This is a genomic window from Geodermatophilus sp. SYSU D00663 (assembly GCF_054050655.1).
Genome location: NZ_JBJGZT010000015.1, coordinates 56068 through 112512, shown reverse-complemented (window position 1 = coordinate 112512; position 56445 = coordinate 56068). Strand labels below are relative to the sequence as shown.

At 76.0% G+C, this 56445-nt stretch carries 53 protein-coding genes and 1 pseudogene (2 of these 54 cut by a window edge); 31 read left to right on the top strand and 23 right to left on the bottom strand.

Annotated features, from left to right (window positions below; translation table 11 throughout):
• The 3 genes in view from ACI79Z_RS13685 to ACI79Z_RS13675 are tightly spaced (each overlapping or abutting the next) and all read left to right on the top strand, a layout consistent with a single transcriptional unit that may run on beyond the window.
• Window positions 1–484, top strand: the 3' portion of a protein-coding gene (locus tag ACI79Z_RS13685; RefSeq protein WP_456902935.1) for a chemotaxis protein CheX. It extends 35 nt beyond the left edge of the window; the window shows 484 of its 519 coding nt (coding positions 36–519); its start codon lies beyond the left edge, outside the window; its stop codon occupies window positions 482–484.
• Window positions 481–843 (top strand): response regulator, encoded by a 363-nt coding sequence (locus tag ACI79Z_RS13680; RefSeq protein WP_387991880.1) that lies wholly within the window; start codon window positions 481–483, stop codon window positions 841–843. Before ACI79Z_RS13685 ends, ACI79Z_RS13680 begins: the two co-directional genes overlap by 4 nt.
• Window positions 840–1334: a hypothetical protein gene (locus ACI79Z_RS13675; protein WP_456902934.1), complete on the top strand. Its 495-nt coding sequence runs from the start codon at window positions 840–842 to the stop codon at window positions 1332–1334. The genes ACI79Z_RS13680 and ACI79Z_RS13675 overlap by 4 nt, the downstream gene beginning before the upstream one ends.
• Window positions 1335–1438: 104 nt before the next feature.
• On the opposite strand, the gene ACI79Z_RS13670 is transcribed toward ACI79Z_RS13675, so the two are convergent.
• Both ACI79Z_RS13670 and ACI79Z_RS13665 read right to left on the bottom strand, forming a co-directional pair.
• Window positions 1439–1894, bottom strand: a complete 456-nt coding sequence (locus tag ACI79Z_RS13670; protein ID WP_387991874.1) for an ATP-binding protein — start codon at window positions 1892–1894, stop codon at window positions 1439–1441.
• Window positions 1895–2007: 113 nt separating this feature from the next.
• The gene (locus ACI79Z_RS13665) at window positions 2008–3690 is read right to left on the bottom strand and encodes a SpoIIE family protein phosphatase (RefSeq protein WP_456902933.1); all 1683 of its coding nucleotides are present in this window, start codon (window positions 3688–3690) and stop codon (window positions 2008–2010) included.
• A gap of 171 nt (window positions 3691–3861) precedes the next feature.
• Between ACI79Z_RS13665 and ACI79Z_RS13660 the strand changes: the two genes are divergently transcribed.
• Window positions 3862–5634 (top strand): SpoIIE family protein phosphatase, encoded by a 1773-nt coding sequence (locus ACI79Z_RS13660; protein WP_456902932.1) that lies wholly within the window; start codon window positions 3862–3864, stop codon window positions 5632–5634.
• Here the strand turns inward: ACI79Z_RS13660 and ACI79Z_RS13655 are convergent, their stop codons facing one another.
• Together ACI79Z_RS13655 and ACI79Z_RS13650 are read right to left on the bottom strand one after the other, a co-directional pair.
• The gene (locus ACI79Z_RS13655) at window positions 5635–6558 is read right to left on the bottom strand and encodes an alpha/beta fold hydrolase (RefSeq protein ID WP_456902931.1); all 924 of its coding nucleotides are present in this window, start codon (window positions 6556–6558) and stop codon (window positions 5635–5637) included.
• Window positions 6559–6575: 17 nt separating this feature from the next.
• Window positions 6576–7343: a ZIP family metal transporter gene (locus ACI79Z_RS13650; RefSeq protein WP_456902930.1), complete on the bottom strand. Its 768-nt coding sequence runs from the start codon at window positions 7341–7343 to the stop codon at window positions 6576–6578.
• A gap of 137 nt (window positions 7344–7480) precedes the next feature.
• Here ACI79Z_RS13650 and ACI79Z_RS13645 point away from each other — a divergent pair, with 137 nt between their 5' ends.
• Window positions 7481–8356: an alpha/beta fold hydrolase gene (locus tag ACI79Z_RS13645; protein ID WP_456902928.1), complete on the top strand. Its 876-nt coding sequence runs from the start codon at window positions 7481–7483 to the stop codon at window positions 8354–8356.
• Here ACI79Z_RS13645 and ACI79Z_RS13640 read toward each other — a convergent pair.
• Window positions 8310–9497, bottom strand: a complete 1188-nt coding sequence (locus ACI79Z_RS13640) for an AAA family ATPase (protein ID WP_387991856.1) — start codon at window positions 9495–9497, stop codon at window positions 8310–8312. The two genes, ACI79Z_RS13645 and ACI79Z_RS13640, sit on opposite strands and share 47 nt — an antisense overlap.
• A 54-nt stretch (window positions 9498–9551) precedes the next feature.
• Complete coding sequence (locus ACI79Z_RS13635) at window positions 9552–10151, bottom strand: TetR/AcrR family transcriptional regulator (RefSeq protein ID WP_387991853.1); 600 nt, start codon at window positions 10149–10151, stop codon at window positions 9552–9554.
• A 72-nt stretch (window positions 10152–10223) separates the two neighbouring features.
• Here ACI79Z_RS13635 and ACI79Z_RS13630 point away from each other — a divergent pair, with 72 nt between their 5' ends.
• Entirely contained in the window at window positions 10224–10940 is a 717-nt protein-coding gene (locus ACI79Z_RS13630) for a GAP family protein (protein ID WP_456902927.1), read from the top strand.
• A gap of 54 nt (window positions 10941–10994) precedes the next feature.
• The gene (locus ACI79Z_RS13625; RefSeq protein WP_387991847.1) at window positions 10995–11378 is read left to right on the top strand and encodes a nuclear transport factor 2 family protein; all 384 of its coding nucleotides are present in this window, start codon (window positions 10995–10997) and stop codon (window positions 11376–11378) included.
• Window positions 11379–11385: 7 nt separating this feature from the next.
• On the opposite strand, the gene ACI79Z_RS13620 is transcribed toward ACI79Z_RS13625, so the two are convergent.
• Entirely contained in the window at window positions 11386–12336 is a 951-nt protein-coding gene (locus tag ACI79Z_RS13620; protein WP_456902926.1) for a chemotaxis protein CheB, read from the bottom strand.
• Window positions 12337–12484: 148 nt separating this feature from the next.
• Between ACI79Z_RS13620 and ACI79Z_RS13615 the strand changes: the two genes are divergently transcribed.
• The 5 genes from ACI79Z_RS13615 to ppk2 all read left to right on the top strand — a co-directional run bounded on the left by ACI79Z_RS13615 (window position 12485) and on the right by ppk2 (window position 21622).
• Window positions 12485–12850 carry a phage holin family protein gene (locus ACI79Z_RS13615; protein ID WP_387991841.1) on the top strand — a complete coding sequence of 122 codons (366 nt, stop codon included), beginning with the start codon at window positions 12485–12487 and terminating at the stop codon, window positions 12848–12850.
• Window positions 12851–13215: 365 nt separating this feature from the next.
• A complete protein-coding gene (locus ACI79Z_RS13610; protein ID WP_456902925.1) occupies window positions 13216–18120 on the top strand; it encodes an NAD-glutamate dehydrogenase in 4905 nt (1634 codons plus the stop codon).
• A 206-nt stretch (window positions 18121–18326) separates the two neighbouring features.
• The gene (locus ACI79Z_RS13605; RefSeq protein ID WP_387991835.1) at window positions 18327–19670 is read left to right on the top strand and encodes an alkaline phosphatase; all 1344 of its coding nucleotides are present in this window, start codon (window positions 18327–18329) and stop codon (window positions 19668–19670) included.
• 164 nt (window positions 19671–19834) lie between these two features.
• Window positions 19835–20533, top strand: a complete 699-nt coding sequence (locus tag ACI79Z_RS13600) for a hypothetical protein (protein ID WP_456902924.1) — start codon at window positions 19835–19837, stop codon at window positions 20531–20533.
• Between the two features lie 21 nt (window positions 20534–20554).
• Window positions 20555–21622, top strand: coding sequence for a polyphosphate kinase 2 (gene ppk2 / locus ACI79Z_RS13595; protein WP_387991829.1), 1068 nt, complete (start codon window positions 20555–20557; stop codon window positions 21620–21622).
• A gap of 60 nt (window positions 21623–21682) precedes the next feature.
• Here ppk2 and ACI79Z_RS13590 read toward each other — a convergent pair whose 3' ends face one another.
• Complete coding sequence (locus ACI79Z_RS13590; protein ID WP_387991826.1) at window positions 21683–23110, bottom strand: amidase; 1428 nt, start codon at window positions 23108–23110, stop codon at window positions 21683–21685.
• A gap of 64 nt (window positions 23111–23174) precedes the next feature.
• Between ACI79Z_RS13590 and ACI79Z_RS13585 the strand changes: the two genes are divergently transcribed.
• Window positions 23175–24884, top strand: coding sequence for a DEAD/DEAH box helicase (locus tag ACI79Z_RS13585; RefSeq protein WP_387991823.1), 1710 nt, complete (start codon window positions 23175–23177; stop codon window positions 24882–24884).
• A 9-nt stretch (window positions 24885–24893) separates the two neighbouring features.
• Here ACI79Z_RS13585 and ACI79Z_RS13580 read toward each other — a convergent pair whose 3' ends face one another.
• From ACI79Z_RS13580 to yaaA, 3 genes are all read right to left on the bottom strand, one after another.
• The gene (locus tag ACI79Z_RS13580; RefSeq protein ID WP_387991820.1) at window positions 24894–25343 is read right to left on the bottom strand and encodes an iron chaperone; all 450 of its coding nucleotides are present in this window, start codon (window positions 25341–25343) and stop codon (window positions 24894–24896) included.
• Window positions 25344–25538: 195 nt separating this feature from the next.
• On the bottom strand, window positions 25539–28151 hold the full coding sequence (locus ACI79Z_RS13575) for a SpoIIE family protein phosphatase (protein ID WP_456902923.1): 2613 nt from the start codon (window positions 28149–28151) through the stop codon (window positions 25539–25541).
• Between the two features lie 157 nt (window positions 28152–28308).
• Complete coding sequence (gene yaaA, locus ACI79Z_RS13570; protein ID WP_387991814.1) at window positions 28309–29058, bottom strand: peroxide stress protein YaaA; 750 nt, start codon at window positions 29056–29058, stop codon at window positions 28309–28311.
• Window positions 29059–29278: 220 nt separating this feature from the next.
• Here yaaA and fdhA point away from each other — a divergent pair, with 220 nt between their 5' ends.
• On the top strand, window positions 29279–30496 hold the full coding sequence (gene fdhA / locus ACI79Z_RS13565) for a formaldehyde dehydrogenase, glutathione-independent (protein ID WP_387991811.1): 1218 nt from the start codon (window positions 29279–29281) through the stop codon (window positions 30494–30496).
• An 85-nt stretch (window positions 30497–30581) separates the two neighbouring features.
• On the opposite strand, the gene ACI79Z_RS13560 is transcribed toward fdhA, so the two are convergent.
• The 3 genes from ACI79Z_RS13560 to ACI79Z_RS13550 all read right to left on the bottom strand — a co-directional run bounded on the left by ACI79Z_RS13560 (window position 30582) and on the right by ACI79Z_RS13550 (window position 32555).
• Window positions 30582–31679, bottom strand: a complete 1098-nt coding sequence (locus ACI79Z_RS13560; protein ID WP_456902922.1) for a spore photoproduct lyase family protein — start codon at window positions 31677–31679, stop codon at window positions 30582–30584.
• 87 nt (window positions 31680–31766) lie between these two features.
• Entirely contained in the window at window positions 31767–32147 is a 381-nt protein-coding gene (locus ACI79Z_RS13555) for a nuclear transport factor 2 family protein (protein ID WP_387991805.1), read from the bottom strand.
• Window positions 32148–32201: 54 nt separating this feature from the next.
• Window positions 32202–32555 (bottom strand): ArsR/SmtB family transcription factor, encoded by a 354-nt coding sequence (locus tag ACI79Z_RS13550; RefSeq protein WP_387991802.1) that lies wholly within the window; start codon window positions 32553–32555, stop codon window positions 32202–32204.
• Window positions 32556–32657: 102 nt separating this feature from the next.
• On the opposite strand from ACI79Z_RS13550, the gene arsM reads away from it, so the two are divergent.
• Both arsM and ACI79Z_RS13540 read left to right on the top strand, forming a co-directional pair.
• Window positions 32658–33410: an arsenite methyltransferase gene (gene arsM / locus ACI79Z_RS13545; RefSeq protein ID WP_456902921.1), complete on the top strand. Its 753-nt coding sequence runs from the start codon at window positions 32658–32660 to the stop codon at window positions 33408–33410.
• Complete coding sequence (locus ACI79Z_RS13540; protein ID WP_456902920.1) at window positions 33407–33814, top strand: arsenate reductase ArsC; 408 nt, start codon at window positions 33407–33409, stop codon at window positions 33812–33814. Before arsM ends, ACI79Z_RS13540 begins: the two co-directional genes overlap by 4 nt.
• Before the next feature lie 24 nt (window positions 33815–33838).
• On the opposite strand, the gene ACI79Z_RS13535 is transcribed toward ACI79Z_RS13540, so the two are convergent.
• Window positions 33839–35308, bottom strand: a complete 1470-nt coding sequence (locus ACI79Z_RS13535; protein WP_456902919.1) for an aldehyde dehydrogenase family protein — start codon at window positions 35306–35308, stop codon at window positions 33839–33841.
• A gap of 200 nt (window positions 35309–35508) precedes the next feature.
• Between ACI79Z_RS13535 and ACI79Z_RS13530 the strand changes: the two genes are divergently transcribed.
• From ACI79Z_RS13530 to ACI79Z_RS13515, 4 genes are all read left to right on the top strand, one after another.
• Window positions 35509–36402: a TauD/TfdA dioxygenase family protein gene (locus ACI79Z_RS13530; RefSeq protein ID WP_387991790.1), complete on the top strand. Its 894-nt coding sequence runs from the start codon at window positions 35509–35511 to the stop codon at window positions 36400–36402.
• A gap of 127 nt (window positions 36403–36529) precedes the next feature.
• Complete coding sequence (locus tag ACI79Z_RS13525; protein ID WP_387991787.1) at window positions 36530–37513, top strand: glycine betaine ABC transporter substrate-binding protein; 984 nt, start codon at window positions 36530–36532, stop codon at window positions 37511–37513.
• Window position 37514: 1 nt separating this feature from the next.
• A complete protein-coding gene (locus tag ACI79Z_RS13520) occupies window positions 37515–38723 on the top strand; it encodes a quaternary amine ABC transporter ATP-binding protein (RefSeq protein WP_387991784.1) in 1209 nt (402 codons plus the stop codon).
• The gene (locus tag ACI79Z_RS13515; RefSeq protein WP_387991781.1) at window positions 38720–39655 is read left to right on the top strand and encodes an ABC transporter permease; all 936 of its coding nucleotides are present in this window, start codon (window positions 38720–38722) and stop codon (window positions 39653–39655) included. The genes ACI79Z_RS13520 and ACI79Z_RS13515 overlap by 4 nt, the downstream gene beginning before the upstream one ends.
• A gap of 21 nt (window positions 39656–39676) precedes the next feature.
• Here ACI79Z_RS13515 and ACI79Z_RS13510 read toward each other — a convergent pair whose 3' ends face one another.
• A complete protein-coding gene (locus tag ACI79Z_RS13510; RefSeq protein ID WP_456902917.1) occupies window positions 39677–40480 on the bottom strand; it encodes an exodeoxyribonuclease III in 804 nt (267 codons plus the stop codon).
• A 215-nt stretch (window positions 40481–40695) separates the two neighbouring features.
• On the opposite strand from ACI79Z_RS13510, the gene ACI79Z_RS13505 reads away from it, so the two are divergent.
• Window positions 40696–42282, top strand: a complete 1587-nt coding sequence (locus tag ACI79Z_RS13505; protein WP_387991775.1) for an LCP family protein — start codon at window positions 40696–40698, stop codon at window positions 42280–42282.
• Window positions 42283–42346: 64 nt separating this feature from the next.
• On the opposite strand, the gene ACI79Z_RS13500 is transcribed toward ACI79Z_RS13505, so the two are convergent.
• Both ACI79Z_RS13500 and ACI79Z_RS13495 read right to left on the bottom strand, forming a co-directional pair.
• On the bottom strand, window positions 42347–42739 hold the full coding sequence (locus tag ACI79Z_RS13500) for a VOC family protein (protein WP_387991772.1): 393 nt from the start codon (window positions 42737–42739) through the stop codon (window positions 42347–42349).
• The gene (locus ACI79Z_RS13495) at window positions 42724–43020 is read right to left on the bottom strand and encodes an ArsR/SmtB family transcription factor (RefSeq protein ID WP_456902916.1); all 297 of its coding nucleotides are present in this window, start codon (window positions 43018–43020) and stop codon (window positions 42724–42726) included. The genes ACI79Z_RS13500 and ACI79Z_RS13495 overlap by 16 nt, the downstream gene beginning before the upstream one ends.
• A 101-nt stretch (window positions 43021–43121) precedes the next feature.
• Here ACI79Z_RS13495 and ACI79Z_RS13490 point away from each other — a divergent pair, with 101 nt between their 5' ends.
• Window positions 43122–43343: a hypothetical protein gene (locus tag ACI79Z_RS13490; RefSeq protein ID WP_387991766.1), complete on the top strand. Its 222-nt coding sequence runs from the start codon at window positions 43122–43124 to the stop codon at window positions 43341–43343.
• A gap of 68 nt (window positions 43344–43411) precedes the next feature.
• Window positions 43412–43612, top strand: a complete 201-nt coding sequence (locus ACI79Z_RS13485) for a hypothetical protein (protein ID WP_387991763.1) — start codon at window positions 43412–43414, stop codon at window positions 43610–43612.
• Between the two features lie 68 nt (window positions 43613–43680).
• On the opposite strand, the gene ACI79Z_RS13480 is transcribed toward ACI79Z_RS13485, so the two are convergent.
• From ACI79Z_RS13480 to ACI79Z_RS13465, 4 genes are all read right to left on the bottom strand, one after another.
• The gene (locus ACI79Z_RS13480; protein ID WP_387991760.1) at window positions 43681–44892 is read right to left on the bottom strand and encodes an acyl-CoA dehydrogenase family protein; all 1212 of its coding nucleotides are present in this window, start codon (window positions 44890–44892) and stop codon (window positions 43681–43683) included.
• A 146-nt stretch (window positions 44893–45038) separates the two neighbouring features.
• The gene (locus tag ACI79Z_RS13475; protein WP_387991757.1) at window positions 45039–45485 is read right to left on the bottom strand and encodes a DUF4383 domain-containing protein; all 447 of its coding nucleotides are present in this window, start codon (window positions 45483–45485) and stop codon (window positions 45039–45041) included.
• Between the two features lie 250 nt (window positions 45486–45735).
• The gene (locus tag ACI79Z_RS13470) at window positions 45736–47382 is read right to left on the bottom strand and encodes a carbamoyltransferase family protein (RefSeq protein WP_456902915.1); all 1647 of its coding nucleotides are present in this window, start codon (window positions 47380–47382) and stop codon (window positions 45736–45738) included.
• 102 nt (window positions 47383–47484) lie between these two features.
• Window positions 47485–49203 carry a RecQ family ATP-dependent DNA helicase gene (locus ACI79Z_RS13465; protein ID WP_456902914.1) on the bottom strand — a complete coding sequence of 573 codons (1719 nt, stop codon included), beginning with the start codon at window positions 49201–49203 and terminating at the stop codon, window positions 47485–47487.
• A 146-nt stretch (window positions 49204–49349) separates the two neighbouring features.
• On the opposite strand from ACI79Z_RS13465, the gene ACI79Z_RS13460 reads away from it, so the two are divergent.
• The 8 genes and pseudogenes from ACI79Z_RS13460 to ACI79Z_RS13425 all read left to right on the top strand — a co-directional run bounded on the left by ACI79Z_RS13460 (window position 49350) and on the right by ACI79Z_RS13425 (window position 55152).
• A complete protein-coding gene (locus ACI79Z_RS13460; protein WP_387991750.1) occupies window positions 49350–49745 on the top strand; it encodes a TOBE domain-containing protein in 396 nt (131 codons plus the stop codon).
• Window positions 49746–49787: 42 nt separating this feature from the next.
• Complete coding sequence (gene modA, locus ACI79Z_RS13455) at window positions 49788–50567, top strand: molybdate ABC transporter substrate-binding protein (RefSeq protein WP_387991747.1); 780 nt, start codon at window positions 49788–49790, stop codon at window positions 50565–50567.
• A complete protein-coding gene (locus tag ACI79Z_RS13450) occupies window positions 50564–51361 on the top strand; it encodes an ABC transporter permease (protein ID WP_456902913.1) in 798 nt (265 codons plus the stop codon). The genes modA and ACI79Z_RS13450 overlap by 4 nt, the downstream gene beginning before the upstream one ends.
• Window positions 51316–51834, top strand: a pseudogene (locus ACI79Z_RS13445) (ATP-binding cassette domain-containing protein); the annotation flags it as partial. The gene ACI79Z_RS13450 and the pseudogene ACI79Z_RS13445, both read left to right, overlap by 46 nt.
• 120 nt (window positions 51835–51954) lie before the next feature.
• On the top strand, window positions 51955–52410 hold the full coding sequence (locus ACI79Z_RS13440) for a TOBE domain-containing protein (protein WP_417398479.1): 456 nt from the start codon (window positions 51955–51957) through the stop codon (window positions 52408–52410).
• Window positions 52411–52437: 27 nt separating this feature from the next.
• Window positions 52438–53019, top strand: coding sequence for a nucleotidyltransferase family protein (locus ACI79Z_RS13435; RefSeq protein WP_387991738.1), 582 nt, complete (start codon window positions 52438–52440; stop codon window positions 53017–53019).
• Window positions 53016–53426 (top strand): molybdenum cofactor biosynthesis protein MoaE, encoded by a 411-nt coding sequence (locus ACI79Z_RS13430; protein WP_387991735.1) that lies wholly within the window; start codon window positions 53016–53018, stop codon window positions 53424–53426. Before ACI79Z_RS13435 ends, ACI79Z_RS13430 begins: the two co-directional genes overlap by 4 nt.
• A gap of 142 nt (window positions 53427–53568) precedes the next feature.
• Complete coding sequence (locus ACI79Z_RS13425; RefSeq protein WP_456902912.1) at window positions 53569–55152, top strand: SpoIIE family protein phosphatase; 1584 nt, start codon at window positions 53569–53571, stop codon at window positions 55150–55152.
• Between the two features lie 63 nt (window positions 55153–55215).
• Here the strand turns inward: ACI79Z_RS13425 and ACI79Z_RS13420 are convergent, their stop codons facing one another.
• Window positions 55216–56445 carry the 3' portion of an FAD-binding oxidoreductase gene (locus tag ACI79Z_RS13420; protein ID WP_456902911.1) on the bottom strand. 165 nt of this gene lie beyond the right edge of the window, so 1230 of the gene's 1395 nt are visible here — the last part of the coding sequence; the start codon falls outside the window, past its right edge; the stop codon is at window positions 55216–55218.

The window sequence follows — 56445 nt, the reverse complement described above, 5'->3', positions numbered from 1 at the left end:
GTCCGACCGCCCGCCGGCGGTCCGCGAGCTGATCGACGAGGCGACGGTCCAGGAGATCACCGAGCAGGCGTGGTGCGCGCTCGTCGGCGAGGACGAGGTGCTCGTCCCGCTGCCGGCGCCGCTGCCCGCGGACACGCGCAGCGCCTGGGTCGAGATCGTCGGCCCGTGGACCGGCGCCGTCGTGCTCACCTGCGGCCGGGGGACGGCGCAGGAGCTGACCCGGGCCCTGCTCCGCGAGCACGCCCCCGCCGCGCTCGAGGAGGAGGACGTCGACGACGCGCTGGGCGAGCTCGCCAACGTCGTCGGCGGGAACGTCAAGGCCGTCCTCCCCGGCCCGTCGGTGCTCGGCCTGCCCGAGACCGGCGACACCCCGCCTGCCGGCCGCGAGGCCGACACCTGCCGCGTCGCCGTCCTGTGGCGCGGTGAGCCCCTGACCGTCTCCGTGCAGTCGCACGCCGAGGAAGAGAACGAGGTGCCCCTGTGAAGATCCTGGTCGCCGACGACAGCCGCGTCATGCGGCAGATCGTCATCCGCACCCTGCGGCAGGCCGGCTACGACGACCACGACATCGTCGAGGCCGAGGACGGCCGCGACGCCTACGACAAGGTGCAGAGCGAGAGCCCGGACCTGGTCCTGTCGGACTGGAACATGCCCAACATGAGCGGCCTGGAGTGCCTGCAGGCGCTGCGCGGCTCGGGCTCGACCGTCCCGTTCGGCTTCGTGACCTCGGAGGGGTCGGCGGAGATGCGGGAGAAGGCCGCCGACGCCGGCGCGCTGTTCCTCATCGCCAAGCCGTTCACCGCGGACACCTTCACCGAGCACCTCGACGGGGTGCTCGCGTGACCGCGCCGCTGACCGTCGTCGTGCCCGACGCCAAGGCCGTCAAGGACATGCTGTCCGGCCTCGTCGGCAAGCCCGTCGCGGTGACGCCGGGCGCCCCGGTGACGCCGACCGAGAAGGACCCCGTCTCGGTGGCCGTCTACGTCAGCCCGACCATGGCCGTCAACGCGCTGTGCGTCATGGACCTGCCGCTGTCGGCCTGGACCGGCGGCGCGCTGGCCCTGCTGCCCCCCGGCGGGGTCCAGGACGTCGTCGAGGAGGACGGGGAGCTCACCGCGATGCTCACCGAGGCCCTGCACGAGGTCGTCAACGTCCTGTCGGCGCTGTTCAACGTGCCCGGTGCCCCGCACTCGAAGCTCTACCAGCTGTACGCGCCGGGCGACGACCTGCCGGGCGACGTCGCCGGCATGCTCGCCGCCTTCAACCGGCTCGACCTCGCCGTCGAGGTCCCCGGCTACGGCAAGGGCCGGCTGTCGCTGGTGGTCCCCTCCTGACCGACGGGCGCTCCCGGCCGGGACCCGGCCGGGAGCGCCCGCACCAGCCGCCCCGGGGCGGCGCAGGGACCGCCCTCCCCGCCGCCCCGGGCGCGCCCGCGTCCTCAGGAGGCGGTGGCCGCGCACTCCTCGAAGGTCGTCGGCAGGCAGGCCCACACGTGCTTGCAGCCGTCGTCGACGTACCAGCCGTGGGCCACCGACAGCCGGGCCACCAGGTAGAGACCCAGCCCGCCCTGCGCGGGGTCCCGGCCGACCGCGGGCGCCGGCATGGTGTCGGGGTCGCGGTCGCTCACGTCGAGCAGCCAGCCGCCGGAGCCGGCCACCACGGTCGCGACGACCGGCGAGACGCCGTGCCGCAGCGCGTTGGAGGCTAGCTCGTCGAAGGCCAGGATCATCCGGTCGGTGGCCGGGTCGTCGTCCCGCGGGAAGCCGACGCTGCTGAGGTGGTCGCGGAGGCCGGCCCGTGCGGCGGGCAGCTCGGCGAGGCCCCTCAGGTCCCGGCGCCACAGCTCGCCGCGCCCGTCGGGCAGCGGGCGCAGCGGCCAGGTCAGTCGGCCCATGACCTCTTCTCCGTCGTCGTCCTGTTGCTCGGACGATGACTCGGTGCCCAGCCGGCCGGCGGCCCAACCCTGCCGGCGCCCACCTGCCTCCGCGGGGTGAGCCGGATCTCGGCTCAGCCCGCCCCGACGCGCACCGCGAGCAGCGCGACGTCGTCCTCGGGCGGGCCGGGCACCAGGCGGGCGAGCAGCTCGTCGCACAGCTGCGGCAGCGACCGGCCGGCGAGCCCGGCCAGCACGTCGTGCAGGCGGGCGGTGTCCGCGTCGAGCGTGCTGCCGCGCCGCTCCACCAGCCCGTCGGTGTGCAGCAGCACCGTCGTCCCCGGGACCAGGGCGACCGCCGACTCGCGCCGCTCGGCCGTCGCGTCCACGCCCAGCGCCAGGTCGCCGATCGGGTCGCCGTGGTCGAGCGCGACGACCCGGCCGCCGGGCAGCAGCAGCACCGGGGGCGGGTGCCCGGCGTTGGCCCACCGCAGCCGCCGGCCGCCGTCCTCCAGCCGGGCGACCGCGGCCGTGGCCAGCGTCTCCGGGTGCATGTCCGCCATGGCCTCGTCCAGGCCGTGCAGCACCTCCGCGGGACCGGCGCCGCGGGCGTGCGCGATCCCCCGCAGCAGGCCGCGCAGCTGGCCCATCGTCGCCGCGGCCGCGGTGTCGTGGCCGACGACGTCGCCGATCGCCACGACCGGGTCGCCGGTGGGGGAGGAGAAGGCGTCGTACCAGTCCCCGCCCACCCGGGCCGCCTCGGCCGCCGGCAGGTACCGCACGGCGACCTCCAGTCCGGGGAACGACGGCGGGTCGGTGAGCAGGCTGCGCTGCAGCGCCTCGGCCAGCTGGATCTGCCGGCTCTGCCGCCCGACCCGGTCCACCGCGCGGCCGGCCTGCACCGCGACCGCCCGTGCGGTGGCGAGGTCGGCCTCACCCAGCGTGCGGCCGGCGTCGAGGTAGAGGGTGAGCACGCCGACGGTCCGCGACTCGGCGGGCAGGGGGAGGACCACCACCGACTCCGCGCGCAGGCCGCGCAGCATCTCGCGCGCGTCCTCGTCGGTCATGTCCTCCAGGACGTCGGCGACGCAGGTGGTCAGCGGCGTGCCCGCGCGCAGTGCCTGCGCCACGGGGGAGGACGGCGACATGCGCTCCAGCCGCACCCGGGTGTAGCGGGCCAGCAGCTCGCGGCGCTCGGGGTCGGCGTGCCAGGAGCCGACGTCGCGGGCGCGGCCCTCCCGGTCGACGACGGTGACCACGCAGCCGTCGGTCAGCACCGGCACCACCAGCCGCGCCAGCCGGCCCAGCGCCGAGACGCCGTCGAGCGCGCCGGAGAGCTCCCCGCTGACCCGCACCAGCAGGGTCGCGCGGGCCGCGGCGCGGTCGGCCTGCTCCTGCACCGCGCGCCGGGCGGTGACGTCGGTGACCGTCACCGCGAGCCCCTCGGGCCCGGGCAGGGCCCGCACCTCGTACCAGCCGTCCCCGGCGGCGACGGTCACCGGCTCGCCGGTGGCGGCGGCCTCGGAGCAGGCCTGGGCCAGGACGTGGCCGGTGGCGCCGGGCACGCCGTCGTCCAGCGGCCGGCCGGTCAGCCCGGCGGCGGTGCCGCCCAGCAGCCGCGCTGCGGCGGCGTTGAGCCAGGTCAGCCGGCCGGCCGGGTCGAGCGCCAGGACGGCGGCCGGCAGGCGGTCCGCCAGGGCGGCGAGGGCCGCGGGGTCGGGCAGCCGGCAGGCGAGGGGCACGGTCGCCCGGTGCTGCGCGTCCTGCCGCCACCCCGCTCCCGGACCGGCGGGCGGGGCCGGCAGCGGATCGGCCATGCCCGCACCTCCTCGCCGGCCGTCCGCACCGGCGGACGGGTGCCGGACGCCACGGGCCGGCCCCGATCGTTCCGCGCCCGGGCCGCGCTGCCAACGGGTCCGCGCCGGACCGTTCCCCACGACGAGGGACCGCAGGCGGGCCGGCCGCCGGGGATGGGGCAGCATGGCCCCATGACCCCGGACGGCGCCGCTCCGCCGCCCCGTGACCTGCTCGTCCAGGCCGTGGAGGGCATGGACCGGCCGCTGTTCGTCCTCGACGACGACTGGCGGTTCCGCTACGTCAACCCGGCCGGGGCCGCGGTCCTCGAGCGCACCGTCGCGGGGCTGCAGGGCCGGGGCATCTGGGAGGAGTTCCCGGAGGCGGTCGGGGGACCGTTCGAGGAGCTGTACCGGCACGTCCGCGAGACCGGCGAGTCCGGCACCACCGAGGCGTTCTTCCCCCCGCTGGGGCGGTGGTTCCGCGCCGACGCGTTCCTCACCGGGGCCGGCCTGGTGGTCACCTACGACGACGTCACGCAGCGCCGGCGCACCGAGGAGGAGCGCGCCGCGGCCGTCGCGGCCCGCGAGTCCGCCGCCGCGGAGGCGGCCGCGGCCGCGGCGCGGGCCGAGGTGTCGGCCCGCCACCTGGTGCTGCTCGGCGACATCAGCCAGGCGATGACGTCGACCACCGACGTCGACGAGGCCGTCGCCCGGTTCGCGGACCTGGTCGTGCCCCTGCTGGCCGACTGGTGCCTGGTCAGCGTCGTCGACCCCGACGGCACCCGCCGCGACGTCGGCCGCGCGCACAGCGACCCGGCGATGGTGCCGGCGATGCACCGCTACGCCGACCTGCGGGTGCGCAGCAACCGGCCCAACGCCCCGGTGCCCACGGCGCTGGCCAGCGGGCGGCCGGTGGTCCTCCCGCAGGTCACCGACGACGACGTCCGGGTGATGGTCGCCGACGAGGCCAGCCGCGAGGCGCTGGCGCCGCTGCGGGTGTCCGCCGTCGCCACCTTCCCGCTGCTCGCCCGCGGCGAGGTGTTCGGCGCGTTCACGCTGGTCAACGGGCCCGAGCGGGGCCCGCACACCGACGCCGAGCTGCGCACCGCCGAGATCGCCTCCCGGCGGGCCGCGCTGGCCCTGGACAACGCCCGGCTGGCCAGCGCCGCCCAGCAGGTGGCCGAGCGGATGCAGCACAGTCTGCTGTCCCCGCCGGTGCAGCCCGACCACCTCGAGCTCGCCGTCCGCTACCGGCCCGCCACCCGCGGGGTGTCCATCGGCGGTGACTGGTACGACGCGTTCCTGCAGCCCGACGGCGACACCGTGCTGGTGATCGGCGACGTCATGGGCCACGACATCGAGGCCGCCGCGGCCATGGGGCAGGTCAAGACGCTGGTCCGCGCCATCGCCTTCGACCGGCTGGAGGAGCCCGCAGGGGTGCTGCGGCGGGTCGACCACGCCCTGGTCGGCCTCGCCGTGCCCGCGATGGCCACCGCGCTGGTGTGCCGGGTCGAGCAGACCCCGGCCGAGGCGGCCGTGGGACTGCGCCGGCTGCGCTGGGCCACGGCCGGCCACCCCGAGCCGATGCTGCTGCTGCCCGACGGGACCGTCCGCGACCTCTCCGCGCCGGTCGGCCCGCCGCTGGGCATCGGCTGGCGCGGCCCCCGCGCCGACGGGCACGACGTCATCCCGGCGGACAGCACGCTGCTGCTGTTCACCGACGGGCTGTTCGAGCGGCGTGGCGTGCCGCTCGACGAGAGCCGCGAGGAGCTCCGCCGGCTGGTCGAGGCCGCGGCCGGCTCGTCGCTGGCCGACCTGTGCGACGGGCTGCTGGCCAGCATGCTCGGCGACGGCGCCGAGGACGACGTCGCGGTGCTCGCCGTCCGGGCGCACCCGGTGGGCGGGGAGCGCCCGGCCGAGGCCGGGCCCGAGGTGCTGCCCCCGCTGCTCGGCCACCCCGCCTGATCAGGTCCGGGCGGCGGCCGCCCGGACCTCGTCCGCGATCGCCGCGACGCCCTCCTCGGCCCACAGCACCGAGTAGTGGTTGGTGCCGGGCACCTCGCGCGCGGTGATGCCGGCCGGCTCCAGCCCGAGCGAGGCCAGGCGCACCTCGTCGTAGAGGCCGGGCGTCTGGTCGAGCAGGCCGCGCGTGGCCCACAGCAGGGTGGCGGGCACCGGCAGGGCGGTGGTGGCCTCCAGCACGCGCTCGTTGAGCAGCACGTCCCCGCCGTCGACGCGGACCGCCTCGGGCACGCAGGCGCTGCGCAGCGGCGGCCCGCCGGGGGCGAGGTCGCGGGCGAGGTAGGCGGCCACCGAGGGCACGTCCACCCACGGGCCCACGGCGGGGTGCCGCGCCCAGAACGCGCGCACGGCGGCGACGTCGGGGAACGACGTCGACAGCCGGTCCAGCGACGGGCCCAGGACGGCGGAGAGCATCGCGTCGACGTCGGCGCCCGGGGGCTGGGCGAGGGCCAGCCCGCCGTCGACCAGGACCAGCCCGTGCACCTCGTCGCGGGCCGGGCCGGCCGCGGCCATCGCGGCCACGAACGCACCCATCGAGTGGCCGACGACCACCGTGGCGTCGGCTCCGGCGTCGTCGTCGGCGCCGAACCGGTCGAGCAGGGTGGCGACGTCCCGGGCGTGCCGCTCCAGGCCGTAGGGGCCGGGCAGCCCGGCCGAGCCGGCCCGCCCGCGCAGGTCGGGGGCGACGACCTCGAACTCGCCGGCCAGCGCGGCCGCCACGCGCGCCCAGGCCATCGCGTTGGCGGTGATGCCGTGGACCAGCACGGCGATGGGGGAGCCGGGGGCGTCGGCGGCCCAGTGCAGGGCGGACAGCTCGCCGCCGTCGACGGGGACGCTGATCTGGACGGGGTCGCGTGCCTCTGCCACGGGCCCACCCTGCCCGCTCACGCGCCGAGCCGCTCGATCGCGAAGGCGACGAGGAACCCCGCGGTGGTGATCAGGCCGGTCCAGGTGCGGGTCCGCTCGAAGGCCTCCGGGATCATCGTGTCGGCGATCATCGTGAGGATGGCGCCGGCCGCGACGGCGGTGATGACGGCGATGGCCTCGGGCGGGGCGCTGCCCAGGGCGGCGTACCCGACCAGCGCGGCCAGGCCGCTGGCCACCGCGATGCCGCCCCAGACCCCGAAGACGTAGCCGGCCGACCGTCCGCCGGCCTTCATGCCGGCGGCACTGGACAGGCCCTCGGGCACGTTGGAGATGACGACCGCCGCCAGGACCGGCGCGCTCACCGCGCCACCGCCGAGCAGGCCGAGCCCCAGGACGACCGACTCCGGGACGCCGTCGAGCAGCGCGCCGACGGCGATCGCCGCGCCGCTGCCGCCCTGCTCGCCCTCCGACGGCTGCTGCTCGCTCCCCGCCCCGCCCGACCGCTTGCGGTGCCGGGCGCCGCGCCGGGCCAGCGCCGCGTTCGCGGCGAGGTAGGCGACCGCGCCGCCGAGGAAGCCGATCGCGGTGGGACCCAGCCCGCCGGTGTCGGCGGCCTCCTCCACCAGGTCGAAGGCGACGGCGGAGATGAGCACCCCCGAGCCGAACGCCATGACCGAGGCGATCACCGCCTGCGGCACCCGCACGAACCAGGCGACCAGCGCCCCGAGCACCAGGGCGGCGCCGCCCAGCAGACCCCACAGACCGGCTTCGACGACGTCGGGCACGGGACGCTCCTGCCCCCGGTTGCGCGCAGCAACCGTCCGGGCGGCAGAAACGGCCGCCCCTGCCGCATCCGACCGGCCCGCGGGGAGGGCTGCGCCCCTACCGTGGCCGTGCGGGGGGACGGCTCCGGGGAGGCCCCGTGTCCGGGACGACGCAGACCCTCCGCCCGCGCACCGTGACCCTCCCGGGCGGGCTGCGGCTGGAGACCGTGGAGCAGGGGGACCCCGGCGGGCCGGTCGTCGTCCTCGTCCACGGCTGGCCCGACTCCTGGTTCTCCTGGAGCCGCGTCCTCGCGCACCTGGACCCGCGGCTGCACGTCGTCGCCTACAGCCAGCGCGGGTTCGGCGGGTCCGACCACCCGCGGGCCGGCTACGCGGTGGACCGGCTCGCCGAGGACCTGGTGGCCCTGTGCGAGGTGCTCGGGATCGGGCGCGCGCACCTGGTGGGCCACTCCCACGGCAGCTTCGTGGTGCGGCGGGTGGCGGAGGAGCACCCCGGGCTGGTCGACCGGATGGTGCTCGTCGACTCGGCCGACCGGGTGGGCGGGCGGCTGGCCGCGGAGGTGCGGGCGGCGATCGCCGACCTGCCCGACGACGTCCCCGAGGGCTTCGTGCGGGAGTTCGCCGCGAGCGCGGTGTACCGGCCGGTGGAGCCGGCGTTCTTCGACGCACTGGTCGCGGAGGGCCGCCGGGCGCCGGGGTGGGTCTACCGGGACGCCTGGGAGGAGATGGTGGCCGTCGACGACCGCGACCGGCTCGGGGCCGTGACCGCGCCGACGCTGCTGGTGTGGGGCGACCGGGACGCGCTGTTCGACCGCGGGCAGCAGGACCGGCTCCTGGCCGCGCTCCCCGACGCCCGGCTGCGCATCCACGAGGGCACCGGCCACTGCCCGAACTGGGAGTGCCCGCGGGCCCTCGCCGCCGACCTGGACGCCTTCCTCCTGCCAGGCCGACGCGACACCCGGGCCGCTAGTCCGGGTGTCGCAGGAGGTAGCGGCCGAAGTGGGGGACGGTGAAGGCGATCTGCCCCCGCTCGGCGGAGTAGACCAGCCCCTTCTTGATCAGCGAGTCGCGCGCCGGCGACAGCGACGCCGGCTTGCGGCCCAGCGTCGCGGCCACCTCCGACGTCGCCACCGGGGCGCCGGCCGGACCCCCGAGCTCGGCCATCGCGTGCATGTACTCGCGCTCGGCCGGGGTGGCGCGGTCGTACCGGGAGCCGAAGAACCCGACCGCCAGCTCGGCCTCGGCGACCGGCGCGGCCATCGCGACGTCGTCGGCGGTGATGGGGGAGGCCGCCGCGACGTCCCAGGTGACCTTGCCGTAGGCCTGCACGAAGTACGGGTAGCCGTCGGCGGCCGCGTAGAGGGCGTCGAGGGCGGCCGGCTCGAAGGTGACCTCCTCGCGCTCGGCGGGCGCCAGCAGCGCGCGGTCGGCGGCGGGCCGGTCCAGCCGGTCGATGCGCAGGTAGCGGAACAGGCGCTCGGAGTAGCTCTTCGACGCCGACAGCACCGCCGGCAGGTGCGGGAGGCCGGCGCCGACGACGATCAGCGGCGCGCCCTGCTGCGACAGCTCGTGGCAGGCCGCGCAGATGGCCGAGACGTCGGGGGCCTGCACGTCCTGCATCTCGTCGATGAACAGCGCGACGCCCCTGCCGACGTCCGCGGCCAGCCCGGCGGCGTCGCTGAGCAGCTCGACCAGGTCGATCTCCATGTCGCCGGAGTCGGCCCGGCCGGTGGTGGCGGGCACGTCGATGCCCGGCTGCCAGCGGTCCCGCAGCTTCGCGTCGGACGGGGCCAGCCGCTGGGCGAAGGCCTTCAGCGTCCCGAGGACGGCGTCCATCGACTCCTGGTCGGGGTGGCGCAGCTCGCGCAGGGCCATGTGCAGCGCCGAGGAGACCGGCCGGCGCAGCGACTGGTCCGGTCGCGCCTCGATCTTGCCGGTGCCCCAGCCGCGGCCGATCGCCGCCGACCGCAGCTGGTTGAGCAGCACCGTCTTGCCCACGCCGCGCAGCCCGGTGAGCACCAGCGACCGCTCGGGCCGGCCGCGGGCGATCCGCTCCAGGACGACGTCGAAGGCCGACAGCTCGTCGTCGCGGCCGGCGAGCTCCGGCGGGCGCTGCCCCGCGCCGGGGGCGTAGGGGTTCCGGACGGGGTCCACGTCGAGCACCGTATGGCCCCGTCTAGCCCCCGCCGTAGAGATCAGTAGAACGGGCTAGGGCGTGTCGCCCAGCGAGCGCAGGTGCGCCGCGAGCACCTCCCGGGCCCGGTCCGGCGGGAGCGTGGACGGCCGGGTCACGGCGTGCACGGCCAGGCCGTCGAGGACCGCGTACAGCCGCTCGGCCTCCAGGTCGGGGTCCAGGTCGGGGCGGGCCTCCCCGGCCGCGACCAGGGCCTGCACGGCGTGGGCGCAGAAGGCGCGCAGGTCGGCGGCCGACCGGTCGCGCAGCTCGGCCAGGCGGGGGTCGACCAGGGCGCGCGCGGTGAGCGCCAGCCAGACCTCCGTCTCGGCGCGCCGTTCCTCGTCGAGGGGGAGGGTCTCCTCCAGCACCCGCAGCAGGCTCGGCACCAGGGGCCCGCCGGCGGCCGCGACCGCCTCCGCCCGTTCCCGGGCGCGCTCGATCACGAGGGTCATCGCGAAGTGCAGGAGCTCGTCCTGGGTGGCGAACCAGTGCCGCAGCGAGCCCGTCGACGTGCCGGCCTCCCGGGCGACGTTGCGCACCGAGGCGCCCGAGACGCCGTCGCGCCGGATGACCCGCCAGACGGCCTCGGCCAGCTGCCTCCGGCGCACGGTGGCGTCGACGGTCCTGGGCACGGCCTCGTTCTAGCACGACTGTGCTACGTTGGCAGAACAGCACAGGTGTGCTGCCAAGACACCGGAGGAGCCGTGGACGTCGCCCTGTTGCTGCCACTGGCCGGCCTGGCCCTGGTGGACAGCACCAGCGTCGGCACGCTCGTCCTCCCGCTGTGGCTGCTGCTGGCCCCCGGCCGGGTCCGGGTGGCCAGGGTGCTGCTCTTCCTCGGCACGGTGGCCGGCGCGTACCTGCTGCTCGGGATCGCGCTCGTCCTCGGTGCCGGGGTGCTGCTGGAACCGCTCGGCGCAGCCCTGGAGAGCACGGCCGGCCGCGTCGCCGAACTCGCCGTGGGGGCCGTCCTGGTCCTGCTCGGGCTGACCGTGGAGCCGTGGACGCGGGAGGGCAAGGAGCGGCGGCGCGCTGCGCGGGCGGCCCGGGGACCGGGGCGGCTGGGCCGGTGGCGCGACCGGGCCCGGGGCGACGGCCCGCCCGGAGCGGTCGTCGTCCTCGCCGTCACCGCGGTGGGGATCGAGGCGGCCTCGATGCTGCCCTACCTCGCCGCGATCGCCCTGCTCGTGACGTCGGCACCGGGTCCGGCGGCGACGCTGGCCCTGCTCGCGGGCTACTGCCTGCTCATGGTCCTGCCGGCGCTGGTCCTGCTGGCCCTCCGCACGGCGCTGCACGACCGGCTCACGCCCGTCCTGGCCCGGATCGAGGGCCGGCTGTCGCGCACCTCGGGTGAGGTGGTGGCCTGGGTGCTGTTCCTGCTCGGCCTCTACCTGGTCGCCGACGCCCTGCCGCTCACCTGACGACGTCGGCCGGGGGCTGGACGTCCGGCACCTGCGCGGGCCAGGGTCGGGCACATGGGGACCCACACGGAGACCGAGGTGCAGACCGAGCTCCTCGCCCTGGAGCGGCGGGGCTGGGACGCCCTGTGCGACGCGACCGGCGGGGACTTCTACGGCGAGGTGATGGCCGACGACGGCCTGATGGTGCTCGCGGACGGGACGGTGATGGACCGCGCCGCCGTCGTCGCCGCCCTGGGCGCCTCCCCGCCGTGGCTGCGCTACGAACTGGGCGACGTCCGGCTGGTGCGCGCCGGCGCGGACGCGGCGGCGCTGGTCTACACCGGCCGGGCCTGGCGGCACGAGCAGGAGCCGCCGTTCACCGGGGCGATGAGCAGCCTCTACGTCCGCGACGGCGACCGCTGGCGGCTCGCGCTCTACACGCAGACGCCCGCGCGCTGACCGCCGGTCAGCCGCCGCCGGCCTCGCCGCGGACCTGGGCGGCCCGCGTCTCGGCCCGCTCGGCCGCGCGCAGGTGCTCGTCCCTGCCGCCGGTGCCGAGCTCGGCCAGCCGGCGGTGCACCGACGCGATCTCCAGCAGCTTCGACGCGGCGTTGTAGACCGCGCTCTCGACGGCCTGGCGCTGCGCCTCGAGCAGGCTCTGCGCCGACCACGAGTGGCCGACGTGACAGGTCCAGCTCACCGACCCGTCGGCGGCGTTCTCGAACATGCCGCCCTGGCACTCGGGGCAGCCGAGGGCCGCGGGGACACCCAGGTCGGTCTCGGCTGTCGGTCCGCCGGCCATCTGCGGACTCCTCTCGTCGGACGGGGCGCCGGCGGTGGGCGCCGGGGGAGCAGGGCTGCCGACCAGCTCGGTGACCAGCGGCCCCAGCTCGGCGGCGGGGGCCGCGCGGGCCCGGCGCACGACGGCCAGCGCCGCCCGGGGCATGGCGGACACCCGCGCCTCACGGGGGTCCTGCACCAGCACGCGGCCGTCCTGCGCCGCGACGGCGGCCGCCCCGAGGGCGCCGTCGTCGAGCGCGCCGGACAGGACGACGGCGACCACGCCGGCGCCGTGGGACAGCGCGGCGCTGCGGAACAGCACGTCGACGGCCGGCCGCTGCCGGTTGACCCGCGGCCCCCGGGTGAGGTGCACCCGGCCGTCGCGCACGACCAGGTGCCGGTCGGGCGGTGCGACGACGACCTGCCCCGGCACCAGGGCCCCGCCCTCCGTGGGGTGCCGCACGGGCAGCGGTCCGGCCCGGGACAGCAGCTCCGGCAGCCGGCTCTCACCGGTGGGGGACAGGTGCAGGACGACGGCGACGGCGGCCGGCAGGTCGGCGGGCAACGCCGCCAGCAGCTGCCGCAGGGGGTCCACGCCCCCCGCGGACGCACCCACGACCACCAGCCGGTCCACCACGGCGCACCCCCTCACCGTCCGCAGTGCCCACACGGACGCGCCCGCACGCACGTCGAGGCCGCTCTACGGCTCTCTAGCGCGGACGCCAGAGAGCGGTAGAGGCGTGCAGGACCAGGGGACTGCCAGGTCCGGCCACTAGCGTGGACGCGTGATCAGGTTCGCGCTCAAGGTCGTCGTCATGGCCCTGGCCTTCTACGGCCTCACGCGGCTGCTGCCGGGCATCCAGATCGACGGCAACGAGAACGGGGCGCTCGGCGTCAGCGGCACCTTCCTCTGGGTGGCGCTGCTGTTCGCCGTCGTCAACGCGGTGGTCGGGCCGATCCTGCGGTTCCTGTCCTTCCCGGCGATCCTGCTGAGCCTCGGCCTGTTCCTCCTGGTCGTGAACGCCGCGCTGCTCGGCCTCACCGCCGCGCTGTCGGACCGGCTCTCGGTCGACGGCTTCGGCACCGCGATCCTGGGCGGGCTCGTCCTCGCCGTCGTCGGCTGGGCCGCCGACCAGCTCCTGGACCGCTAGACGAAGGACCCCGCTGCCCCCCACCGCTCGCAGGCTCGCGGCGGGCCCCTGCAGCGGGGCCGTTCCAGCACGTCACCTGGCTCGCGGCGGGCCCCTGCAGCGGGGCCGTTCCAGCACGTCACCCGGCTCGCGGCGGGCCCCTGCAGCGGGGCCGTTCCAGCACGTCACCCGGCTCGCGGCGGGCCCCTGCAGCGGGGCCGTTCCAGCACGTCACCCGGCTCGCGGCGGGCTCCTGCAGCGGGGCCGTTCCAGCACGTCACCCGGCTCGCGGCGGGCTCCTGCAGCGGGGCCGTTCCAGCACGTCACCCCGCCGGGTGGCCGCGTCGCGCTGACGAGGTGGCACGGGCGGGTTAGCGTCGCCGGACATGAGCACCACCGGCGTGGACACCGTCGTCCCCGACCGACCGGAGGACGACGTCCCGCCGGGACTGGTCGCCCTCGAGGCCGCCAACGAGGAGAAGCGGGCCCTGCTCGCCGAGGCCGCGCGCGCCGCCGCCGACGACGCCGACGGCGGGCCCGACCTGCCCGCCGGGTGCGGCACCGCGGACCTCCCGGCCCTGCTGCAGCGCTACTACTGGAGCGAGCCGGCCGCCGAGGTCCTCGGGCACGACCCGGCCGACCTCGCCGGGCTGGCCCTGCGCCACCTCCGGCTGGCCGGCGTCCGGGCGCAGGGCGCGGCCACCGTCGTCGTCGAGCGGCTGGGCGACGGGCGCGGGCTGCTGCTCGTCGTCACCGACGACATGCCCTTCCTCGTCGACTCGGTGACCGCCGAGGTGGTCCGGCAGGGCGTGGGGCTGCAGCACGTCGTGCACCCCGTGGTCGTGGTCCGGCGGGACGTCTCCGGCGTGCTGCGGGCCTTCTGCGACAGCCCCGGCACGGCCGTGGCCCGCTGCGGCCCCGACGCGCTGGCCGAGTCGTGGATGGCCGCCGTCCTGGACGGCCCGCTCGACGACGAGGCCGCCGGTGACCTGGTCGCCGGGCTGCGCACCGTGCTCGCCGACGTCCGCGCCGTCGACGAGGACGCCCCGCGCACCGCCGCCCGCGCGCTGGAGCTGGCCACCCGGCTGGAGGAGCGCGGCAGCGCCGACACCGCCGACCCGGCCGACGACCCCGCCGAGGCCGCGGCCCTGCTGCGCTGGCTGGCCGACGGCAACTTCGTGTTCCTCGGCGCCCGCGAGGTCGAGGTCGGGACCGCCGTGCGCGCCGTCCCCGGCACCGGCCTGGGCGTCCTGCGCAGCGACACCGGGACCGCGCTGCCGGAGGCCGCCGGCCCGCTGGGCCCGGCGCTGCTGACGGTCACCAAGGCCGACATCCGCTCGACGGTGCACCGCCGCGCCTGGCTGGACCTGGTCGCGGTGACCGAGCCCGCCGACGGCGACCGCCCCGCCCGCCAGCACCGGCTGGTCGGGCTGTTGCCCTCCGCGGCCGCGGCGGCCAACGTCCGCGACGTGCCGCTGGTGCGCCGCCGCGTCGCCGAGGTGGTCGAGGGCTCCGGCGTGCCGGCCGACAGCCACACCGGCAAGACGCTGGTCGACGTCCTGGACACCCTGCCGCGCGACGAGCTGTTCCAGGCGTCGGCCGCCGAGCTGCTGCCGGTGGCGCTGGCCGTGCTCTACCTGCAGGAGCGCCGGCAGACCCGGCTGTTCCTCCGCCTCGACCCCTACGGCCGGTTCTGGTCCGCGCTGGTCTACCTGCCGCGCGACCGCTACACGACCGAGGTCCGCCTGGCGATGCAGCGGCTGCTGCTGTCCCGCCTGGGCGGCCGGGACATCGAGTTCACCGCCCGCTCCACCGAGTCGGTGCTGGCCCGGCTGCACTTCGTCGTCCGGCTGCCGGTGGGCCGGGGCGGGACGCCGGCGCTGCCCGACGTCGACGCGGAGGCGCTGCAGCAGGAGCTCGCGGCCGTCGCCCGCAGCTGGACCGACGACCTGTCCGACGCCCTGGCCGAGCGGTACGGCCCGGACGGCGACCAGGTCCTCGCCCGCATCGCCGACGCCTTCCCGGCCGCCTACCAGGAGGACTTCCCGGCGGCGACGGCCGTCGAGGACCTCGCCCGCCTCGACGCGCTGCCGCCCGGCGAGCTCGGCCTGCGGCTGCGCCGACCGCGCGGTGCCGACGCCACCGAGCCGCGGCTGACCGTCTACCGGGTGGGGGAGCGGCTGCTGCTGTCCGACGTGCTGCCGGTGCTGCAGCACATGGGCGTCGACGTCGTCGACGAGCGGCCCTACGAGATCGACCGGATCGGCGCCCCACCGGCCTGGATCTACGACTTCGGGCTGACCGCCCCCGGCGGGGAGCTGCCCTTCCCCGGCTCGCTGCCCGAGCGGTTCACCGAGGCGGTCGCCGCGGTGTGGCGCGGCGACGCCGAGGACGACGGCCTGGGCGCGCTGGTGCTCCTGGCCGGGCTCAACTGGCGGCAGGTGACGGTCGTGCGCGCCTACGTGCAGTGGCTGCGCCAGGCCGGGCTGCCCTTCGGCCAGCGGTACGTGGAGACGACGCTGGCCGCCCACCCCGACGTCGTCGCGCGGCTGGTGGCGCTGTTCGAGACCCGGTTCTCGCCCGGGCGCGAGGCCGGCCGGGCCACCCGCCAGGAGGCGCTGGCCGCGTCGCTGCGCGAGGCCATCGGCCGGGTCGACACCCTCGACGCCGACCGCGTGCTCACCAGCCTGCTGGCCGCCGTCCTCGCCACCCAGCGCACCACCTACTACGCGGGCGGGCCGCTGGCGATCAAGCTCGACTGCCGGACGGTCCCCGACCTGCCCGAGCCGCGCCCGGCCCGCGAGGTGTTCGTCAGCTCCCCGCGGGTGATGGGCGTGCACCTGCGGTTCGGCGCGGTGGCCCGCGGCGGGCTGCGCTGGTCCGACCGCCGCGAGGACCTGCGCACCGAGGTCCTCGGCCTGGTCAAGGCGCAGATGGTGAAGAACACCGTCATCGTGCCCACCGGCGCCAAGGGCGGCTTCGTCGTCCGCAACCCCCCACCGGAGGGCGCCTCCCGCGAGGAGGTCCTGGCCGAGGGCCAGGCCTGCTACCGGCTGTTCATCGGCGCGCTGCTGTCGCTCACCGACGACCTGGTGGGCGGGAAGGTCGTGCCCCCGGAGCGGGTGGTCCGCCACGACGGCGACGACGCCTACCTCGTCGTCGCCGCGGACAAGGGGACGGCGACCTTCTCCGACATCGCCAACGCCGTCGCGCTCGAGCGCGGGTTCTGGCTCGGCGACGCCTTCGCCTCCGGCGGCTCGGTCGGCTACGACCACAAGGCCATGGGCATCACCGCCCGCGGCGCGTGGGAGTCGGTGACCCGCCACTTCCGCGAGCTCGGCGTCGACGTGCAGAGCCAGGAGTTCACCGTCGTCGGCATCGGCGACATGAGCGGCGACGTCTTCGGCAACGGGATGCTGCTGTCCGAGCACATCCGGCTGGTGGCCGCCTTCGACCACCGCCACGTGTTCGTCGACCCCACCCCCGACGCCGCGACGTCCTACGCCGAGCGCCGGCGGCTGTTCGACCTGCCCCGCTCGTCGTGGGCCGACTACGACCCCGCGCTGATCAGCGCGGGCGGCGGCGTGTGGCCGCGGACGGCCAAGGCGATCCCGGTCAGCGAGCCGATGCGGGCCGCGCTCGGCCTCGACGCCGACGTCGACACGCTCTCCCCGGTGGAGCTCGTCCGCGCGGTGCTGCTGGCCCCGGTGGACCTGCTGTTCAACGGCGGCATCGGCACCTACGTCAAGGCCGCCACCGAGAGCCACCTCGACGTCGGCGACAAGGCCAACGACGCCGTCCGGGTCGACGGCCACCGGCTGCGCGTGCGCGTGGTGGGGGAGGGCGGCAACCTCGGCCTCACCCAGCGCGGGCGGGTGGAGTACGCGCTGGCCGGCGGCCGGGTGAACACCGACGCCATCGACAACTCCGCGGGCGTGGACACCTCCGACCACGAGGTGAACATCAAGATTGCGCTCAACGAGGTGGTGGAGGCCGGCGTGCTCGACGCCGACGGCCGCGCCGCGCTGCTGGCCGACATGACCGAGGAGGTCGCGGCGGCCGTCCTCACCGACAACCACGCGCAGAACGCCGCGCTCGCCGTCGAGGTGACCTCCGCGCGCAGCCTGCTCGACGCGCACGAGCGGTTCATCCGGGCGCTGGAGCGGTCGGGGCGGCTGGTCCGCGCGGTCGAGGCGCTGCCCGACGACCGGGCGCTCGCCCAGCGGCGCCGCGACGGGCACGCGCTGACCAGCCCCGAGCTGTCGGTGCTGCTGGCCTACGCCAAGCTCGAGGCGGGCGACGCCGTCCTCGGCTCCGACCTGCCCGACGACCCCGCCCTGGCCCGGCTGCTGCGCGAGTACTTCCCGGCCCCGCTGCGCGAGCGGTTCCCCGACGCGGTCGAGGCCCACCCGCTGCGCCGGGAGATCACCGCCACCGCGCTGACCAACCGGGCGGTCAACACCGCCGGCGTGACCGGGCTGTTCCGGCTGGCCGAGGAGAGCGGGCTCGACCTCGCCGCCGTCGTCCGGGCGCACGCGGTGGCCCGCGCGGTGTTCGACGTCGACCGGCTGTGGGACGCCGTCCGGCCGCTGGACAACCGGGTGCCCGCGCCGGTGCAGGTGGAGCTGCGCACCGAGGCGACCCGGCTGGCCGAGCGGGCGGCGCGGTGGCTGCTGCGGCTGCCCGAGATCGGCGCGCACCCCGCGGCGGGGATCGCCGCCCTCACCGAGCGGTTCGCCGGCCCCGTGGCGGCGGTGCGGGCCGGCCTGCCGGGCTGGCTGCTGGGCCACGAGGCCGCCGCCTACGCCGAGCGGGCGCGGCGGCTGCAGGCCGCGGGCGTGCCGGCCGGGCTGGCGGGCGAGCTGGCGGCCGCGCCGCTGCTGCCGACGGCCCTCGACCTGGCCGTCGTCGCCGAGCGCACCGGCGCGCCGATCGAGCTGGCCGGGCGGGTCACCGAGGAGCTGGCCGAGCGGCTGGCGCTGGTGCCGCTGCGGGAGCTCGTGACGGCGCTGCCCCGGGACCGGCGCTGGCCGTCGATGGCCCGCGCGGCGCTGCGCGACGACCTGGCCGCCGAGCAGGCCGAGCTCGCCGTCGAGGTGCTGGCCGGGCGGGGGAGCGGGAACGACGCCTCCCCCGATGCCACGACCCTGGTCGCGGGCTGGGTGGAGGGCTGGGACCCCGCCCAGCGGCGGGCCGCGGCCCAGCTCGCGGACATCGCCGCCGGCGACCGGCACGACCTGCCCGAGCTGCTGGTCGCCGTCCGGACCCTGCGGGGCCTGCGCCGCCGCTGACCACCGGAGCCGCCACCGGGCGCCGGCTGGGAGGCGGCTGTGCGGTCGCTGTGAGGGGTCGGTCCGTCACGGTCCGACCGGACCGGCCGCGACCCGGAACGCCGGTGGTGCGTCGCCTGCGCGAGTGACCCGGGTCACGTCCCACGGTGGGGCGTCCCCCGGGCGGTGCGACCGGTCGCCGGGGGCCCGGCGACGAGAGGACGACCATGACCGACCCGAGGACAGGACGGCGGCTGCGGACGGCCACCGTGGTGGCGGTGGCCGGCGGCACGCTCGCGCTGCTGCCCCTGACGGGGGCGTTCGCCGGTGGGGGCGGATCCGCGCACGGCGGCGGAGGACACGGCGGCGGCCACGCGGACGGGCACCCGCGCAGCGTCATCTTCATCACCGGCGACGGCATGGGCGCCGCCCACCGCGAGGCCGCCCGGCTCGACCAGGTCGGCTTCGACGGGCAGCTGGCGATGGACTCGCTGCCGATCGCCGGCCTGCAGACCACCGACGCGCGGGACCCGGAGGACACGGTCACCGACTCCGCGGCCGGGGCGTCGGCCTGGGCCACCGGCGTGAAGACCTACAACGGGGCGATCAGCGTCGACGTCGACGGCGAGCCGCTGCCGACCGTCGGGCAGCAGGTGGAGGACGCGGGCCTGGCCGGCGGCATCGTGACCACCGCGCAGGTCACCGACGCCAGCCCCGCGGCGTTCTTCGCCAACAGCACCGACCGTGCCGCGCAGGACGACATCGCCCGCCAGTACCTGGAGCGCAGCCGGCCCGAGGTGGTCCTCGGCGGCGGCGAGGACTGGTGGCTGCCCGCCGGCGACGAGGGCACCCACCCGCCGCGCACCGGCGACACGGAGGACCCGGAGGTGTCCCGCAGCACCCAGGGCGACCTGGTCGCGCGGGCGCAGGCGCAGGGCTACGAGTACGTGAGCACCGCCGAGGAGTTCGCCGCCGCCGGCTCCGGCCCGCTGCTCGGGCTGTTCGCCAACGAGGAGATGTTCCAGCAGCGGCCCGAGGGCCAGGGCGACGAGTTCGACCCCGCCGTGTCGCTCGCCGACATGACCACCAAGGCCCTCGACGTCCTCTCCCAGGACGAGGACGGCTTCTTCCTCCTCGTCGAGGAGGAGGCCGTCGACGAGATGGCGCACAACGACAACGGCACCCGCGTGCTCGAGGCCATGCGGTCCCTCGACGCGGCCGTCGCGGTGGCCCGAGCGTACGTGGCCGAGCACCCGGACACGCTGCTGGTCGTGACCGGCGACCACGAGACCGGTGGGCTCGCCATCGAGGACGTCGACCCCGAGGACGAGAGCGGCCCGGGCGGGACCCTCGACCCGTCGATCGCGGGCGGCACCGAGTCCGGCGAGGACGGCCCGTTCGCCGTCGCCGGCACCGGGGGCGCCCACGACTTCGCCCTCGACTGGACGACGACCGCGCACACCGGCGTCCCGACCGTCGTCACCGCGGAGGGCCCGGGCAGCGAGGACCTGACCGGCTACTACCCGAACACCCACCTGTACGACGTCGTGACGTCGGTGCTGTTCGGCTGAGCGCACCACCCCGGGGCCCAGGGCCGGCGCACCGCCGGTCCCGGGCCCCGGCCGTGGAGGGGTTCCCCGGGCCGTCGCGGGATCTCCGCACCGGCGTCACCCGGCGGACACCCGGGGCACCGACCCTGGCGCGCGGATCCCCGTCCCGGAACCTGGAGGGCCCCGTGGACCACGGCACCCCGTCCCCCGCCCGCACCGCGATGACCCCGGTGCTCGCCCGCACCGCCGTCCGCGCCGCCACCGCGACCTGGGGCGGCGCGCGCCGGCAGCAGCGGCTGCGGGTGTGCACCGCCGCCGACCTGCTCCTGGCGCGGGGCCTGCGCGTGCGGGTGGTCAACCCGGCGCTCGCCTGGCCGCGCGACCCCCGGCTCGTCGTCGCCAACGCCGCCGGCTGGACCGACGTCCTCGCACTGGCCACCGTCGTCCCCGGCACCCCGGTGGTCGACGCCGCGCTGGCCGGCACCCCGCTGCTGCGCGCGCTCGCCCGCCGGGGCGGGCTGCTGGTCGACGACGGCAGCGGCGCCGTCCGCGCCGAGGTCACGGCCCTGCTGCGCGCCGGGGGCACGGTCACCGCGCACCCCGGCGGCCCGGCGGAGGGGGACGACCCCGGCCGGTTCCGCGCCCGCGCGCTCGCCCCCGCCGTCGACGCGCAGGCCGCCGTCTGCCCGGTCGCCGTCCGCGAGGTGGACGGCGGCGTCGTCGAGGTCCACCTGCTGCCCGCCCTCGCGCCCGGCCGCGACGCCCGGGCGCTGGCCGCGCTCGCCGAGTACGCCGTCGCGCACGTGCTCGAGTCCGGGGCGCCCGCCCCGTCGCGCCCCGGGCGTGCCCGGTCCAGGGTGGGGTACGGCCGGTCCCGGACGTGACCGACCCGGGAGGGGGACCCCGTGCAGCCCGACACCGCCGTCGACCGCGATGCCGCGCAGGAAGGTGCCGCGCAGGAAGGTGCCGCGCAGGAAGAGGCCGTGCAGGACCGGGGAGGGGACCCTCCCGGCACCACCGAGGCGCCGAAGGAGGCCGAGGTCCTCGACCTGAGCCGCTGGCGGCTCAACGCCCTGCCCGACGAGGACAGCGACGAGGACTGGGACGACGACCGCGAGCTGTTCGACCCCGAGGGGCGGCGGGTCGAGACCTGGCGCGAGGGCTACCCCTACACCGAGCGCATGGAGCGCCGGGAGTACGAGATCGAGAAGCGCCGCCTGCAGATCGAGCTGCTGCACATGCAGAGCTGGGTGAAGGACACCGGGCAGAAGCTGGTCATCGTCTTCGAGGGGCGGGACGCCGCGGGCAAGGGCGGCACGATCAAGCGGTTCACCGAGCACCTCAACCCGCGCGGGGCCCGCGTGGTGGCGCTGGACAAGCCCTCCGAGCGCGAGCAGACGCAGTGGTACTTCCAGCGCTACGTGCAGCACCTGCCCGCGGCCGGCGAGATCGTGATGTTCGACCGGTCCTGGTACAACCGCGCCGGCGTCGAGCGGGTGATGGGCTACTGCACCGACGAGCAGTACCGGCAGTTCCTGCAGGACGCGCCGGAGTTCGAGCGGATGCTCGTCGACAGCGGCATCCTGCTGTTCAAGCTCTGGTTCTCGGTGTCCCGCGGGGAGCAGCGCAGCCGCTTCGTCGTGCGGCAGATCGACCCGGTGCGGCAGTGGAAGCTCTCGCCCACCGACCTCGCCAGCCTCGGCAAGTGGGACGCCTACACCGAGGCGAAGGAGGCGATGTTCCTCCACACCGACACGCAGCACGCGCCGTGGACGGTCATCAAGAGCAACGACAAGAAGCGCGCCCGGCTCGAGGCGATGCGGCACGTGCTGTGCCGGCTGGACTACGACGACAAGGACTGCGACGTCGTCGGGGACCCCGACCCGCTGATCGTCGGCTCGGCCGCCGACGTGCTGGAGGAGTCCTCCGACACCCCTATCGCCCCGCCGCCGCCCCGGGCGGTCCGTCGCTGAGGCCGTCGCTGCCCTCGTCTGCGGCTCTCTAGCGCCGGGGCTAGAGAGCCGCAGACGGCGTCAGAGCGCGGGCAGGCGGGGCGTCCCGAGCACCTGCTCGAGCGCGGCGGCCACCTCCAGCAGGCGCAGGTCGGCCCGCGGCGCGGCGACCACCTGCAGGCCCACCGGCAGGCCGTCGCCGGTGTACCCGCCGGGCAGCGACAGCGCCGGGCACCCGGTGGCCGAGACCAGCGTGCAGGAGCGCATCCAGCCCAGGTAGTCCGCCTGCGGCACGCCCGCGACCTCGGTGGGGTACTCCTGCTCCACCGGGAACGGCAGCACCTGGGTGGTCGGCGCCAGCAGCACGTCGAAGCGGTCGAAGAAGCCGACCACCTGCTCGTGCAGCCGGGTGTGCGCGAGCTCGGCCCGGGCGACGTCGGCCCCGCTGAGCGCCGCCCCGCGCGCAGCGTTGCGCCGGATGGCCTCCTTCACCTGCTCCGGCGAGCGGCGCACCACCTCGCCGTAGGTGGCCTCGAACAGCCAGGCCCGCAGGGTGCCGAACACCTCGTCGGCCTCGCGCAGGTCGGGGCAGGCCTCCTCGACGACGGCGCCCTGCGCCTCGAGCAGCCGCGGCACCTCCGCCAGCGCGCCCGTGACCTCCGGCTCGACCGGCACCAGCCCGCCGAGGTCCGGCGTCCAGGCCACCCGCAGGCCGCGCAGCTCCGCCGGGCGCGGCGCGGCGAACGACGCGCCGTCCTCGGACAGCGCGATCGGCACCCGCGGGTCGGGCCCGGCGATCGCCGACAGCGTCAGCGCGACGTCGCCGACCGTGCGGCCCATCGGCCCCTGCACCGACAGCGTCGCCCAGCCCAGCCCGGCGGGCCAGGTCGGCACCCGCCCGGGCGTGGGCCGCAGCCCGACCACGCCGCAGAACGCCGCCGGGTTGCGCAGCGAGCCGCCCATGTCGCTGCCCTCGGCCACCGGCACCAGCCCTGCGGCGAGCGCGGCCGCCGCGCCGCCGCTGGACCCGCCGGCCGACAGCCCGTGCCGCCACGGGTTGTGCGTGGCGCCGAAGAGCGGGTTGAACGTGTGCGAGCCGGCCGCGAACTCCGGCACGTTGGTCTTGCCCACCCGGACCGCGCCGGCCCGGCGCAGCCGCTCGACGACGAGCTCGTCGCGCGCCGGGACGGTGTCCGCGTGCAGCGGCGAGCCCCAGGTGGTCCGCATGCCGCCGGTGGCGTGGGTGTCCTTGTGCGCCACCGGCAGGCCGTGCAGCGGGCCGACCTCCTCCCCGGCCGCCAGCGCGGCGTCGGCGGCGTCGGCCGCGGCCCGGGCGCCCTCGGCGTCCAGGGTGACGATCGCGTTGACCTGCGGGTCGATCCGCTCGATGCGCGCCAGGTGCGCCTCCAGCAGCTCGCGCGCCGAGACCTCCTTCCCGCGCACGAGCGCGGCCAGCTCGGTGGCCGGGAGCAGGCAGAGGTCGTCGTCGACGGCGGGTGCGGGGGTCACCGGGGGAGGGTGCCACGCCGGGGTGCCGTGCCGGGGGTGGGCCACCGTGCCGGACACTGGGCGGGTGGACGGCGAGGACACCCAGCAGCAGGCCGACGAGACGGTTGCCCCCGACGGCGGGACCTTCGCCGACCTCGGCCTGCGGCCGGAGCTCCTGGCGGCGCTGTCGCGCCTCGGCTACGAGGAGCCGACCCCGATCCAGCGCGAGGCGGTGCCGCCGATGGTCGCCGGCCGCGACCTGCTCGGCCAGGCCGCCACCGGCACCGGCAAGACCGCCGCCTACGCGCTGCCGGTGCTGCAGCGGCTGCCCGACGACCGCCCCGGCGGCGACCCGCTGGCCCTGGTCCTGGTGCCCACCCGCGAGCTGGCCATCCAGGTGTCGGAGGCGCTGCACCGCTACGGCCGCGACCTCGGCGCCCGGGTGGTGCCGGTCTACGGCGGCCAGCCGATCCCGCGGCAGCTGCGGGCGCTGGAGGCCGGGGTGGACGTCGTCGTCGCCACCCCCGGGCGGGCGCTGGACCTGCTGCAGCGGGGCAGCCTGCACCTGGGCGGCGTCGCGACCGTGGTGCTCGACGAGGCCGACGAGATGCTCGACATGGGCTTCGCCGAGGACCTCGAGGCGCTGCTGGACGAGGTGCCCGAGGAGCGGCAGACGGTGCTGTTCAGCGCCACGATGCCGCGCCGGCTCGACAGCATGGCCCGCCGCCACCTGCGCGACCCCCTGCGCATCCAGGTCGCCCGCGAGGTGCCGGTGGCGGGTGAGGCGCCGCGGGTCCGGCAGACGGCGTTCGTCGTCGCCCGGGCGGCCAAGCCGGCGGCGCTGGGCCGGGTCCTCGACGTCGAGAGCCCGACGGCGGCCATCGTCTTCTGCCGCACCCGCGACGAGGTCGACGACCTCACCGAGACGCTCAACGGCCGCGGCTACCGCGCCGAGGCGCTGCACGGCGGGATGAGCCAGGAGCAGCGGGACCGGGTGATGGGCCGGCTGCGGTCGGGCACCGCGGAGCTGCTGGTGGCCACCGACGTCGCCGCCCGCGGGCTGGACGTCGAGCAGCTCACCCACGTCGTCAACTACGACGTCCCGGCCGCGGCGGAGACCTACGTGCACCGCATCGGCCGGGTCGGCCGCGCCGGCCGCGAGGGCGTGGCGATCACGCTGGTCGAGCCGCGGGCCCACCGGATGCTCAAGACGATCGAGCGGGTCACCGGCGCGCCGATCCACGTGGAACGCGTCCCCACGGTCGCCGACCTGCGGGCCCGCCGGCTGGAGCTGACCCGCGCCGCGCTGCGGGAGAGCCTGCTCGGCGACGACCTCGAGCGGTTCCGCGCCGTCGTCGAGACGCTCACCGACGAGTTCGACGTCGTGGAGGTGGCCCTGGCGGCGGTCAAGCTCGCCCACGAGGCCACCACCGGCCCGGACGACGACGAGGAGATCCCCGAGGTCACCCTGCGCCCGGAGCGCCCGCGGCGGGACGGCGACCGCGGTGACCGGGGCCAGGGCCGCCCGCCGCGCTCCCGGTCGGGCGGCGGGGACACCGAGCGGGTGTTCATCGGCGCCGGCCGCAGCGCCGGCGTCCGCCCGGGCGACCTGGTCGGCGCGATCGCGGGGGAGACCGGGCTGCGCGGCCGCGACGTCGGCGCGATCGAGATCGCCGAGCGGTTCAGCCTGGTCGAGGTGCCCGCCGCCGCCGCCGAGGAGGTCGTCACCGCGCTGCGCGCCAGCACGGTCAAGGGCCGGAAGGTGACCGTCCGCCGGGACAGGCAGCGGGAGTGACGGACTCGGTCAGGCGGTGGCGGTCCGCACCAGCGCGGTGACCCGCTCCTCCACCTCGGGACTCCAGCCCGTCAGCGCGAACGACACCGGCCAGAGGTCGCCGTCGTCGAGCCTCGCGGGGTCGTTGAAGCCGAGGGTCGCGTAGCGGGAGCCGAACTTGCCGGCGTCCTGGAAGAAGACGACGACCTTGCCGTCCGCGTCGGCGTAGGCGGGCATGCCGTACCAGGTCCTGGGGGCCAGGTGAGGGGCGTGCGTGGTGACCACCACGTGCACCCGCTCGGCGAGCGCCCGGTCCCCGGGGTCCATGGCCGCGATCCGGTCCAGGACGGCCTGCAGGCCGTCGGCCCGCTTCGCGCCCCTCCTCCCCTCGGCGCGCAGCTCGGCGGCGCGCTCCTTCATCGCGGCGCGCTCCTCGGCGGTGAAGCCGGTGGACTCCTGCTCGACGTCCTCCGTGGGCATCTCCAGCTCCCTCGGTGCTCTGCGGGGTCGTGCCACCGACGCTAGGGAGGGGCGGGTGCCGGGGGCTTCTCGATTCCTGACCGGATCCGGCGCCGGGCCTGCGCGGGACGAGCGCGGGGCCGGCGGGCCCTCCGGACCGTCGAGGGCCCGCCGGAGTGCTCAGCCTCGCCGGAGTGCTCAGCCTCGCCGGAGTGCTCAGCGCAGCGTCGGGCTCGCCGGGTCCTCGGGGACGACGTCGGGCACCCGGTTGGGGCCGGCGTCGGGCGGGCGCGGCCGGTCCTGCGGGTGCAGCCGGACCGCGACGAGCGCGACGTCGTCCTCGGGCCGGCCGTCCACCAGCCGGTACAGCACCTCGTCGAGCAGGTCGTCCAGCCGCTGCCCGGCGAGTTCCCGCAGCGCCTCGCGCAGCCGGGCCATGCCGGCGTCGAGGTCGGCGTCGCGGCGTTCGATGAGCCCGTCGGTGAACAGCAGCACGGTGGCGCCGCGGTCGAGGGTGACCACCGACTCCTCGCGGCGGGCGTCCGGGTCGACGCCGAGCAGCAGGTCGCCGCGCCAGGTGGCCAGCTCGGCCACGCTGCCGTCGGGGTTGATGACCAGCGGCGGCAGGTGCCCGGCGTTGGCCCAGCGCATCCGGGTGACGCCGCGCTCCCGCTCGTCCTGGGTCTGCTCGAAGCGGGCCACGGTGGCGGTGGCGAGGACGCGGGTCTGCAGCACGGCCATCGAGGCGTCCAGGCCGCGCAGCACCTCGCCGGGGCCGGCGTCGCTGTAGGTGGCGATGCCCCGCAGCAGGGCCCGCAGCTGCCCCATCGCGGCCGCGGCCTCGGTGTCGTGGCCGACGACGTCGCCGATGACCAGCATCGTCGCGCCGCCGGGCTGCAGGAACGCGTCGTACCAGTCCCCGCCGACCCGCGCGGCCTCGGCGGCCGGCAGGTAGCGGACGGCGATCTGGGCGTGGTCGGGCTCGGGCGGCTCGGTGAGCAGGCTGCGCTGCAGCCCCTCGGCGAGCGCCCGCTGCTGGCCGTAGAGGCGGGCGTTGTCCAGCGCCAGGCCGGCCCGGTCGGCGACGTCCTGGGCGGTGGCCAGGTCCTCGTCGCGCGGCGTCCAGCCCGCCCGCCAGTACAGCGTCATGACGCCGAGCGTGCGGTCGCGGCCGCGCAGCGGGATTGCGATCGCCGACTCGGGGGCCAGCGCGGTCAGCAGGTCGCGGGCGTCGCCCTCGGTGAGCAGGTCGCGCACGGCCTCGCCGCGCTCCATCACCGGCTCGCCGGTGAGCAGGGCGCGCATCAGCGGCGCGGTCGCCGGCATCGCGTCGAGCCGGACCGCGGCGTAGCGCTCCACCAGGGCGCGCTGTGAGGGGACGGCGTGCCAGTGCCCGACGTCGCGCGGGCGGCCGTCCGGGTCGACGACGGTGACGATGCACCAGTCGGCCAGCGCCGGGACCACCAGCCGCGGCAGGTGCCCGGTCGCGGTCTGGGGGTCGAGCGCGCCGGCGAGCTCGGCGCTGACCTGGGCCAGCAGGGCCAGCCGCTGGGCGGCGCGCTCGGCGCGGTCCTGCACGCGGCGGCGCTCGGTGACCTCGAGGAAATAGACCGACAGTCCCTCGGGGCTGGGCCAGGCGCGCAGCTCGTACCAGCCGTTGAGCGGCGCCGGGTAGTGCGCGTCGAACTGCACCGGCGTCCCGGTGCGCACGGCGGCGCGGTAGTTCTCCTCGAACGCGCTGGCGACCGCGGCCGGGAACGCCGTCCACAGCTCCTGGCCGATCAGCTCCTCGCGGCTGCGGCCCAGCAGCCGCTCGGCCTCGGCGTTGACGTGCGTGAACCGCCACTCGCGGTCGAGGGAGTAGAAGCCGGCCGGCATGGCCTCGAGCACGCGGGTGACCCGCATGCCCGCGGCCCGCTCGGCGGTGGTGTCGTAGGCGGCGCCGAGCACGCGGGTCGCCGCGCCGCGCTCGTCGGCCAGCGTGCGACCGCGGGCCTGCACCCAGCGGGTCTCGCCGCCCGGCCAGACCACGCGGTACTCGGCCTCGTAGTCGCCGCGGCTGTCGATGCTGGCCTGCAGCGCGTCCGTGACCCGCGGCAGGTCGTCGGGGTGGACCCGCGCGTTGAAGTCCTCGATGGTGCCGCCGAACTCCTCGGGCGCGTACCCGAACATCTCGACCAGCCGCGCGTCCCAGGTCAGCTCCCCGGTGACCAGGTCCCAGTCGAACGTGCCGATCCCGGCGGCGTCGATGGCCAGGCCCCAGCGCAGCCGGTCGCTCTCGTACTCGGTGCGCAGCGCCGCGAGCTCCAGCTCCGTGACGGCGGCCGCGGCGAGCTGGCGCAGGGTGGCGACGTCGGTGTCCGACCACGACCGCGGGGCGGGGGCGACGACGCACAGGACGCCGACCGTGTGGCCGGCGGAGTCGACCAGCGGGACGCCGAGGTAGGCGCCCACGGCCCCGGCGGCCACCTGCGGCAGCTCGGCCGCGCGGGGCTCGGCGTGGGCGTCGGGCACGACGAGGGGCGCGCGCTCGGCGGCGGCGACGGCGCAGGCGGTCGTCTCGAGCGGGACCTCGCTGCCGACCGTGCCCGGCGGCAGCCCGGCGCCGCTGACGACCACCTGGACGTCGTCGAGGAGGGACAGCTGGGCGACCGGGGCGCCGACCAGCCGGGCGGCGAGCTCGGCGAGGCGGTCGAGGACGACGCTGGCGTCATGCAGCCGCAACCGGCGCGCGGCCTCGGTGCGTGGGCGGTCGGCCTTGAGCAGTTCGGTGGCGTCGCGCAGACCCGGGACGTGCGGCTCCCCGGGGAGCTCAGACGTGTCGTCCACCGAAACCCTTCGCCCGGCTCGCGGCCGACTCCTCGTACACCGGCGGTCCGGCCGGTTCTGGGTCCGCACGCCGTGTACATCGTAAGCGACGCCTCATGCGGCCAACAGGGATCACGGGACGAACCCTTCGCCGTCACGCGACGTGACGACGCGCCCCTCATGCCGCCGTGGGCAGGACCAGGGTCAGCGCGTCCGCGCCGTCGTGTTCCACGTGCAACCCCGCCCGCCGCAGCAGCGTCCGCACCCGGCCCGCGTCGTCCGGCTCCGCCGTCGTCGTGGCCAGCAGGCGGGCCACCCGGCCCTTGTGGGCCTTGTTGGCGTGACTGACCACGGTCCGGCTGCCGTCGGCCCGCTCGCTCAGGACGTCGACGGTGACCGCGCCCGGGACGGGGGCCAGCGCCTGGTAGGCCCCGCTGCGCAGGTCGACGACGAGCTCACCGGAGTCCGCGAGCACCGGGCCGAGGAGCGGGCGCCACAGGGTGCGGAGGGTGGGCAGCCCGGGGAGCGCGGAGCCCGCGGACAGCCGGTAGGCCGGGATGGCGTCGGTGGCGCGGACCAGGCCGAACAGCGCCGACCCGACGGCGAGCCGGCGGTCGGCCCGGGCCCGCTGCGCGCGCGTCAGGGTGCGGACGGCGAGGGCGTCGTAGAGGACGCCGGTGTAGCGCTCGAGCGCGGGCCTGGTGGGGCTGGTGCACAGCGCGGCGTTGCGGGCCAGCTCGGCGTCCTGGCCGGGGGACAGGCCCAGCGCGGCGCGGGCGGCGGGCGGGTCGGCGGCCAGCCGGACCAGCGCCTCGACCAGCCGCGCGCGCAGCGGGGTGAGCTCCGGCGTGGAGAGGGCGGTCAGGTCGAGCGGGGCGCCGTCGCCGTCCGGGGACTTGGTCTCCGAGGGCGGGAGCAGTACGAGCACGACCGGCGACGGTACGTCGCAACGTGCCGTGGTCCGGGAAGGGGTCGGTGTCGCCGCCGAGACCGTCCCGTGACCCGGGCCACACTCTTTCCCCGCCGGACCCCGAGACCAGGAGTCCCGTCCTGGCGAGGGGAGCGGCACCAGGGCTGCGCCGGCCGGCGCGGCGACGGAGACGGTGTCCGGCACAGCGCCGTGCCGGCTGCCGAGAGGAGGCACGTCCGTGGCGAACAAGGCGGTCATGTACATGGGTCCGGGCAAGGTCGAGGTCGCGGACCTGGACTACCCGGGGCTCGAGCTCAAGGAGGGACCCGGGGTCAACCCGGCCAACGTCGGCCGCAAGACGCCGCACGGGGTCATCCTGCGGACGGTCGCCACCAACATCTGCGGCAGCGACCAGCACATGGTCCGCGGCCGGACGACGGCGCCCGAGCGGCTCGTCCTCGGCCACGAGATCACCGGCGAGATCGTGGAGAAGGGGCCCGACGTCGAGTTCCTCGAGGTCGGCGACATCGTCAGCGTGCCCTTCAACATCGCCTGCGGCCGCTGTCGCAACTGCAAGGAGGGCAAGACCGGCATCTGCCTGAACGTCAACCCCGACCGCCCCGGCTCCGCCTACGGCTACGTGGACATGGGCGGCTGGACCGGCGGGCAGGCCGAGTACGTGATGGTCCCCTACGCGGACTGGAACTGCCTGAAGTTCCCCGACCGGGACCAGGCGCTGGCGAAGATCCGCGACCTGACGATGCTGTCGGACATCTTCCCGACCGGCTACCACGGCTGCGTCACCGCCGGCGTGGGCACCGGCTCGACGGTCTACATTGCGGGTGCCGGCCCGGTGGGGCTCGCGGCGGCCGCCTCGGCGCAGCTGCTCGGTGCCGCCGTCGTCATCGTCGGCGACCTCAACGCCGACCGGCTGGCCCAGGCCCGCAGCTTCGGCTGCGAGACCGTCGACGTCTCCCAGGGCGACCCGAAGGACCAGATCGACCAGATCCTCGGCACGCCCGAGGTGGACTGCGGCGTCGACGCCGTCGGCTTCGAGGCGCGCGGGCACGGCTCGGACGCCTCCCGCGAGGCGCCGGCCACGGTCCTCAACTCGCTGATGGACATCACGCGGGCCGGCGGCGCGCTGGGCATCCCGGGCCTCTACGTGACCGGCGACCCGGGCGCGGTCGACGACGCGGCGAAGGAGGGGTCGCTGTCGATCCGGCTGGGCCTGGGCTGGGCGAAGTCGCACGCGTTCACCACCGGCCAGTGCCCGGTCATGCGCTACCACCGCCAGCTGATGATGGCGATCCTGCACGACAGGGTGCAGATCGCGAAGGCGGTCAACGCGACGGTGATCCCGCTCGAGGAGGCGCCGCGCGGCTACCAGGAGTTCGACCAGGGCGCGGCGAAGAAGTACGTGCTCGACCCGAACGGCCTCATCCCGGCCGCCTGATCCCGGTCGCCTGGCCCGACGATCATGGCGCCGTGACCGCCGCCGGCCGTCCGGCACGGTCCCGGCGCCGTGATCGCGGGCGGACTCAGGTCCAGTAGAGGAAACGGGCCCGGGGGAACCGGTCGGCGACGGCGGCCTCGAACCAGGGGCGCAGCTCGGCCATCGTCTCCCTCGGGTAGACGTGCTTGACCGAGCCGAACCTCCCGCGCTTGAGCGTGCGCGTCGACTCGTCCATCTCGAGCTTCGTCCGCGGGTACCAGTCGAGCAGCGTCTCCTTGCTGCCCGGCGTGAACCGGTGGGTGATGCACTCGACGGTGAGGTCGGCGTCCGCCGGCAGGGCCGCGGCGACGGCGTCGAGCAGGGCGCCGTACTCCTCGCGCCAGCCGTCCACCGGCATGATCGGCGCGATGGTCAGGCCGACCGGGTAGCCGGCGCGGGCGACGGCGGTCAGGGCGGCGATGCGCGCCCCGACCCGGGCCGTGGCGCCCTCGAACCGCCGAGCGACGGGGGCGGCGTTGAGGCTGAACCGGAGCCGGGTGCGCCCGCCGTGCGGCAGGTCCAGCAGCCCGGCGACGTCGTCGAACTTGGTGGTCGCCCGCAGCTGCACGGGGCCCGGCCACGCGTGGGTGCCGAAGTGCTCGACCATGCGGGCCAGGCCGCCGGTGAGGTGCTCGATCGCCAGCGGGTCGGTGTAGCAGGACGCCTCGAACGTCGTCCCCTCGCCGCCGCGCTCGAGCGTGCCGGAGGTGATGCGGCCCCGGCCGACGTAGTCGTCGAGGCCCTCGAGCACCTCGTCGAGGTCGGCCCACACGCGGGTGATCGGCGGGCCGGACAGCGACCCGGCGAGGTAGCAGTACTGGCAGTGCGCGGGGCAGCCCTCGGCCAGGTCGAGCCGGAAGTCCGCCGACGGCGGGATCGGCTGCAGCCGGCGCTTGGACGGCGGCGGGACGACCAGCGCCATCGTGTCCTTGGCGGCCATGAACGCCGCGCGGTCGTCGTCACCGCGCAGCGAGGGCAGCCGGTCACCGGGCAGCAGGTCGATCGCGTCGACACCGGCGGCCTCGAGGCGGCGCAGGACGCGCTGCCCGTGCGGGCGCTCGGCGGCCGAGCGGGTGACGAGGACGCGGCTGGGCGTCCACAGGCGGGTGGGGGAGGGGGCCCCGAGCAGGGCGGGCGCGGTCATCGACAGGTACAACACCGCGACGCCCCGGCCGATGCCCCTGCGCGGGACGTCCCCGCAGGTCAGCCCGTGAGTCGGGCCACTCCCGGATCAGGGTGCCGCCCGCCAGCGCGCCCGCCACCCGGGCGCCTCCCAGGCCTCGCCGACGTAGATCGTCTCGCGGGACACCCGGTCTCCCCGGAACTCGTAGACGGCCGGTCCGTACATCCACGGGCCACCGTCGTAGCGGGCGCGCACCTCCACCACCCAGAAGTCGTCCCGCCCCCGCACACGGACGATCTCGAGGTCGACCTGGGCCGGGTACTCCCGGCGCCACTCCCGGAAGTTCGCCACGCCCTCGAACCGCTCACCGGACTGCGGGAACTCGAGGACGGCGTCCTCGTGGTAGATCTCGCTGGCGCGGTCCTCGTCGCCCGCCGCGCTGTGACGGATGTAGTGCTCCAGCGCGGCCCGGACCGACTGCTCGTCCATGACCCGATGCTGCCCGCCGCATCCCCGGACGTCGACGGGTACCGGGGCGCGGACTCAGGACGCGGCGGTGGTGAGGACCGCGGCGAGGGAGTCCAGAGCGCCGGGTACGAGCGCGTAGTAGGCCCACACGCCGCGCTTCTCGCGGGTGAGCAGGCCGGCGTCGACGAGGACCCGGAGGTGGTGCGACACCGTCGGCTGGGACAGGCCGAGGGGCTCGACGAGGTCGCAGACGCAGGCCTCACCGCCGTCGTGGGCGGCCACCAGCGACAGCAGCCGGAGCCGCGCCGGGTCGGCGACGGCCTTGAGCGTCCCGGCCAGGGTGGCGGCGTCCGCGGCGCTCAGGGGTGCGCGGACCGGCGGCGCGCAGCACGCGTCCGTCCCCGGGGTGAGCGGCAGCGACGTCGGCACGGCGCCAGTGTCGCACCGGACATCCACGGACGTCGATATCGACAGGCGTCGATGTGTGTGGCACCGTCCTGTCATCGACGTTCATCGATGCGTGGAGGGGCCATGACCGGGACCGAGGCGGACCTGCGGGAGCAGGTCCGGGCGCGTTACGCCGCGGCCGCGCAGGAGGTCGGCGGCTGCTGCGGTCCGGCGGCCGGGGACGACGGGCGCTTCGGCGCCGGCCTGTACGACGCCGAAGCCACCGAGGGGCTCCCCGAGGAGGCCGTGCTGGCGTCGCTCGGCTGCGGCAACCCGGTCGCCGTCGCCGACCTGCGCGAGGGGGAGCGGGTGCTCGACCTGGGCTCCGGCGGGGGCATCGACGTGCTGCTCTCGGCCCGCCGCGTCGGCCCCACGGGCTTCGCCTACGGCGTGGACATGACCGACGAGATGCTCGATCTCGCCCGCGCCAACGCGGCGGAGGCCGGCGCGACGAACGTGGAGTTCCGCAGGGGCACCATCGAGGACCTGCCGCTCGAGGACGCGAGCGTCGATGTCGTCATCTCCAACTGCGTCGTGAACCTGTCGACCGACAAGGCCGCGGTGCTCGCCGAGACGTTCCGCGTGCTCGCCCCCGGCGGGCGCATCGGCATCTCCGACGTCGTCGCCGAGGACTCCGTGAGCCCGGCCGAGCGCGCCGAGCGCGGCTCCCACGTCGGCTGCATCGCCGGCGCCCTGTCCCGGTCCGAGTACCTCGACGGGCTGGCCGCGGCCGGCTTCGCCGACGCCTCGGTCACCTTCACGCACGAGGTCGCGCCCGGCCTGCACGGCGCGATCGTGCGGGCGGTCAAGCCCCCGTCTGCGACGGTGGTCCCGTGACCGCCCGCCCCAGTGTCCTGTTCGTCTGCGTGCACAACGCCGGCCGCTCCCAGATGGCCGCCGGCTGGCTGCGCCACCTCGCCGGGGACGCCGTCGAGGTGCGCTCGGCCGGCTCCCTGCCCGCCGACCGGGTCAACCCCGCGGCCGTCGAGGCCATGGCCGAGGTCGGCATCGACGTCACCGCCCAGCGGCCGAGGGTGCTCACCACCGAGGCGGTCGAGGCCTCCGACGTCGTCGTCACCATGGGCTGCGGCGACGCCTGCCCGGTCTTCCCCGGCAAGCGCTACCTCGACTGGGGGCTCGAGGACCCGGCCGGCAGGGGCGTCGAGGCCGTGCGGCCCATCCGCGACGAGATCGAGCGGCGGGTCCGCGCGCTGGTCGCCGAGCTGGTGCCCGTTCGCTGACCCGCCGGGCCCGACGGGCGGAGCTCAGTCGAGCCAGCCGCTGCGGCCCGGCGACCGCCGCCGCCACACGTGCTTGAGCTCGCGGTACTCGGCCAGCCCGGTGGGCCCGAGCTCCCGCCCGACGCCGGACTGCCCGCGCCCGCCCCACTCCGCCCCGGGGACGTACGGGTGGTAGTCGTTGATCCACACCGTGCCGCAGCGCAGGGCGGCGGCCACCCGCTCGGCGCGCTCCTCGTCGCCGGTCCACACCGCCCCGGCCAGGCCGTACACGGTGTCGTTGGCCAGCGCGACCGCCTCCTGCTCGTCGGTGAAGGTCTCCACGGTGAGGACCGGGCCGAAGACCTCCTCGCGGACGACGGCCGTGTCCCGCCGGCACCCGGTCAGCACCGTCGGCCGGTAGAAGAAGCCGTCCCGCAGCGCGGGGTCCTCCGGACGGCGTCCGCCGGCGGCCAGGACCGCGCCGTCGGCCAGGGCCCCGGCGACCATCCCCTCGGTCCTCGCCCGCTGCGCCGCCGAGATCAACGGCCCTGACTGGGTGCGCTCGTCCCGCCCGTCGCCGAGCCGGATCGCCTCCGCGCCGGCGGCCAGGCCGGCCACGACGGCGTCGTGCACGTCGGCGTGCACGATCAGCCGCGAGCCGGCCGAGCAGACCTGCCCCGCGTGCAGGAACGCCGCGTACAGGGCGTTGTCGACCGCGACGTCCACGTCGACGTCGGGGAAGACGACGTTCGGGTTCTTGCCGCCGAGCTCGCAGTGCACCCGCTTCACGGTGTCCGCGGCGGCGCGCAGGACGGCGCGGCCGGTGGCGGTGCCGCCGGTGAAGCTGACCAGGTCGACGCCGGGGTGCGCGACCAGCGCCGCCCCCACCTCCCCGTCGCCGAGCACCAGGTTGACCACCCCCGAGGGGAGACCCGCCTCGGCCAGCAGGGACAGCAGGTGCGCGGTGGTCAGCGGCGTGAGCTCGCTGGGCTTGACCACCGCCGTGCAGCCGGCCGCGAGCGCGGGGGCGAGCTTCCAGGAGATCTCGAGCAGCGGGTAGTTCCACGGCGTGACCAGCGCGCACACGCCGGCGGGCTCGGCGACGACCCGGCTGTCGACGCCCGGGCCCGCGTCGACCACCCGCGAGACGTCGACGACCGCCAGCCCGGCGTAGTACCGCAGCACCGCGACCACGTCGTCGACGTCGGCCCGGCTCTCGCGCAGGGTCTTGCCGGTGTCGCGCGTCTCCAGCAGCGCGACGTGCTCGCGGTCGCGGACCAGCAGGTCCGCGGTGCGGTGCAGCAGGTCCGCGCGCTCGGCCGCGGGCAGGCCGGACCACTTCCCGGACTCGAACGCCGCCCGCGCCGCCGCGACCGCGCGGTCGACGTCGCCGGGCGTCGCGGCGTCGTGCGCGACCACGAGCGACCCGTCGAACGGGGCGAGGACCCGCAGGACGCGGCCGGAGCGGGCGTCCTGCCACGTCCCGTCGATGAACAGCGAGCCGGGCACGGACACGGCGGGACCCCTCGTCGTCAGGAGGCGGGAACACCCGCTACGGTAATCCCCATGCAGTCGGTCGGGATTGTGCGGATTGCGCTCGTCGAGCGCCGGCACGTCGACCTGCTGCGGTGCGCGAGCGCGCTCTGTCGGGCCTGAGTCCCGTCCCCGGTCCTCGGCCCCGTCCGCTCGTCCGCACCCATCCCTGGAGACCTCGCATGACCCTGCTCGCTGCTGCCCCGACCACGCCCGCCGACCTCGACGGCGGCGTCCTCGACCTCGAGCGCCTGGAGCCGACCATCGGCGCCCGGGTCCACGGCGTCGACCTCGCCCGTGCCACCGACGAGCAGGTCCGGGCGATCCGGGCCGCGCTCGCCGAGTACAAGGTGCTGTTCTTCGCCGGCCAGCACGACCTGCACCCCGACGGCCAGATCGCCCTCGGCCGCCGCCTGGGCGAGGTCACCGAGTCGCACCCGGTCGTCCCGGGCGTCGACGAGCAGCACCCGGAGATCTACGCGCTCGACAGCGCGACCGGTGGCTTCGCCGACGTCTGGCACACCGACGTCACCTTCGTGCGCCGGCCGCCGCTGGGATCGGTCCTGCGGGCCGTCGTCCTCCCGCCGACCGGCGGCGACACCCAGTGGGCCGACCTGGAGCTGGCCTACCGCTCGCTGTCCGAGCCGCTGCAGCGCCTGGCCGACCAGCTCGTCGCCGTGCACGACGGCACCCGCGAGTTCGGCTACTACATCGCCCAGCGCGAGGAGCGCACGAAGTGGGAGGGCGAGGAGTACCGCGCCCTCGTCCCCGTCGCGCACCCGGTCGTGCGCGTGCACCCCGAGACCGGCCGCAAGGGGCTGTTCGTCAACCCCGGCTTCGTCTCGCACATCGAGGGCGTCTCCGACGCCGAGAGCCGGTACCTGCTCGACCTGTTCTACGCGCACATCACCAAGCCGGAGCACGTCGTGCGGCACCGCTGGTCCGTCGGTGACGTCGTGATGTGGGACAACCGGTCGACGGTGCACTACGCCAACCGCGACTACGGCGACCAGCGCCGTGTCATGCACCGCATCACCCTCCGGGGCGACGCCCCGGTCGGGCCCGCCGCCGTCTGACCCCGGCCGCCGCCCTCCCCGACCGACCGCGGTACGAGGCGCAGGCTCCTCCAGGGGGCCTGCGCCTCGTACTGTGCCCACACCTGCTGCGGCCCGTCAGGGCCCACGTCCCCAGGAAGAGGACCCCATGCAGCACACTCCCCTCCGCCCCCGCACCTCCGCCGTGGTGCTCACCGCCCTGCTGACCGCAGCCCTCGCCGGGTGCACGAGCGAGGAGGCGGGCTCCGGCGGCAGTGGCAGTGGCAGTGGCACCGGCAGCGGCGGTGGCGACGGCATCACCGTCCAGACCGCCCAGTTCAGCTGGACCGCCGCCGGCCTGACCAACGGCATCCTGGGCGAGATCGCCGCCGACAACCCCGACCTCGGCGTCGCCTCGCTGGCGACCACCCAGCTCGACCCGGCCGCCGCCTGGGCCGGCGCCGCGCGCGGTGACATCGACCTGCTCACCGAGGTGGCCCTGCCCAACCAGCAGGAGCTGGCCGACTCGGCCGCCGACCGGGTCGAGATCGTCTCGGAGACCTACGGCGACGCCGCGCAGGGCTGGTTCGTGCCGGCCTACGCCGTCGAGCCGGGCGGGCCGCTGGAGGGGCTGACCAGCGTCACCCAGCTCAACGACTACGCCGAGGAGCTCGGCGGCAAGTTCTACGACGCCGACCCCGGCTACATCACCACCGAGCAGAACGCCAAGCGGCTCCAGGGCTACGGCATCGAGCTGGAGCACGTCGTCTCCAGCGAGGCGGCCGAGCTCGCCCAGCTGGAGAACAGCTACAGCCGCGAGGAGCCGATCGTGCTGTACCTGTACCACCCGCACGCGGTCTTCGCGCAGTACGACATGGTGCAGCTCGAGGAGCCCACGCCCTACACCGAGGGCTGCCTCACCGAGGGGAACGGCGCCTGCGCGATGCCCTCCTACAGCGCCAACATCGCCGCCAGCGACGAGCTGCGGGACCAGGCCCCGGGCTTCGTCGAGCTGCTGACGAACTTCCGCATCTCGGTCGAGGAGATGGAGGAGATGCAGAAGCAGGTCGACGTCGACGGTGAGGACGTGGCCACGGTGGCGCGCGAGTGGGTCGACGCCCACGGCGACCAGATCGACGAGTGGATCGGCTGACGTGACCGCGCCGGTGCTGCGCGTCTCGGGCCTGACCAAGGTCTTCGGGGCGCGGGAGCAGGAGGCCCTGCGGTTGGCCGGGGAGGGGCTCGGGCGCGACGAGATCCAACGCCGCACCGGGGCGACGCTCGCCGTCCACGACGTCAGCTTCGCCGTCGAGCGCGGGGAGCTCTTCGTCGTCATGGGGTTGTCGGGCTCGGGCAAGTCCACGCTGGTCCGCCTGCTCAACCGGCTCATCGAGCCCAGCGCCGGCACCGTCGAGGTCGAGGGCCGGGACCTGCGGGCGCTCGACGACGCGCAGCTGCGCGCGGTCCGCAACGAGAAGATCAGCATGGTCTTCCAGCACTTCGCGCTGATGCCGCACCGCACGGTCCGCGAGAACGCCGCCTACGCGCTCAAGGTCCGCGGCGCGAGCGCGGCCGAGCAGCGCGAGCGGGCGGACTGGGCGCTGGGGACGGTGGGGTTGCTGGAACGGGCCGACGCCCGGCCCGACGAGCTGTCCGGCGGCATGCGCCAGCGCGTGGGCCTGGCCCGCGCGCTGGCCGCGGACTCGGAGGTGCTGCTCATGGACGAGCCGTTCTCCGCGCTGGACCCGCTGATCCGCCGCGACATGCAGGACCTGCTGGAGCGCCTGCAGGCGGAGCTGGCGAAGACCATCGTGTTCATCACCCACGACCTCAACGAGGCCATGCGGCTGGGCGACCGGATCCTCATGCTCAAGGACGGGCGGACGGTGCAGCTCGGCACCGGGCCGGAGATCATCTCCGCGCCCGCCGACGACTACGTCGCCGACTTCACCTCCGACGTCGACCGGACCCGGGTGCTCACCGCGGGCGACCTGCTCCGCGAGCCCCGGCTGACCGCCCGGCTCGGCGACGCGCCCGGCGACGTGCTCAAGGCGCTGGGTGCGGCCGAGGCCAACGGCGTCTACGTCCTCGACGACGGCGGGCGGATCGCCGGCGTCGCCCGCGACGACCTGCTCGCCCGCGCGGTGCAGGAGGGCCGGTCCGCCCTCGGCCCGCGCGAGCTGGTCCCCGACCACGCGACCATCGCGGCCGACCGCCCGGTCGTCGAGTTCGTGCACCTGGTCGGGCGGCACCCCGTGCCGCTCGGCGTCGTCGACGACGGCGGGCGGCTGCTCGGCGTCGTCCCGCGGGCCGCGGTGCTCGACGCGCTGTCGGCCGTCCCGGTCCGGGGGAGGCGCCCGTGATCCCGCACATCCCGCTCGGCCAGTGGGTCGCCGACCTCATCGACTGGCTGCTCGCCACCGTCCCGTGGCTGTTCGACGCCATCTCGAACGTCATGCAGGTCCTCGTGGACGGGCTCACCGACGTGCTGGTCTCCCCGCCGCCGGTGGTGTGGATCGTGGTCTTCACGGTGCTCGCCCTGCTGCTGCGCGGCCCGTGGCTGGCGCTCTACACCGTCCTGGCGTTCCTGCTGGTGGTCTCGCTGGAGCTGTGGGTCGAGACCATGCAGACCCTCGCGCTGGTGCTCGTGGCCGCGGTCATCGCCGCGGCGATCGGGATCCCCCTCGGGATCCTGGCGGCCCGCTCCCGGGCGGTGAGCATGACGGTCCGGCCGGTGCTCGACTTCATGCAGACGCTGCCGGTGTTCGTCTACCTGATCCCCGCCGTCTTCTTCTTCGGCGTGGGCGTCGTGCCGGGCGTCGTGGCGACCATCCTGTTCGCCATCCCGCCGGGCGTGCGGCTGACCGAGCTGGGCATCCGGCAGGTCGACCGCGAGGTGGTGGAGGCGGCGCAGGCCTTCGGCGCCCGCCCGGGACAGGTGCTGCGCGAGGTCCAGCTGCCGCTGGCGCTGCCGTCGATCATGGCCGGCGTCAACCAGGTGATCATGCTGGCGCTGTCCATGGTCGTCACCGCCGGCCTGCTCGGCGCGGCCGGCCTGGGCGCGGTGGTGGTGCGGGCGGTCACCCAGCTCGACGTCGCCAGCGGCTTCGAGGGCGGCCTGGCCGTCGTCCTGCTGGCCATCTTCCTCGACCGGCTGACCGCGTCCTTCGGGCAGCAGACCGCCCTGTCGCGGGTGCTGCGCCTGCGCCGGCGGCCCGCCGAGCGGGCCCCGGCGGCCCGGGCCACGGAGCCCGAGGTCGCGTCGTCGCCCGCCGGTGCGCGCGTGACCACCTGACGGCGGCCGCCCGCCGGACCCTCAGTCCGCCAGCTCGACCACCACGGGGGCGTGGTCGCTGGCGCCCTTGCCCTTGCGCTCCTCGCGGTCGATGAGCGCCCCGCTCACCCGGGCCGCCAGCGACGGGGTGCCGAGCACGAAGTCGATCCGCATGCCCTCGCGGCGGGGGAAGCGCAGCTGCGTGTAGTCCCAGTACGTGTAGACGCCGGGCCCGGGGGCCAGCGGCCGGACGACGTCGGCGTACCCGGCGTCGACGACGGCGCGGAACGCCTCCCGCTCGGGCACCGAGACGTGCGTCGAGTGCGCGAAGACGCTCATGTCCCACACGTCCTCGTCCTGGGGGGCGATGTTCCAGTCGCCGACCAGCGCGACCTGCGCGGCCGGGTCCGCGGCCAGCCAGCCGCCGGCCGCGGTGCGCAGCGCGGCCAGCCACTCGAGCTTGTAGTCGTAGTGCGGGTCGCCGAGCTGCCGGCCGTTGGGCACGTACAGGCTCCACACCCGCACCCCGCCGCAGGTGGCGCCGAGCGCGCGGGCCTCGGCGGCGGGCTCGGCACCCTCCTTGGCCGCCCACGTCGGCATGCCGGGGAACCCCACCTCGACGTCGGCCAGCCCGACCCGGGAGACGACGGCGACGCCGTTCCACTGCGAGTGGCCGACGTGCGCCACCTCGTAGCCGAGCTCGGTGAACCGCTCCTCGGGGAACTGGTCGTCGCGGCACTTGGTCTCCTGCAGCGCCAGGACGTCGACGTCGCGGCGCTGCAGCCAGGCCGTCACCCGGTCGACCCGGGTCCGGATGGAGTTGACGTTCCAGGTGGCGAGGCGCACGGTCCCCGAGCCTATGGGGCACCGGGGGTGACCGCCGGGGCCCGTCCGGGCACCGCCCGTGACCAGGGGAGACGCACCTCACGCCCGTTCGGGTGCCCGGGGGCGGTGCTGGGTACGGAGACGCCCGTGACCGCCAGCCGCGAGTGGGATCATGGCCGGATGACCAGGACCCGTGGGAGCGAGATGAGCCGACCCGGTGCAGCCCGGGTGCGTCCGTGAACGAGGACGTCACCCGGCCGATCGGCGACGCCCCGTCCCTCCCGCCGGTGCCCTCGGGGAAGGGAGCGGCCCGCCAGGGGCGCACCCGCCGGCAACGGCGCGAGTCGCGGTCCCTCGCGGCGGTGCTCGGCCTGACCGCCGTCAACGCCGTCGTCCCCGGGACCGCGTTCCTGGCCTCCGGACGGCGCCGCCTGGGCGCGGTCGTCCTGGTCCTGTTCGTGCTGCTCGTCGGCGCCGGCGTCTGGCTGGCCACCGCCGGCCGGCGCACCGCGGTGCGGCTGGCCGTCGACTCCTCGTCGCTGAACTGGATCGTCGCCGCGCTGGTCGTGCTCGCGGTCGCGTGGGTCGCCGTCGTCGTCACCGGCTACCGCTCGCTGCTGCCGCGGCACAGCTCCGCCCCGCGGCACGCCGTCGGTGCCGTCCTGGTGGCCCTCCTGGTCGCGGGGATCGCCTACCCGGCCTACCGGGTCGGGGAGGTGGCGGTGGCGCAGCGCGGCCTGCTCGACGGCGTGTTCGCCGACGACCGCGAGTCGGCCACCGTCGAGGACACGCCGGACCCGTTCGGCAGCAAGGAGCGGGTGAACGTCCTGCTCCTGGGCGGCGACGGGGGCGAGGGCCGCGAGGGCGTGCGCACCGACACCGTCATCGTCGCCAGCGTCGAGACCGAGACCGGTGAGACGACGCTGTTCAGCCTGCCGCGGAACCTGGAGGACCTGCCCTTCCCGGCCGACAGCCCGCTGGCGGAGATCTACCCCGAGGGCTTCGAGTCCGGCAGCGAGAGCGAGAGCCTGCTCAACTCCGTCTACCGCAACGGGCCGGCCGACCACCCGGACGTCCTCGGCCCCACCGACGACCCCGGCGCGGACTTCCTCAAGCTCGGCGTCGGCGAGGCGCTCGGCCTCCACATCGACTACTTCGTGCTGGTCAACCTCGACGGGTTCAGCCGGCTCGTCGACGCCCTCGGCGGCATCACGGTCAACGTCAACTACTACGTGCCGATCAACGGCATCACCGGTGAGGAACTGCCCGACGACTACATCGCGCCGGGGCCGGACCAGCACCTCGACGGGTACCTCGCCCTGCAGTTCGCCCGCGGCCGGTACGGGCTCACCGACTACGACCGCATGGACCGGCAGCGCTGCACCATCAAGGCGATCGTCGACGAGGCCGACCCGATCACCCTGCTGGAGCAGTACCAGGAGCTGGCCGCGACGACGCAGGACATCGTCAGCACCGACATCCCGCGGTCGGCGCTCGACGACTTCGTCGACCTGGCGTTCCTGGTCAAGGACGCCGAGATCCGCAGCGTCGTCTTCGACACCAGCCTGATCGACCCCGCCTACCCCGACTACGACCGGATGCGCCAGATCGTGGAGGACACCCTCTCCGGCGCCGCCGGCACGTCCGCTCCCGCGCCGGCCCCGGGGACCAGCGCCTCCGGCGCCGAGGTGCCCAACGGGACGCCGCCCGCCCCGGTCGAGGGTGCCCCCACGGCCACCGAGGTCGACGACGCGTGCGCCTTCAACCCGGCGCAGGCGCAGGCCGCCCTGGCCGCCGGCGAGCCGCCCAGCCGCAACGGCTGAGGAAGGACCCCGCTGCCCCTCACCGCTCGCAGGCTCGCGGCGGGACCCTGCAGCGGGGCCGCCGTCAGGTCGCCGGGGCGCTGGCGATCTGGAGGAGGTTGCCGCAGGTGTCGTCGAGGACGGCGGTGGTCACCGGGCCCATCTCCAGGGGCTCCTGGGTGAACCGCACGCCGAGGGCCTTGAGCCGCTCGGTCTCGGCGTGCACGTCGGCCACGGTGAAGGAGTTGTAGGGGATGCCGTCGGCCATGAGCGCCTTCTTCCACGACTGCGCCGCCGGGTGGGCGTCGGGCTCGAGGACGAGCTCCACGCCGTCGGGCGCCTCGGGCGAGACGACGGTCAGCCAGCGGTGCTCGCCGAGCGGCACCTCGGTCTTCTTCACGAAGCCGAGCACCTCGGTGTAGAAGCGCAGCGCCTTCTCCTGGTCGTCGACCAGCACGCTGGTCAGGGTGATCCGCACGGGCCCTCCTCCGTGTCCAGCCGCCACCTCTCGACGATGGCGCGCAGCGGTGCGGTGTCCAGGTGGTGGAACTTGTAGCGACCCTCCCGCCGGGTCCGGACCAGGCCCGCCTGCTCGAGGACCTCGAGGTGCTGGGAGACGGCCTGGCGCGACGAGCCCACCCCGTGCCGCTGGATCAGCCGGGTGCACAGCTCGAACAGCGTCTGGCCGTCCCGGTCCTGCAGCTCGTCGAGCAGTGCGCGCCGGGTCGGATCAGCGAGGGCCCTGAACACGTCGCCCACGGCCGGACGATACGCAAGCGCACGCTTGCCTGTCCAGTGCCGCGGCGTCTGGTTGGCTCGGGCGGGGAGCCGGTCCGGGGACCGGCGGGAACGGAGGCGACATGGGCGGCGGACCGGCACGGCCCGGGGACGGCGGGACGACGGCGCGGCGGGAGCGGCTGGTGGCGCTGCTCGTCCTCGGCATCGGGGTGGTGCTGCTGCTCTCCTCGCCGACGTGGTTCGCCAGCGACCGGGGCGGCGTCGGCGTCGCCCAGCTGTTCGTGGGCGTCGTCCTGCTCGCCGTCGGCGGCTTCCTCCTGCGGCGGTCCCGCTCGGTCCGCTGACGTTGCGGCGCCGGGTGACCGGCACCACACTCCGGGGGACCCAGCGGGCCCCAGGACGGAGGACGCACGTGAAACTGGAGAAGCGGCACCTGCTCGAGATCCTGCGCACCGAGGGCGACCACTCCACCGCGGACGCGGTGGAGAGCCGGTTGCCCGACGAGATCGACACCGACCGCGACGCCGACGCGCTGTCCGGCGTCGGCCTGGACCGCACCCAGTTGCTCGCGAAGCTGGCCGCCGGGGGCTTCGGGACGACGCTGTCCCCGTGAGCTGAGCCCGGACGTGCGACGGGCCGGCACCCCACCGGGGTGCCGGCCCGTCCGGCGTTCCGCTGTCCTCAGCCCACGTACGGACGCTCGCGGGCGAGCTCCTCCTTGGCCACCGACCGCAGGTGCACCGCGTCCGGGCCGTCGGCGATGCGCAGCGTGCGGGCCGAGGCGTAGAAGCGCGCGAGCACGGTGTCGTTGCTGACGCCGGCGCCGCCGTGCACCTGGATGGCCCGGTCGATGACGTCGCAGGCGACGTTCGGCGCGATCACCTTGATGGCGGCGATCTCGGTGCGGGCGCCCTTGGCGCCGTACTTGTCGATCAGGTCGGCGGTGCGCAGCACCAGCAGCCGGGCCTGGTCGATCTCCATGCGCGAGCGGGCGATGGTCTCGCGGACGGTGCCCTGCTCGGCCAGCGGCCGGCCGAAGGCGACCCGCTTCTGCGCGCGGTCGACCATGAGCGCCAGCGCCCGCTCGGCCATGCCCAGGGCGCGCATGCAGTGGTGGATGCGGCCGGGGCCCAGCCGCGCCTGGGCGATCATGAAGCCGTCGCCCTCGCCGGCGAGGATGTTGCTCACCGGGACCCGGACGTCGGTCAGCCGCATCTCGGAGTGGCCGTGCTGGTCCTGGTACCCGAACACCGGCAGGTGCCGGATGATCTCCAGACCCGGGGTGTCGCGCGGCACGAGGACCATCGACTGCTGCCGGTGCGGGGCGCCCTCGGGGTCGGTCTTGCCCATGAGGATGAAGATCTGGCAGCGCTCGTCGGCGGCGCCGCTGGTCCACCACTTGCGGCCGTTGATCACGTACTCGTCGCCGTCGCGGACGATCGACGTCTGGATGTTGCGGGCGTCGGAGGAGGCGACGTCGGGCTCGGTCATCGCGAAGGCCGAGCGGATCTCGCCCTCGAGCAGCGGCTCGAGCCAGCGCTGCTTCTGCTCGGGCGTCCCGAACATCATCAGCGTCTCCATGTTGCCGGTGTCCGGGGCACCGCAGTTGGTCACCTCGGGGGCGATCGTGGGCGACCAGCCCATGATCTCGGCGACCGACGCGTACTCGAGGTTGGTCAGCCCCCCGAGCTCGTGGTGGAAGAGGTTCCAGAGGCCGCGGGCGCGGGCCTCCTTCTTGAGGTCCTCGAGCACCGGCGGGTGCTCGTGGTTGTCGTGGCCGCGCTCGGCGCGCCACGCCTCGTACACGGGCTCGGCGGGGAAGACCTGCTCACGCATGAAGTCCCACATCCGGCCGCAGACGTCCTCGGCTCGGGCGGAGAGGGCGAAGTCCATGCGTCGGAAGGTAGCCCGCCGCGTGACCGGCGTCGCACCGGGGTCGCGCGCCGTCCGGAGCCGGGGACGGCGGGAGCCGGGCACCCGCCGCGTGGCGGGTGCCCGGCTCCCGGTGGTCCCCGTCCCGGGAGGACGGGGCCCGTCGCCTAGGGGCGCGAGGAGCGGGCGAGCGTGTTGACCGGGCCGAGCGCGATCACCAGTCCCACCACGGCGGTGGCGACGTGCAGGACATTGTCCGCGGCGTTGACGTTGAGGAAGTCCCAGTCCTGGTTGATCGCGATCAGGCCGTAGACGAACGCCGCGCCGTAGCCGACGGCGAGCAGCCAGCCGTAGGTTCGGGCGCCGGCCAGCGTGCGGGACAGCAGGACGCCGGCCAGGCCGATCACGATGTGCACGACGTTGTGCAGCGGGTTGATCATGAACACGAGCAGCGTGTCCGTGTTGCCGTCGGTGCGGTTGCTGGCGAAGCCGTCGAAGCCGGTGATGAAGAAGCCGACGATGCCGACGAGCAGGTAGACGACGCCGAAGGCGAGGGCGAGTGTCTGGGGCCAGGCCATGCCCGGCCGAGCGCCGGTGTTCCCCGTGGTGGCCATGTGGTTCCTCCGTGTGTGGACGAGGTCGCCGCCGTCCTGGCGGGCTCGGGGTGTCGCCTACCCCGGCGTGACGGTCGGTAACGGGAGCCCCCCGTCCAGCGGAGGGCCGTTGCCGGATCGTCACCGTCGCGGCAGGCGGTGTACCGGTCTTCGGACGCCGCGGCCGACCCGGTTCACCGGTCACCCGGTGGAGGGGCGGGGGAACGCGCAGGGCCCCGCGCCGGCGGCGCGGGGCCCTGCGGAGGAGGGGTCAGGGGCGGGGCGTCCGCCTCGGCCGGCGGACGACGAACGGGCCGATGGCCAGCAGGTCGACCGGGGCCGAGCCGAAGCACTCCAGGGCGTCGCGCGGGTCGTCGACCATCGGCCGCCCGGCGGTGTTCAGGCTGGTGTTCACCACCACCGGCAGCCCGGTGCGCCGCTCGAACGCCGAGATCATCCGGTGCACCAGCGGCTCGGTCTCCGGGTCGATGGTCTGGATGCGGGCGGTGCCGTCGACGTGGGTGACCGTGGGGATGCGGTCCTTCCACTCCGGGGCGACGTCGTGCACGAAGAGCATGTACGGGGAGGGGATCGGCCCGCGGCCGAAGATCTCCGGCGCCTTCTCCAGCAGCACCATCGGCGCCACGGGGCGGAACTGCTCGCGGCCCTTGACGTCGTTCATCCGCTCGAGGTTGGCCTCGAAGCCGGGGTGGGCGAGCAGGGAGCGGTGGCCGAGCGCCCGCGGGCCGTACTCGCTGCGGCCCTGGAACCAGGCCACGATCCCGTTGTCGGCGAGCACCTCGGCGACGGCCTCGGCGACGTCGTCGGGACGCTCGTAGTCGACGGCGGCGGTCTGCAGCCGGCGCTCGATCTCGTCGTCGCTCCAGCCGCGGCCCAGCGCCGCGCCGGGCATCGGCTCGGTGCGCTCGCCGAGCTCGGCGGCGACGTGCAGGGCGGCGCCGAGGGCCGTGCCGGCGTCACCGGCGGCCGGCTGCACCCACACCTGCTCGAACGGGCTCTCGGCGAGGATGCGGGTGTTGGCCACGCAGTTGAGCGCGGTGCCGCCGGCCATCGTGAGCGTCTTCTCGCCGGTCTGCTCGTGCACCCAGCGGGCGAGGTCGACCAGCACCTCCTCCAGCCGCGTCTGCACGCTGGCGGCGAGGTCGGCGTGGTCCTCGGTCCACCGCTCGTCCTTGCCCAGGCGCGGCGCGAACTCGGAGAAGTCGATCCTCTCGGTGCGGAAGCCGCCGTCGCCGGTGGCGCGGATGAGCTCGGACAGCTCGCCGAGGAAGCGCGGCTTGCCGTAGGAGGCCATCGCCATGACCTTGAACTCGTCGGAGCTGCGCAGGAAGCCCAGGTGGTCGGTGAGCTCCTCGTACATGAGGCCCAGCGAGTGCGGCAGCGACTGCCCCGCCAGGATCTCCAGCTGCCCGTCGACGTAGCGGCCGGCGAGGTGGCTGTGCGCCTCGCCGCGGCCGTCGAGCACCAGGACGGCGTTGTCGCGCTGCGGCGCGGCCTTGCCGGCCGACGCCGCGTGCGCGACGTGGTGCTTGACGAAGCGGACCTTCGCGGGGTCCAGGCCGGGGAGGGCGTGCGCGAGGAAGTCCGGCGCCATCTCGGCGTACCTCTTGCGCATGGTGTCGCCGTCGTCGAACAGGCCGGAGTCCTCCGGCGTGCCCATGAGGGCGGGGTCGAAGGAGTAGGCGACGGCGTCGAGCTCCTCGGGGCGGATGCCCGCGTGCTCCAGGCACCACGCGGCCGACAGCTCGGGCAGCTCCCAGGCGCTCCACGGCAGCGGGCGCTTGCCGTGCTTGCGCCGGCTGAAGCGTTCCTCCTCGGCCGCGGCCACGACCTTCCCGTCGACGACGAGGGCCGCCGCCGGGTCGTGGTAGATGGCGTTGATGCCGAGGACCTTCACGTGCGCTCTCCTCCCGCACCGGGCGACGCGCCCGGCGATCCGGCCTTGATCATCGACTTCCCCGGGCGCTCCCGCAGGGTGAGCACCCGATGAGGTGTCCGGTCAGCCGCCGGCCCCCCGCACCTGCAGCAGGTCGTTCGCCTCGACGGCCTTGAGCGCCAGGGTCTTGTAGCCGACCTCCTCGAACAGGACGACGACGCGGTCGTCCTCCACCCGCATGACCACGCCGGGGCCCCACTCGGTGTGCGTCACGGGGGTCTCGGGGGCGAACGGGGTGTCGGCGTCACCGCCGGACGGCTGCTCGCGGGAGGTGCCGGCCGAGCAGTTGTCGCAGTTGCCGCAGGGCTCCTCGAGCTGCTCGCCGAAGTAGCCGAGCAGGTACTGGCGGCGGCACTCGGTGGTCTCGGCGTAGCCGCGCATCATCTCGACGCGGCTCTGGTCGACCCGCTCGTGGTGCTCGGCGAGCCCGCGCGCGGCGGCGGCCGCCTCGCCGGGGGCGGGCGCGCCCTCGGCGGGGTGCGCGGCGCCCTCCTCGTCGAGGACGACGGCGGACACCTGCTCCAGCAGGTTGAGGTCGCGGGCCAGCGGTGTGGCGCCGCGGCCGGTCTCCTCGCGCAGCTGCTTGACGTCGACGCCGTCCTCGACGCCGGCGGCGGGCGCGGCGGCGACCAGCCCGGCGACCTGCTGCAGCTCCTCCTCGGCGGGGGCGCCGGCGGCGAAGAAGCGGCGCAGGCCGAGGTCCTCCTGCCGGTAGACCAGCACCGCGAGCGCGGGCTCGCCGTCGCGGCCGGCCCGGCCGATCTCCTGGTAGTAGCTGTCGATCGAGTCGGCGGGCTCGGCGTGGACGACGAACCGGGTGCCGGGCTTGTCGATGCCCATCCCGAAGGCCGTGGTGGCGACGACGACGTCGAGCTCGTCCTCCATCCACGCGCGCTGGGTGTCCTCGCGCTCGCTCTTCCTGAGGCCCGCGTGGTACGGCCGCGCCCGCAGCCCGCGCTCGGTGAGCGCCTCCGCGACCTCGAGGGTGCCCTTGCGGGTGGCGCTGTAGACGATGCCGGGGCCGCGGCCGGCCTCGACCTCGGCGGTCGTGCGGTCGAGGACCGCGTTCCGCTTGGCGGTGGCGTCGGCGTGGTGGTCGACCTCGAGCCGGATCTCCGGCCGGTCGAACCCGGCGACGACGACCTCGGGGTCGCGCATCGCCAGCCGCTCGACGATCTCGGCGCGCACCGGCGGGGCCGCGGTGGCGGTCATGGCGAGCACCGTGGGGTGGTCCAGCTGCTCGACCACCTGCCCCAGCCGCAGGTAGTCGGGGCGGAAGTCGTGCCCCCAGGCCGAGACGCAGTGCGCCTCGTCGACGACGAACAGCGCCACGCCGGCCCCGCGGACCGCGTCGACCACCTCGGGCTTGGTCAGCTGCTCGGGAGCGAGGAAGAGGAAGCGGACCGTCCCGTCGGCCAGGCCCTCGAGGGCGGCGCGCTGGTCGCCGGCGGACAGGCTGGAGTTGAGCTGGGCGGCGCGGCCGGCATCGTCGCCGAGCTCCTGCAGCCGCTCCACCTGGTCGCGCTGCAGGGCGATCAGCGGCGAGACGATGACGACCGGGCCGTCGAGCAGCTGCCCGGCGACCTGGTAGACCGCGCTCTTGCCGGCGCCGGACGGGAGCACCGCCAGCGTGTCCCGGCCGGACAGCACGGCCTGCATGGCCCGCTCCTGGCCGGGACGGAACTCCTCGAAGCCGAGGACGTCGCGGGAGACCTCGCGCAGCCGGCGGGTGCGGACCGAGGCCGAGCCGCCGGCGGGGTTGTCGCTGGGGGTGCGTGACACCGGCTGCCGCTGCCCGGACGCCGCGATCGGCAAACGGAGGCCGGGGTGTCGGCGTCTCCCGGGGGACGCGGCGTGTGCACGGATCGCGGTGGCCGGGGGCCGTGGACGGCGGTGCGTGCACACGCCGCGCACGTAGGGTCCCCGGCGTGAGCGCGAGCTACCGGATCGCCGAGGCCGCGGCGCTGCTCGGGGTCAGCGACGACACCGTGCGCCGGTGGATCGACGGCGGCCGGCTGCCGGCGTCGCGCGAGGGCGGCGGCCCCGCGCACGTCGACGGCGCCGACCTCGCCCGCCTGGCCACCGAGCTGCACGAGGCGCCCGAGCCGGGCACCACCCGCGGCTCCTCGGCGCGCAACCGGCTGGCCGGCATCGTCACCCGGGTCCTGCGCGACACGGTGATGGCGCAGGTGGAGATCCAGGCCGGGCCGTTCCGGCTGGTCTCGCTCATGTCCCGCGAGGCGGCCGACGAGCTGGGCCTCGAGGTCGGCGTCCGCGCCGTCGCCACGGTCAAGGCCACGCAGGTGAGCGTCGACGTCCCGTAGGAGGTCCGCACCTGCGGATCCGGAGGGGCTACTGTCCCGCGCATGCGGGGACGTGGGATCGGTGCGGCGCTGGTCGCGGTGGCGCTCGGCGCCGCCGGGTGCGGGGGAGGGGCCGGCGCGAGCGCGGCCGGGGACGGCGACGGCCCCACCGGCACGCTCACCGTCTTCGCCGCCGCCTCGCTCACCGACGTCTTCACCGACCTCGGGCAGCGGCTGGAGGAGCGGAGCGACGGCCTGACCGTGCAGTTCAACTTCGCCGGCAGCTCGGCGCTGGCCACCCAGCTGACCCAGGGCGCCCCGGCCGACGTCTTCGCCTCGGCCAACGGCACCCAGATGTCGGTGGTCACCGACGCCGGCCTCGCCGACGGCGACCCCACCGTGTTCACCGCCAACGTCCTGCAGATCGCCGTCCCCGCGGGCAACCCGGCCGGCGTCACCGGCCTAGCCGACTTCGCCCGCGAGGAGCTCACCCTCGCCGTCTGCGCACCCGAGGTGCCCTGCGGCGCGGCGTCGGAGGACGTCTTCGCCGCCGCGGGCGTGACGCCCCGCCCGGACACGCAGGAGGAGGACGTCCGCGCCGCGCTGACCAAGGTGGAGCTCGGCGAGGTCGACGCCGCGCTGGTCTACGCCACCGACGTCGTCGCCGCCGGGGACGCCGTCGAGGCCGTCCCCTTCCCCGAGGCGGAGGACGCGGTCAACGACTACCCGCTGTGCACGCTGACCGGCGCCCCCAACCCGGAGGCGGCGCGGGCCTTCGTCGACCTGGTCCTGTCCGAGGAGGGGCAGCGCGCGCTCGGGGACGCGGGCTTCCGGGCGCCGTGAGGCCCGCCCGCACGCCGGCGCCCCTGCTCGTCCCCGCCGCGCTCGCCGTCGCCTTCCTCGTCCTGCCCCTGGTCGCGCTGGTCGTCCGCGCGCCGTGGCCGCAGGTGCCCGCGCTGCTCACCGAGCCGGGCGTCGGGCAGGCGCTGCGGCTGTCGCTGGTCTCCGCGACGCTGGCCACGCTGGTCTCCGTCGTCCTCGGCGTGCCGCTGGCCTGGGTGCTGGCCCGATCCCGCGCCCGCGGGCGGGCGGTGCTGCGCGCGCTGGTGACCGTGCCGCTGGTGCTCCCGCCGGTGGTGGGCGGCGTCGCGCTGTTCCTCGTGCTGGGCCGCCAGGGGCTGGTCGGGCGCTGGCTCGCCGAGACCACGGGGATCACCGTCCCGTTCACCACCACCGCGGTGGTCGTCGCCGAGACGTTCGTGGCGATGCCGTTCCTCGTGGTGAGCGTCGAGGGGGCGCTGCGGGCCGCCGACGCCCGGTTCGAGGACGCCGCGGCCACCCTCGGTGCCGACCGCTGGACCACCTTCCGCCGGGTCACCCTGCCGCTGGTGGCGCCGGGCGTCGCCGCCGGCGCGGTGCTGTGCTGGGCGCGGGCGCTGGGCGAGTTCGGCGCCACGATCACCTTCGCCGGCAACTTCCCCGGGACGACGCAGACGATGCCGCTCGCGGTCTACCTCGCCCTGCAGCGCGACCCGGACGCGGCGATCGTGCTGTCCCTGGTGCTGCTGGCCGTCTCGGTGGCCACCCTGCTGCTCCTGCGCGACCGCTGGCTGGGGCGCACGGGGGTGGCCCCGTGACCCTGGAGGCGCAGGTCCGCGTCCGCCGCGGCCCGGTGACCGTCGACGTCGCCCTCGACGTGCCCGACGGCGAGGTGCTCGCCGTCCTCGGGCCCAACGGCGCCGGCAAGTCCACGCTCCTGCGGGTGCTGGCCGGCCTGCTGCCGCCCGACGGCGGGCGGGTGGCCGTCGACGGGACCGTGTGGGACGACGTCGACGCCGGCGTGCAGCTGCCCGCGCACCGGCGCCCGCTCGGGATGGTGTTCCAGGACCACCTGCTCTTCCCGCACCTCTCCGTCCTGGACAACGTGGCCTTCGGGCCGCGCACCCGCGGGGCGTCGAAGGCCGACGCGCGCCGCGCCGCGGCCGCGTGGACCGAGCGGGTGGGCCTGGCCGGCCTCGCCGACCGGCGGCCCGCGCAGCTGTCCGGCGGGCAGGCGCAGCGGGCGGCCCTGGCCCGCGCGCTGGTCGGCGACCCGGCGCTGCTGCTGCTCGACGAGCCGCTGTCGGCGCTGGACGCCCGCACACGGCTCGCCGTCCGCGCGGAGCTGCGCCGGCACCTGGCCGACTACGCGGGCAGCACCGTGCTGGTCACCCACGACCCGGTGGACGCCATGGCGCTGGCCGACCGGGTCGTGGTGGTCGAGGACGGCCGGGTGGTGCAGGCCGGGACGCCCTCCGACGTCAGCCGGCACCCCCGCACCGACTACGTCGCGCGGCTGGTCGGGCTGTCCCTGCTGCCGGGCACGGGGGAGGGGACGGCGGTGCGCCTCGACGGCGGTGGCGTGGTGGCGGTGGCCGAGGAGACCGCGGGGCCGGTGTTCGTCGCCGTCCGCCCGGAGTCGGTGGCGCTCTACCCGGTCCGGCCCGAGGGCAGCCCCCGCAACGTCTGGCCGGCGCGGGTGGCCGGGGCGACGCCGCACGGCGCCACGGTGCGCTGCGAGCTCGACGGCGAGGTGCCGCTGGTCGCCGACGTCACCGCGACCGCCTTCGCCGAGCTCGGGCTGGCGCCGGGGTCGCCGGTGTGGGCGGTGGTCAAGGCCTCCGAGGTCGCCGTCTACGCGCGCTGAGACCGGACGCGCTGACAGGCTGGGGTCATGACGACGGTCGCCGGGCTGGTCCTCGCCGCGGGCGGGGGGCGGCGCTACGGCATGCCCAAGGCGCTGGTCGAGTACGGCGGCAGCCTGCTGGTCGAGCGGGCGGTGCGCACGGCCCGCGCGGTGTGCGACCCGGTGCTCGTCGTCCTGGGTGCCCGCGCGGTCGACGTGTGGCGGACCGCCGACCTCACCGGCGCGACCGTGCTGGCCAACCGCGACTGGGAGACCGGCATGGCCTCGAGCCTGCGCACCGGCCTCGACGGCCTGCGCGGCTGGCCCGGGAGGGTCGACGCCGCCCTGGTCACGCTGGTGGACGTGCCGGGGATGACGCCGGAGGCGCTGCGCGCCGTCGCCGCGCACGCGCACCCCGGCGCGCTGGCGGTCGCCGCCTACGACGGCGTCCGCGGGCACCCGGTGCTGCTGGGGCGCGACCACTGGGCCGGGGTGGCGGCGACGGCGACCGGTGACGAGGGCGCCCGCCGCTACCTGGCCGCGCACCCGGTCACCGAGGTCGACTGCACGGGCCTGGCGGACCCGGGGGACCTCGACGTGCCGCCGGGCGGGGTAGCTTCGGCGCCGTGATCGCCCGGGTCGTCGACGAGCCGCTGTCGGTCGCCGAGCACGAGCAGGCCGTGGCCGACGCGGGTGCCGGCGCCGTCGTCTCCTTCTCCGGCGTCGTCCGGGACACCGACGGCGGCCGGTCGGTGACCGAGCTGGAGTACGTCGGCCACCCCACCGCCGCGCAGGTCATCACCGAGCTCGCCGAGGAGTTCGCCGCCCGCCCGGGGATCCGCGCGGTCGCCGTCTCCCACCGGGTCGGCCTGCTGGGCATCGGCGACGTCGCGCTGGCCTGCGCGGTCAGCTCGGCCCACCGCGGGGAGGCCTTCACCGCCTGCGCCGAGCTCGTCGACGAGGTGAAGAAGCGGCTGCCGATCTGGAAGCGCCAGGTCTTCACCGACGGCGACGAGGAGTGGGTCGCCTGCCCCTGAGGCAGGTCGCGTCCCGGTACCGGTGCGGCCCGGCTGCTTGACCGGCCGGGACGCGCGTGGCACAACGATGCCCACTCCAAGGGTGGGGTGGGGCTTGCCCTGGTGTGCCCGCGCACAGCGGCCGGACGACAGCGAGGTGCCCGTGCCCGCGCCGGAGCGCGACCCCGTCCTCGAGGCGATGCCCCTGGGCTACATCGCCGTCGACGCCGACTGGCGGGTCACCTACGTCAACGTCCACGGCGAGGCCGTGGTCGGCCGGACGCGGGAGCAGCTCGTGGGCAGCTGCTTCTGGGCGTCCTTCCCCGCCCACCGGGACGACGAGTTCGGCCGGGTCTACCGCGAGGCGATGGCCACCGGCACCCCGCGGAGCGTCGAGGCCTACCACCCCGAGCCGCTCGACGGCTGGTTCGAGGTGCGCGCCGTCCCGCTGCCGACCGGCCTGGCCCTGTACTTCTCCGAGGTCACCGCCCGCCGGACCGCGCAGGACCGGCTCGCGCTGCTGGCCCGCGTCGGCTCCGAGCTGACCGGCACGCTGGAGCTCGCCGAGGCGGTCCGCCGGATCCCGCGGCTAGTCGTGCCGGAGCTGGGCGAGGCCTGCCTGCTCACCGTCCTCGACGACGACGGCCGCCCCCGCGACCTCGGGTCCTGGCACGGCGACCCCGCCCGCCGCGAGCTGCTGGCCCGCTACGCCGCCGTCCGGCTGCCCGGGATGCCCGCCGCCGCCCCGGTGGTCCGCGCGCTGGCGGGGGAGACGGTGGCCTCCGACGGCGCCGCGGTGCTCGCCGCGATCGAGGACGAGGAGGCCGCCCGGCTCTACCGCGGGCTGGGCGCGCCCGCCGTGCTCGCCGTCCCGCTGCCCGGCCGGGACCGGGTGATCGGCGCGCTGACCTTCCTCGCCGCCGAGAGCCGCAGCGCCGCCCGGGTGGACCCGCTCACCGCCCGCGAGGTCGCGGGCCGGGTGGGCCTGGCGCTGGACAACGTCCGGCTGTTCGCCCGCCAGCACCAGCTCGCCGAGGCGCTGCAGCGCAGCCTGCTCACCGACCCGCGCGGGTCCGGGCTCGGGGCGGTCGAGGTGCGGTACACCCCGGCGGCGGAGGCGGCGCGGGTCGGCGGCGACTGGTACGACGCCTTCGTCCAGCCCGGCGGGGCGACGACGCTGGTCATCGGCGACGTCGTCGGGCACGACACCGCCGCGGCGGCCGCGATGGGGCAGCTGCGCTCGCTGCTGCGCGGCATCGCCGCCTACAGCGACGCCGGCCCCGCCGAGGTGCTGCGCGGGCTGGACGAGGCGATGGCCACCCTCGGCGTGGACACCTACGCCACCGCCGCCGTCGCCCGTTTCGAGCGGCTGCCGGGGGAGGGCGCGGCGACGCGGATGTGCTGGTCCAGCGCCGGCCACCTGCCGCCGCTTGTGCTCGACCCGTCGGGCCGGCCGGTCGAGCTGCCCCCGCCGCCCGGCGACCTGCTGCTCGGCGTCGACCCGGCCGGCGCCCGCGGCGAGAGCGCCGTGGTCCTCGAGCCCGGCTCCACGGTGCTGCTGTTCACCGACGGGCTGGTCGAGCGGCGCGGCCTCGACCTCGACGCCGGGCTGGCCCGGCTGACCGGGGCCGTCACCGAGCTCGCCGGGCGGCCGCTCGACGAGCTGTGCGACGAGGTGATCGAGCGGCTCGTGCACGGCCGGCCCGAGGACGACGTCGCGCTGGTCGCCCTGCGTCTCGGGAGCTGAGGACCCCCGCCACCCCGCTGCCGGACGGCGCCGTGCCGGACGGCCGAGTGCCCGGGCCGGGGCTCAGCCCGGCGGGATGTTGTGGTTGACGTGGAAGAGGTTCCCGGGGTCGTAGCGCCGCTTCACGTCGACGAGCCGCCGGTACTTGGCCGCACCGAAGACCCTGCGCGGGTCGAACCCGCGGTGCCCCGCCGGCTCGGCGCCCTGGAAGTTGACGTACTGGCCCCCGGTGGCGAACGGCTCCATGTCCGTGGCCAGGCCCCGGACGAACGCGGTCCGGGCGTCGTCGTCGGCCGGGTCGCTCCAGAACCCGTAGACGTTGAGCCAGAACCGGGCGGCCCGGTTGGGGAACGGCGTCGCCTCCTCGGGCACGCGTCCGAACGCACCGCCGAGGTGGTGGACGTCGAAGGCGGTGCCGGTCCAGGTCTGCTCCGACGCGCGGCGGACCAGCACGTCGGCCACCGCGGCGTCGAGCCGGTCGAACGAGGTGTTGCGCCAGTAGGCCCGGACGCCGTCGGGGAACAGGGCGTCGAACGCGGACTGCCACTCGACCCACCGCACCGCGCCGAGCTCCTCCTCGTCCGGCGGGGCGAGCGCGCGCAGCCGCTCGGCGTGGGCCTCCCCGGCCGCGTGGTCGGCCGAGGCCCACGCGAACCCGACCAGCAGGAGCGGCTCGTCGCCCAGCCCCGCGACGGGCGGCGGGGTCAACGACGTCGAGATCGCCGTCATCTCGTCCGGCAGGTCGCGCGTCCACCTCTCCATCGCGGCCCACGCCTGGGGCCAGCGGTCCTGCCGGTAGAGGAAGTTGCCGGCGAACACCCGCGGTCCGAGCGGCCGGGCCCGGAAGGTGAAGGAGGTGACCACGCCGAAGTTGCCGCCACCGCCGTGGAGCGCCCAGAAGAGGTCGGGGTGCTCGGTGTCGCCGGCCGTGATCCGCTGCCCGTCGGCGGTGACCAGCTCGACGGACACCAGGTTGTCGGCGGCCAGCCCGTACGGCCGGGTCAGCCAGCCCACCCCTCCGCCGAGGGTGAGCCCCGCGATGCCGGTACCGGACACGACGCCGACCGGCACGACGAGCCCGTGCGGCTCCGTGGCCGCGTCGACGTGGGCCAGCGTGGCGCCCGCCTCGACGCGCACGGTCCCCGCCGCCGGGTCGACCGACACGGCGTGCAGGCCGCCGAGGTCGAGCACGACCCCGCCGTCCACGCTGCTGGTGCCGGCGACGTTGTGCCCCCCTCCGCGCACGGCCAGGTCGAGGGCGTGCTCCCGGGCGTAGCCGATGGTGGGCGCGAC

Coding starts and splice junctions, on each gene's coding strand:
- ACI79Z_RS13670 (WP_387991874.1), bottom strand. CDS start 1,894: ATGGGCCGACTGACCTGGCCGCTGCGCCCGCTGCCCGACGGGCGCGGC.
- ACI79Z_RS13665 (WP_456902933.1), bottom strand. CDS start 3,690: ATGGCCGATCCGCTGCCGGCCCCGCCCGCCGGTCCGGGAGCGGGGTGG.
- ACI79Z_RS13660 (WP_456902932.1), top strand. CDS start 3,862: ATGACCCCGGACGGCGCCGCTCCGCCGCCCCGTGACCTGCTCGTCCAG.
- ACI79Z_RS13625 (WP_387991847.1), top strand. CDS start 10,995: ATGGGGACCCACACGGAGACCGAGGTGCAGACCGAGCTCCTCGCCCTG.
- ACI79Z_RS13610 (WP_456902925.1), top strand. CDS start 13,216: ATGAGCACCACCGGCGTGGACACCGTCGTCCCCGACCGACCGGAGGAC.
- ACI79Z_RS13605 (WP_387991835.1), top strand. CDS start 18,327: ATGACCGACCCGAGGACAGGACGGCGGCTGCGGACGGCCACCGTGGTG.
- ACI79Z_RS13580 (WP_387991820.1), bottom strand. CDS start 25,343: ATGCCCACGGAGGACGTCGAGCAGGAGTCCACCGGCTTCACCGCCGAG.
- ACI79Z_RS13560 (WP_456902922.1), bottom strand. CDS start 31,679: ATGACCGCGCCCGCCCTGCTCGGGGCCCCCTCCCCCACCCGCCTGTGG.
- ACI79Z_RS13555 (WP_387991805.1), bottom strand. CDS start 32,147: ATGGACGAGCAGTCGGTCCGGGCCGCGCTGGAGCACTACATCCGTCAC.
- arsM (WP_456902921.1), top strand. CDS start 32,658: ATGACCGGGACCGAGGCGGACCTGCGGGAGCAGGTCCGGGCGCGTTAC.
- ACI79Z_RS13530 (WP_387991790.1), top strand. CDS start 35,509: ATGACCCTGCTCGCTGCTGCCCCGACCACGCCCGCCGACCTCGACGGC.
- ACI79Z_RS13525 (WP_387991787.1), top strand. CDS start 36,530: ATGCAGCACACTCCCCTCCGCCCCCGCACCTCCGCCGTGGTGCTCACC.
- ACI79Z_RS13490 (WP_387991766.1), top strand. CDS start 43,122: ATGGGCGGCGGACCGGCACGGCCCGGGGACGGCGGGACGACGGCGCGG.
- ACI79Z_RS13480 (WP_387991760.1), bottom strand. CDS start 44,892: ATGGACTTCGCCCTCTCCGCCCGAGCCGAGGACGTCTGCGGCCGGATG.
- ACI79Z_RS13475 (WP_387991757.1), bottom strand. CDS start 45,485: ATGGCCACCACGGGGAACACCGGCGCTCGGCCGGGCATGGCCTGGCCC.
- modA (WP_387991747.1), top strand. CDS start 49,788: ATGCGGGGACGTGGGATCGGTGCGGCGCTGGTCGCGGTGGCGCTCGGC.
- ACI79Z_RS13440 (WP_417398479.1), top strand. CDS start 51,955: ATGGCGCTGGCCGACCGGGTCGTGGTGGTCGAGGACGGCCGGGTGGTG.
- ACI79Z_RS13435 (WP_387991738.1), top strand. CDS start 52,438: ATGACGACGGTCGCCGGGCTGGTCCTCGCCGCGGGCGGGGGGCGGCGC.